At 68.3% G+C, this 56,707-nt stretch carries 49 protein-coding genes and 1 riboswitch (1 of these 50 cut by a window edge); of the genes, 24 read left to right on the top strand and 25 right to left on the bottom strand.

Annotated features, from left to right (window positions below; all coding sequences use genetic code 11):
* Positions 1–394, top strand: the 3' portion of a protein-coding gene (phnF, locus tag FFK22_RS23300; RefSeq protein WP_138890605.1) for a phosphonate metabolism transcriptional regulator PhnF. Its footprint begins 341 nt before the window's first position; 394 of the gene's 735 nt are visible here — the last part of the coding sequence; the start codon falls outside the window, past its left edge; it ends in the stop codon at positions 392–394.
* Between the two features lie 73 nt (positions 395–467).
* Here phnF and FFK22_RS23295 read toward each other — a convergent pair whose 3' ends face one another.
* The 3 genes from FFK22_RS23295 to FFK22_RS23285 form a co-directional block, all read right to left on the bottom strand.
* Entirely contained in the window at positions 468–806 is a 339-nt protein-coding gene (locus FFK22_RS23295) for a hypothetical protein (RefSeq protein WP_138890604.1), read from the bottom strand.
* A gap of 204 nt (positions 807–1,010) precedes the next feature.
* Entirely contained in the window at positions 1,011–2,345 is a 1,335-nt protein-coding gene (gene oxlT, locus FFK22_RS23290; protein WP_186002611.1) for an oxalate/formate MFS antiporter, read from the bottom strand.
* A 425-nt stretch (positions 2,346–2,770) separates the two neighbouring features.
* A complete protein-coding gene (locus FFK22_RS23285; RefSeq protein ID WP_138890603.1) occupies positions 2,771–4,570 on the bottom strand; it encodes a cation:proton antiporter in 1,800 nt (599 codons plus the stop codon).
* Positions 4,571–4,852: 282 nt separating this feature from the next.
* Between FFK22_RS23285 and FFK22_RS23280 the strand changes: the two genes are divergently transcribed.
* Positions 4,853–5,272, top strand: coding sequence for a VOC family protein (locus FFK22_RS23280; RefSeq protein ID WP_138890602.1), 420 nt, complete (start codon positions 4,853–4,855; stop codon positions 5,270–5,272).
* A 169-nt stretch (positions 5,273–5,441) separates the two neighbouring features.
* Positions 5,442–6,188, top strand: a complete 747-nt coding sequence (locus FFK22_RS23275; protein ID WP_186002610.1) for a C13 family peptidase — start codon at positions 5,442–5,444, stop codon at positions 6,186–6,188.
* A 35-nt stretch (positions 6,189–6,223) separates the two neighbouring features.
* Here FFK22_RS23275 and FFK22_RS23270 read toward each other — a convergent pair whose 3' ends face one another.
* Positions 6,224–7,195 carry an MBL fold metallo-hydrolase gene (locus FFK22_RS23270; RefSeq protein WP_138890600.1) on the bottom strand — a complete coding sequence of 324 codons (972 nt, stop codon included), beginning with the start codon at positions 7,193–7,195 and terminating at the stop codon, positions 6,224–6,226.
* On the bottom strand, positions 7,192–8,076 hold the full coding sequence (locus FFK22_RS23265) for an alpha/beta fold hydrolase (RefSeq protein WP_221938792.1): 885 nt from the start codon (positions 8,074–8,076) through the stop codon (positions 7,192–7,194). The genes FFK22_RS23270 and FFK22_RS23265 overlap by 4 nt, the downstream gene beginning before the upstream one ends.
* 129 nt (positions 8,077–8,205) lie before the next feature.
* Between FFK22_RS23265 and FFK22_RS23260 the strand changes: the two genes are divergently transcribed.
* On the top strand, positions 8,206–9,123 hold the full coding sequence (locus FFK22_RS23260) for a LysR family transcriptional regulator (RefSeq protein ID WP_138890598.1): 918 nt from the start codon (positions 8,206–8,208) through the stop codon (positions 9,121–9,123).
* Here the strand turns inward: FFK22_RS23260 and FFK22_RS23255 are convergent.
* The gene (locus FFK22_RS23255) at positions 9,120–9,653 is read right to left on the bottom strand and encodes a GNAT family N-acetyltransferase (RefSeq protein WP_138890597.1); all 534 of its coding nucleotides are present in this window, start codon (positions 9,651–9,653) and stop codon (positions 9,120–9,122) included. The two genes, FFK22_RS23260 and FFK22_RS23255, sit on opposite strands and share 4 nt — an antisense overlap.
* Positions 9,650–10,588, bottom strand: a complete 939-nt coding sequence (locus FFK22_RS23250; protein ID WP_186002609.1) for a GntR family transcriptional regulator — start codon at positions 10,586–10,588, stop codon at positions 9,650–9,652. The genes FFK22_RS23255 and FFK22_RS23250 overlap by 4 nt, the downstream gene beginning before the upstream one ends.
* Before the next feature lie 175 nt (positions 10,589–10,763).
* Here FFK22_RS23250 and FFK22_RS23245 point away from each other — a divergent pair, with 175 nt between their 5' ends.
* From FFK22_RS23245 to FFK22_RS23220, 6 genes are all read left to right on the top strand, one after another.
* The gene (locus FFK22_RS23245; RefSeq protein WP_186002608.1) at positions 10,764–11,888 is read left to right on the top strand and encodes a C45 family peptidase; all 1,125 of its coding nucleotides are present in this window, start codon (positions 10,764–10,766) and stop codon (positions 11,886–11,888) included.
* Between the two features lie 44 nt (positions 11,889–11,932).
* Positions 11,933–13,489 (top strand): ABC transporter substrate-binding protein, encoded by a 1,557-nt coding sequence (locus FFK22_RS23240; RefSeq protein ID WP_186002607.1) that lies wholly within the window; start codon positions 11,933–11,935, stop codon positions 13,487–13,489.
* Between the two features lie 25 nt (positions 13,490–13,514).
* Entirely contained in the window at positions 13,515–14,456 is a 942-nt protein-coding gene (locus FFK22_RS23235) for an ABC transporter permease (protein WP_138890594.1), read from the top strand.
* Positions 14,453–15,304, top strand: coding sequence for an ABC transporter permease (locus tag FFK22_RS23230; RefSeq protein WP_138890593.1), 852 nt, complete (start codon positions 14,453–14,455; stop codon positions 15,302–15,304). The genes FFK22_RS23235 and FFK22_RS23230 overlap by 4 nt, the downstream gene beginning before the upstream one ends.
* On the top strand, positions 15,301–16,944 hold the full coding sequence (locus tag FFK22_RS23225) for an ABC transporter ATP-binding protein (protein WP_138890592.1): 1,644 nt from the start codon (positions 15,301–15,303) through the stop codon (positions 16,942–16,944). The genes FFK22_RS23230 and FFK22_RS23225 overlap by 4 nt, the downstream gene beginning before the upstream one ends.
* Before the next feature lie 188 nt (positions 16,945–17,132).
* The gene (locus FFK22_RS23220; protein ID WP_138890591.1) at positions 17,133–17,597 is read left to right on the top strand and encodes a GFA family protein; all 465 of its coding nucleotides are present in this window, start codon (positions 17,133–17,135) and stop codon (positions 17,595–17,597) included.
* Positions 17,598–17,819: 222 nt separating this feature from the next.
* Here FFK22_RS23220 and FFK22_RS23215 read toward each other — a convergent pair whose 3' ends face one another.
* Entirely contained in the window at positions 17,820–19,808 is a 1,989-nt protein-coding gene (locus tag FFK22_RS23215) for a M1 family metallopeptidase (RefSeq protein WP_138890590.1), read from the bottom strand.
* A 343-nt stretch (positions 19,809–20,151) separates the two neighbouring features.
* Entirely contained in the window at positions 20,152–21,375 is a 1,224-nt protein-coding gene (locus FFK22_RS23210) for a L,D-transpeptidase family protein (RefSeq protein ID WP_138890589.1), read from the bottom strand.
* A 224-nt stretch (positions 21,376–21,599) separates the two neighbouring features.
* Here FFK22_RS23210 and FFK22_RS23205 point away from each other — a divergent pair, with 224 nt between their 5' ends.
* Positions 21,600–22,562, top strand: a complete 963-nt coding sequence (locus FFK22_RS23205) for a sugar-binding transcriptional regulator (RefSeq protein WP_221938791.1) — start codon at positions 21,600–21,602, stop codon at positions 22,560–22,562.
* On the opposite strand, the gene FFK22_RS23200 is transcribed toward FFK22_RS23205, so the two are convergent.
* Complete coding sequence (locus FFK22_RS23200; RefSeq protein ID WP_138890588.1) at positions 22,559–23,758, bottom strand: NAD(P)/FAD-dependent oxidoreductase; 1,200 nt, start codon at positions 23,756–23,758, stop codon at positions 22,559–22,561. The genes FFK22_RS23205 and FFK22_RS23200 overlap by 4 nt on opposite strands.
* 92 nt (positions 23,759–23,850) lie before the next feature.
* Complete coding sequence (locus tag FFK22_RS23195; RefSeq protein WP_221938790.1) at positions 23,851–24,990, bottom strand: ribonucleotide-diphosphate reductase subunit beta; 1,140 nt, start codon at positions 24,988–24,990, stop codon at positions 23,851–23,853.
* Between the two features lie 979 nt (positions 24,991–25,969).
* Here FFK22_RS23195 and FFK22_RS23190 point away from each other — a divergent pair.
* A complete protein-coding gene (locus FFK22_RS23190) occupies positions 25,970–29,392 on the top strand; it encodes a M10 family metallopeptidase C-terminal domain-containing protein (RefSeq protein WP_186002606.1) in 3,423 nt (1,140 codons plus the stop codon).
* Positions 29,393–29,444: 52 nt separating this feature from the next.
* On the opposite strand, the gene FFK22_RS43125 is transcribed toward FFK22_RS23190, so the two are convergent.
* From FFK22_RS43125 to FFK22_RS23170, 5 genes are all read right to left on the bottom strand, one after another.
* Positions 29,445–29,618, bottom strand: a complete 174-nt coding sequence (locus tag FFK22_RS43125; protein ID WP_186002605.1) for a hypothetical protein — start codon at positions 29,616–29,618, stop codon at positions 29,445–29,447.
* Positions 29,619–29,627: 9 nt separating this feature from the next.
* Positions 29,628–30,500 (bottom strand): MipA/OmpV family protein, encoded by an 873-nt coding sequence (locus tag FFK22_RS23185; RefSeq protein ID WP_186002604.1) that lies wholly within the window; start codon positions 30,498–30,500, stop codon positions 29,628–29,630.
* A gap of 125 nt (positions 30,501–30,625) precedes the next feature.
* Positions 30,626–30,916 (bottom strand): Dabb family protein, encoded by a 291-nt coding sequence (locus FFK22_RS23180; protein ID WP_138890585.1) that lies wholly within the window; start codon positions 30,914–30,916, stop codon positions 30,626–30,628.
* Between the two features lie 28 nt (positions 30,917–30,944).
* Complete coding sequence (locus tag FFK22_RS23175) at positions 30,945–32,297, bottom strand: ATP-binding protein (RefSeq protein ID WP_138890584.1); 1,353 nt, start codon at positions 32,295–32,297, stop codon at positions 30,945–30,947.
* The gene (locus tag FFK22_RS23170) at positions 32,297–33,052 is read right to left on the bottom strand and encodes a response regulator (RefSeq protein WP_138890583.1); all 756 of its coding nucleotides are present in this window, start codon (positions 33,050–33,052) and stop codon (positions 32,297–32,299) included. Before FFK22_RS23170 ends, FFK22_RS23175 begins: the two co-directional genes overlap by 1 nt.
* A 186-nt stretch (positions 33,053–33,238) precedes the next feature.
* On the opposite strand from FFK22_RS23170, the gene FFK22_RS23165 reads away from it, so the two are divergent.
* The 5 genes from FFK22_RS23165 to FFK22_RS23145 all read left to right on the top strand — a co-directional run bounded on the left by FFK22_RS23165 (position 33,239) and on the right by FFK22_RS23145 (position 38,621).
* Entirely contained in the window at positions 33,239–33,886 is a 648-nt protein-coding gene (locus FFK22_RS23165; protein ID WP_138890582.1) for a GntR family transcriptional regulator, read from the top strand.
* 397 nt (positions 33,887–34,283) lie between these two features.
* Complete coding sequence (locus FFK22_RS23160; RefSeq protein WP_221938789.1) at positions 34,284–35,696, top strand: aspartate aminotransferase family protein; 1,413 nt, start codon at positions 34,284–34,286, stop codon at positions 35,694–35,696.
* The gene (locus FFK22_RS23155) at positions 35,693–37,075 is read left to right on the top strand and encodes a glutamine synthetase family protein (RefSeq protein WP_138890581.1); all 1,383 of its coding nucleotides are present in this window, start codon (positions 35,693–35,695) and stop codon (positions 37,073–37,075) included. The genes FFK22_RS23160 and FFK22_RS23155 overlap by 4 nt, the downstream gene beginning before the upstream one ends.
* Entirely contained in the window at positions 37,072–37,845 is a 774-nt protein-coding gene (locus FFK22_RS23150) for an SDR family NAD(P)-dependent oxidoreductase (RefSeq protein WP_138890580.1), read from the top strand. Before FFK22_RS23155 ends, FFK22_RS23150 begins: the two co-directional genes overlap by 4 nt.
* An 11-nt stretch (positions 37,846–37,856) precedes the next feature.
* On the top strand, positions 37,857–38,621 hold the full coding sequence (locus tag FFK22_RS23145) for an SDR family NAD(P)-dependent oxidoreductase (RefSeq protein ID WP_138890579.1): 765 nt from the start codon (positions 37,857–37,859) through the stop codon (positions 38,619–38,621).
* Between the two features lie 40 nt (positions 38,622–38,661).
* Here FFK22_RS23145 and FFK22_RS23140 read toward each other — a convergent pair whose 3' ends face one another.
* On the bottom strand, positions 38,662–41,547 hold the full coding sequence (locus FFK22_RS23140; protein ID WP_138890578.1) for a ribonucleoside-diphosphate reductase subunit alpha: 2,886 nt from the start codon (positions 41,545–41,547) through the stop codon (positions 38,662–38,664).
* A gap of 111 nt (positions 41,548–41,658) precedes the next feature.
* A riboswitch (cobalamin riboswitch) is annotated at positions 41,659–41,849 on the bottom strand.
* 107 nt (positions 41,850–41,956) lie between these two features.
* Between FFK22_RS23140 and FFK22_RS23135 the strand changes: the two genes are divergently transcribed.
* The gene (locus tag FFK22_RS23135) at positions 41,957–42,568 is read left to right on the top strand and encodes an acetoacetate decarboxylase family protein (RefSeq protein WP_138890577.1); all 612 of its coding nucleotides are present in this window, start codon (positions 41,957–41,959) and stop codon (positions 42,566–42,568) included.
* Here the strand turns inward: FFK22_RS23135 and FFK22_RS23130 are convergent.
* The 3 genes from FFK22_RS23130 to FFK22_RS23120 all read right to left on the bottom strand — a co-directional run bounded on the left by FFK22_RS23130 (position 42,531) and on the right by FFK22_RS23120 (position 43,660).
* A complete protein-coding gene (locus tag FFK22_RS23130; RefSeq protein ID WP_138890576.1) occupies positions 42,531–42,716 on the bottom strand; it encodes a hypothetical protein in 186 nt (61 codons plus the stop codon). The two genes, FFK22_RS23135 and FFK22_RS23130, sit on opposite strands and share 38 nt — an antisense overlap.
* Positions 42,717–42,827: 111 nt before the next feature.
* Positions 42,828–43,319, bottom strand: coding sequence for an SRPBCC domain-containing protein (locus tag FFK22_RS23125; RefSeq protein WP_138890575.1), 492 nt, complete (start codon positions 43,317–43,319; stop codon positions 42,828–42,830).
* A gap of 2 nt (positions 43,320–43,321) precedes the next feature.
* Positions 43,322–43,660, bottom strand: a complete 339-nt coding sequence (locus tag FFK22_RS23120) for a helix-turn-helix transcriptional regulator (protein ID WP_138890574.1) — start codon at positions 43,658–43,660, stop codon at positions 43,322–43,324.
* Positions 43,661–43,733: 73 nt separating this feature from the next.
* Between FFK22_RS23120 and FFK22_RS23115 the strand changes: the two genes are divergently transcribed.
* From FFK22_RS23115 to FFK22_RS23105, 3 genes are all read left to right on the top strand, one after another.
* Positions 43,734–44,645: a LysR substrate-binding domain-containing protein gene (locus tag FFK22_RS23115; RefSeq protein WP_138890573.1), complete on the top strand. Its 912-nt coding sequence runs from the start codon at positions 43,734–43,736 to the stop codon at positions 44,643–44,645.
* A 54-nt stretch (positions 44,646–44,699) separates the two neighbouring features.
* Positions 44,700–45,149: a hypothetical protein gene (locus tag FFK22_RS23110; RefSeq protein ID WP_138890572.1), complete on the top strand. Its 450-nt coding sequence runs from the start codon at positions 44,700–44,702 to the stop codon at positions 45,147–45,149.
* A gap of 431 nt (positions 45,150–45,580) precedes the next feature.
* Positions 45,581–46,807, top strand: a complete 1,227-nt coding sequence (locus tag FFK22_RS23105; protein WP_143956861.1) for an IS256 family transposase — start codon at positions 45,581–45,583, stop codon at positions 46,805–46,807.
* Positions 46,808–47,172: 365 nt separating this feature from the next.
* Here the strand turns inward: FFK22_RS23105 and FFK22_RS23100 are convergent, their stop codons facing one another.
* Positions 47,173–47,991, bottom strand: coding sequence for an alpha/beta fold hydrolase (locus tag FFK22_RS23100; protein WP_138890570.1), 819 nt, complete (start codon positions 47,989–47,991; stop codon positions 47,173–47,175).
* Between the two features lie 420 nt (positions 47,992–48,411).
* Between FFK22_RS23100 and FFK22_RS23095 the strand changes: the two genes are divergently transcribed.
* Entirely contained in the window at positions 48,412–49,389 is a 978-nt protein-coding gene (locus FFK22_RS23095) for a LysR substrate-binding domain-containing protein (RefSeq protein WP_221938788.1), read from the top strand.
* A 74-nt stretch (positions 49,390–49,463) separates the two neighbouring features.
* Here the strand turns inward: FFK22_RS23095 and FFK22_RS23090 are convergent, their stop codons facing one another.
* The 4 genes from FFK22_RS23090 to FFK22_RS23075 form a co-directional block, all read right to left on the bottom strand.
* Positions 49,464–50,099: a DUF4019 domain-containing protein gene (locus tag FFK22_RS23090; RefSeq protein WP_138890569.1), complete on the bottom strand. Its 636-nt coding sequence runs from the start codon at positions 50,097–50,099 to the stop codon at positions 49,464–49,466.
* Positions 50,100–50,257: 158 nt separating this feature from the next.
* Positions 50,258–51,037: a universal stress protein gene (locus FFK22_RS23085; protein WP_143956860.1), complete on the bottom strand. Its 780-nt coding sequence runs from the start codon at positions 51,035–51,037 to the stop codon at positions 50,258–50,260.
* A gap of 305 nt (positions 51,038–51,342) precedes the next feature.
* Positions 51,343–53,010: a DapH/DapD/GlmU-related protein gene (locus tag FFK22_RS23080; protein ID WP_138892053.1), complete on the bottom strand. Its 1,668-nt coding sequence runs from the start codon at positions 53,008–53,010 to the stop codon at positions 51,343–51,345.
* Between the two features lie 9 nt (positions 53,011–53,019).
* On the bottom strand, positions 53,020–54,297 hold the full coding sequence (locus tag FFK22_RS23075; protein ID WP_138892054.1) for an ABC transporter substrate-binding protein: 1,278 nt from the start codon (positions 54,295–54,297) through the stop codon (positions 53,020–53,022).
* Between the two features lie 203 nt (positions 54,298–54,500).
* Between FFK22_RS23075 and FFK22_RS23070 the strand changes: the two genes are divergently transcribed.
* Positions 54,501–55,544: a LacI family DNA-binding transcriptional regulator gene (locus FFK22_RS23070; protein ID WP_138892055.1), complete on the top strand. Its 1,044-nt coding sequence runs from the start codon at positions 54,501–54,503 to the stop codon at positions 55,542–55,544.
* Positions 55,545–55,798: 254 nt separating this feature from the next.
* On the top strand, positions 55,799–56,707 hold a 909-nt coding region (locus tag FFK22_RS23065; protein ID WP_221938787.1), incomplete at its 3' end, for an OmpA family protein.

The raw sequence follows: 56,707 nt of genomic DNA, 5'->3' as shown, positions 1-56,707 counted from the left end.
GCAGGCCTCGGGCCCGATCGCGCGGGAGCTGGAGGTGCCGGCCGGGACGCCGGTCATCCGGCTGGACACTCGGTCGCATGCCGACGGGCTGCCGCTCAGCCTCGCCAGCCATTACTTCCCGGCGGCGCGGTTCCCGGGGCTGGTCGAAATCTTCCGCGAGACCGGCTCGGTGACGGCGAGCTTCGCCCGCTACGGCATCGCCGACTACACCCGCCGGCGCACCCGGGTCTCGGCCCGGCTGCCGGATGCGCGGGAGCAGCGGCTGCTCGAGATCACCCGCACCCGGCCGGTGATGGCGACCGAGGCGATCAATGTCGACGCCGAGGGCGCGGTGGTCGAATTCGGCCTGTCCAGCTTCGCCAGCGACCGCATCCAGCTGGTGTTCGAAGGGTAGAGACGGATCGAGGCCGGCTCTCGCGGCTGGGTTGTCAATCGAGGAGAGCCGGCCTGATCCCTGACCGGCGGATTCAGAAGCCGCCGAAGGTGCAGGCCCCGCGGTCGCCGAAACCTGCGGCGGCGCCGAGGAAGGCCAGGATCGCCGCGACGGCCACGATGGTTCGCAACCAGCTGCGGGTCGGCGGGCGGCGGATGGCCAGCACCAGCGCGCCGGCCAACAGCGCCAGGGTCGCCGGCCAGATGAAATAGCCGGCCGCGATCACCATCAGGACCGCCCAGCTCAACGGGTCGCCGGAGGTGCAACTCGCCAGCGTGAAGGCCAGGGCCGCCGCGAACAGCCAGGTCAGCAGGACCAGGATGTTGAGCAGGAACCGACCGAGGATGCGGATGATGGTGACGACGTCGGACATGGCCGCATCGTCACGTCTGATTGTGGCGGATCTGCGAAGCGGACCGATGCGGCCGAAACGGAAAACCGGGCGGGAGGCTGCCCTCCCGGCCCGGCTCTTCCATCCCGCGGAGCCATCGCTCCGAAAATCCCCGGCCGCCCTTGGGACGGACATGTGCGGCCGGGTCAGGTCCTGCGGGGCCGGCCTGAGAGCCGGCCCGAGAGCCTAGTTCGCGCTGGCCAGCCGGCCGCTGTGGCTGGCCGGCCGCTGCGGCTCGGCCGCCGCCAGGGCCGAGGCGTTGCGGGCATGGTGGCGCTGCAGCATCGGCCGCAGGATCGCCAGCGCCGAGAACGCCGCGATCAGGTCCATCGCCGCGACCGTGTACAGCACCGTCGACCAGGTGCCGGTCGCCTCCATCAGCAGGTTGCCGAACGGCACCAGCAGCGCGGCGACGCCCTTGGCGCAGTACAGCACGCCGTAGATCTTGCCGACATGCTTGGTGCCGAAGGTGTCGCCGGCGGTGGCGCTGAACAGCGAGTAGACCTCGCCCCAGGCCAGGAACACCACGCCCGACAGGATCAGGAACGCCCAGGGGTTGTGGCCGAAGGTGCCGAGCGCGACGATGCCGATGCCTTCCATGGTGAAGGCGATGAACATCGTCTTCTCGCGCCCGATATGGTCGGACACCCAGCCGAAGAAGGGCCGCGAGATGCCGTTCATGATGCGGTCCAGCATCAGGGCGAAGGGCAGCGCCGCCATGGTGAAGAAGAACAGGTTCACCGGCATGTCCTTGACGCCGAGATCCTGGGCGATGACGCCGAGCTGGGCGACCGCCATCAGGCCGCCGGTGACGGTGCAGATGAACATGAACAGCATGACGTAGAAGACCGGCGTCTGCAGCGCCTCGCCCAGCGTGTAGTCGCGCCGGGTCTGGGCGACCTTGGTCGAGTGCTTCACTTCCTCCTTGCCCGGGGAACGCAGGAACCAGGCGGCGGCGAAGATGATGCTGCCCTGGATCAGGCCGAACCAGAAGAAGGCGGTCTGATAGCCCGAGCCGGCGATGACGTTGGCGATCGGGATGATGGTCAGGGCCGAGCCGGCGCCGTAGCCGCCGGCGGTGAGGCCGACCGCCAGGCCGCGGCGGTCCGGGAACCATTTCAGCGCGGCGTTGACGCAGGTGGCGTAGACGCAGCCGACGCCGATGCCGCCGATCGCAGCGCCGACATAGAAGCCGGTCAGCGAGGTGGCGTAGGAATTGACGATCCAGGACAGGCCGGTCATGACGCCGCCCACCAGCACCAAAGCGCGGGGGCCGTATTTGTCGATGAAGTACCCCTCGATCGGGGTCAGCCAGGTCTGGACGATGACGAAGATGGTGAAGGCGGTCTGGATCGCGGCGCGGCTCCAGCCATAGGTCTCCTGGATCTCCGGAACGAACAGGGTCCAGGCATACTGGATGTTCGCGGCGGCGACCATGCAGACGATGCCGGCGATCAGCTGAATCCAGCGATTCGCCGGCGCTCTCCCCGTCCCGGCGCTCGCGTTGGAAATCGCACTCATGGCGATGGCTCTCCCAGTGTCTCGTTGCACTCGTTCGGCCGGTCGTTGACTGCCGGCGGTTCTTTGGCCTCCCGTGCTCTACCGCGGCGGTGCCTGCGGGATCGGGCCGGTCCTCCGGGGCCTCCGGAGAGCCGACCCTGCCTGATCCCGAGCCGTCGGGCAGAGCCTGCAAAGGCGTAGGGCGCTGAGCGCCAATCGAGTCATGGAGGACGTCCGGCGCTGAGCGCCGCTGTGGCAGCGAAGCCGGGCCGACATGTCATGTCGCCCGGATGCACGATCGGCGACGGCGTGGGCCGACATCTCTTCTCCGTCGGCGGGTCCGCCCACGACCAGTCACGATCGACAGGATTCCAACTGGTATACAAAATGTAATATGTCTGAACCCACCCGGCCGCGCAACAGATTTGCGACCGGGTTCGAAAGGGTCACGCCGTCCGGGTGATTTCGGGCGGTGTCGCCTCGCCTGCCACCAGGGCTTCGGCCATGCCGCGGGCGATCTCGCGCTCGCCCATGATCACGGCGTCGGCGCCGAGGCTGCTGAGATGCTCGACCTCGGCATCGGAATGCGCCCGGGCGATGATGGCGATGCCCGGGTTGGCGGCGCGGGCCTGGGCGACGATCTGGCCGGCCTCGAAGGCGTTCGGGACGGCGACGGCCAGCTGCCGGGCCCCAGGCAGGTTGGCCAGCGCCAGCACCTCCGGCGCCGCGGCGTTGCCGATGATGGTCTCGATCCCGGCCTCGCGCAGCCGGGCCAGCGGCTGGTCGGCGTCCTCGATCACCAGGAAGGGCCGGCCCGCGGCCTGCAGCGATGCACCGATCAGGCTGCCGACGCGGCCGTAGCCGACCAGCACGACATGATCCATGAGCGCGGTCGGCAGCGCCGGCTCGTCCAGCGTGGCCGGCTCGGCCGCGGGCGGTGCGGCGGGCGCGGGTGCGGCCTCGGCCGATGGCGCCTCCTCGGCGGGGATGGCCGGGCCGCCGGCCGGAACCGGGACCGGCGCAAAACGCTCCAGCAGCGGCCGCAGCCGGCCGAAGGCGTTGAACACCACGGGGTTCAGCAGGATCGACAGGATCGCGCCGCCCAGGATCAGGTCCCGTCCCGCCTCCGGGAGCAGCTGCAGCTTCACCCCGAGCTCGGCCAGGATGAAGGAGAACTCGCCGATCTGCGCCAGGCTGGCGGAGATCAGCAGCGCCGTCGACACCGGATGCTTGAAGATGCGGACGATGACGAAGGCGGCGACCGACTTGCCGATGACGATGATGAACACCACCGCCAGCAGCGGCAGCGGGTCGCGCCACAGGCTGGTCGGGTCGAACAGCATGCCGACCGAGACGAAGAACAGCACTGCGAAGGCGTCGCGCAGCGGCAGCGTCTCCTGCGCCGCGGCGTGGCTCAGCTCCGACTCGCTCAGCACCATGCCGGCGAAGAAGGCGCCGAGCGCCAGGGAGACGCCGAACAGCTTGGCCGAGCCGAAGGCGACGCCGAGCGCGATCGCCAGCACCGCCAGCCGGAACAGCTCGCGCGATCCGGTGTGAGCGACGTAGTGCAGCACCCAGGGGATCACCCGCCGGCCGACGATCAGCATCAGCGCGACGAAGGCGGCGACCTTGAGCAGGGTCAGCGCCAGGATGCCGCCGACGCCGAGGTCGAGGCCGAGGGAGACCGCGAGCGGATCGGAGCCGAGGTCGACGTCGCCATTGACCAGCCCGGCCAGCGCCGGCAGCAGCACCAGCGCCAGCACCATCGCCAGGTCCTCGACGATCAGCCAGCCGACGGCGATGCGGCCGCGCTCGGTCTCCACCAGCCGGCGCTCCTGCAGCGCCCGCAGCAGCACCACGGTCGAGGCGACCGACAAGGCGAGGCCGAAGACCAGGCCGGCCGGGATGGTCCAGCCGAGCATCAGCGCCAGGCCGAGGCCGAGCGCGGTGGCGAAGGCGATCTGGACCACGGCGCCGGGCACCGCGATCGCCCGCACCGACAGCAGGTCCTTCAGCGAGAAGTGCAGCCCGACGCCGAACATCAGCAGGATGACGCCGATCTCCGCCAGCTCCGGCGCCAGCGCCTGGTCGGCGACGAAGCCCGGCGTGTGCGGCCCGACCAGGATGCCGGCCAGCAGGTAGCCGACCAGCGGCGGCGCCTTGATCCGGTTGGCGAGGGCGCCGAAGACGAAGGCCAGGCCGAGGCCGGCGACGATGGTGGCGATCAGGGGGGTGTCGTGCGGCATGGATGCGCCTCGGCCTCCGGAGCAGAGATGGTCGGGGATGCATCGGCTGGGCCGACACGGTGTCCATCATTTATGAACGATGGGGCCGACCACAACCTTTGATCTGCGATCCGGCGAGATTTTCCGCCGGCTCCGGCTGAAGGAGCGGAGCGACTTGTCAGACAGCCGCCGGGCGACGATTGTAGCGCGGGTCCGGACTCGGCGATGCCCGCGCGGCCACCGTCCGGGCTGCCTCAGATGATTCGACACCCGCCGCCGCGAACCCGTTCGGGAGGATGGAAGATGAAATACCTGCACACCATGGTCCGCGTCACCGACCTGGAGCAGTCGCTGCACTTCTACCGCGACCTGCTGGGCCTAAAGGAGACCCGCCGCAGCGAGAACGAGAAGGGCCGCTACACGCTGGTCTTCCTGGCCCCGCCCGGACAGGACGACGCGCCGGTCGAGCTGACCTACAACTGGGACCCCGAGGTCTACACCGGCGGCCGCAACTTCGGCCACCTGGCCTATGAGGTCGACGACATCTACGACTTCTGCGACCGGCTGCAGAAGGCCGGCGTGACCATCAACCGGCCGCCGCGCGACGGCCGCATGGCCTTCGTCCGCTCGCCCGACAACATCTCGATCGAGATCCTGCAGAAGGGCGGCGCCAAGCCGCCGGCCGAGCCCTGGCTGTCGATGCCGAACACCGGCGCCTGGTAAGAGACCGCCTGTAAATGCACCTGGCGTGGCCGTCTGACGGCGGTGTATCCGCTTCCGGTGCTCACGCACCAATGTGCGCTGGGCTCCGGTTCTCGAAACCACCGCCAGCCGACTCACGCCAGCGCATTTCCAAACGATCTCTGAGATGATGAGGGGGCGAACGAGCCTCATGACGACACTGCGTCTGGCCGCGCTGGCGGTTGCCACACTGCTCGCGGCTTGTGCCGGCCCGGCCGTCCCCTCCCCCTCCGTCGTTGCCGCGGCGGACACGCCGCTGCGCTGGAAGGCGCTGCTGGTCGCGGCCGACGACGCCGAGCCGGTGTTCGACAACGGCGTCGACGCGCTGCGGCGCAGCCTGCTGTCCTTCGGCGTGGCGCCGGCCGACATCGCCGTGCTCAAGGCCGATGCGCGGCAGGCGGATGCGATCGCGACCAAGGCGAATTTCGACCGCGCCATGACCGGCCTGGCCGGCCCCGCCGGGACCGGCTGCTTCGTCTATCTCACCTCGCACGGCGTCGAGGGCCGCGGATTGTTCGCCGCCGCCGACGATGCGGTGATCCCGCCCGCCTATCTGGCCCAGGCCCTGGACGGCGCCTGCGCCGGCCGGCCGACCGTCCTGGTCACCTCCGGCTGCTACTCCGGGATCTACACCGACACACCGGCGCTGACGACGCCGGACCGCATCGTGCTGACCGCGGCCCGGGCCGACCGGCCGTCCTTCGGCTGCGGCCGCGGCGACCGCTACACCTATTACGACCAGTGCTTCCTCGACTCGCTGAAGCGAGGGGCAGCCTGGACCGCGATCGCGGCGGACATCTCCGGCTGCGTCGCCCGGCGCGAACGGACGAAGCATTTCCAGCCCTCGCAGCCGCAATCTGCCTTCGGCCGCGATGTCGCCGGCCTGACGGCGTTCTGAGGCCGAGGCCGGACCATGCCCCGCAGCGCATGACGTCAGACGCCTTCGTAGACAAGCCTCGTGAAGAAATCGGGCCCGATCACGAACTGGCCCCATTTGGCATCGTAGGCGGCGGTCGGCTTGGCTGCGACGATGTCCTCGAGCGGCCGGCCTTGCCGTTTCATCGCCGCGACGTTTTCCCGGATGGCGACGAGCATGTCGCGATAGGCCTGGAACTCGGACCGGTTGCTGACAGGCTGGCCGTGGCCCGGGATGATGATCGTCTTGTCGGTCGTCGCGGCCAGGGTGGCCTCGGCGCCGCGGATCGTCCCGTCGATGCTGCCGCCGGTCGAATAGTCGATGAAGGGATAGATCCCGTTCCAGTAGATGTCAGCGGCGTGGACGATATCGGCCTCGGCGAAGGTGACGGAAATGTCGCTGTCGGTGTGGGCCGGCCCGTAATACTTCAGCGCAAGCGTCGAATGATTCACCTGTACGGTGTGATCCGTGGCGAAGACGTCGACGGGGATGGCGCCCGGCGGCGATGCGGGAAAGTCGAAGCTCCAATCCTCGACCCGCTGAGCCGAGAGCAAGTGCTTGCGCGTGTTCTCATGCGCCAGGATCGCCGCGCCTTCGGAATGCAGCCATTCATTGCCGTCGGCATGGTCGAAGTGCCAATGGGTGTTGATCAGATGCGTGATCGGCTCGGGCCCGAGGCTGGCAAGGGCTTTGGTGATCTGCGGGCGGGACGCGGTGATGCCGGCATCGACCAGAAGCTTGCCGTCCGGGCCGGTGAGCACGGCGATATTGCCGCCGGAGCCTTCGAGCACGCTGACATTGCCGCGCAGGCGATGGATCTGGATCGGCGCCGTGGCCGCCGATGTGCGGATCATGTCCACAATCCCGCGGGCCTCGGCGAAGACCTGGCGCGGGGTCAGCCAGCCGCCGCCGGCGGCGAAGGCGGCCGAGCCGGCGCAGCACAGGCAGAAGCCGCGACGCGACAAGGCAAGGTGATGGGGCCGGGTCATGGCCGGCCGATCTTCCGGTCGAGGAAGTCGTGGATCAGGGGGAAGATCTCGTCGGCCTTGTCCTCCAGGGCGAAATGGCCGGTGTCGAACAGGTGGAACTCCAGGTCCGGCAGGTCGCGCTTGTAGGGATGGGCGCCATCGGCGGGGAAGATCTTGTCGTTCTGGCCCCAGACGATCAGCGTCGGCGGCTTGTGCTCGCGGAAGAAGGCCTGGAACCGGGGATAGAGCGGGACGTTGCTGCCGTAGTCCCGGAACAGGTCGAGCTGGATGTCCTTGTTCCCCGGCCGGTCCAGCAGCGCTTGGTCGTGGACCCAGTTGTCGGGGGAGATTCGCGAGACTTCGCGCACACCGTCGGTGTACTGGAACTTCGTCGTCTCCGGCGCCACCAGGAAGGCCAGCGCCTCGCGATGCGCCGCCGAGCCGTCCGCCCAATAGGCCTTGATCGGATCCCAGAACTCCTTGAGGCCCTCCTCATAGGCGTTGCCGTTCTGGACGATCAGCGCGCTGACCCGCTCGGGGTGCTTCAGCGCCAAGCGGTAGCCGACCGGCGCACCGTAATCCATCACATACATGGCATAGCGCCGAATGCCGAGTTGCCCGAGCAGCCCGTCGACCACGTCGGCGTAGCGGGCGAATGTGTAGGCGAATTCCCTGTGATCGGGCATGGCGCTCTGCCCGAAGCCGGGATAGTCCGGCGCGATCACCCGGTAGCGGTCGGCGAGCACGGGGATCAGGTTGCGGAACATGTGCGATGAGGTCGGGAATCCGTGCAGCAGCAGCACGACCGGCGCGTCGGCCGGACCGGCCTCACGGTAGAAGATGTCCACGCCCTCCACGGTCGCCGTGCGGTGGTGGGTGACGGCCGGTCCGGTCGCTGACATCTCGATCTTCCTCATTCTGGCGGAGTTGCAGGGGCGCGGCCGCCCTCTCGCTGCACAAGGCTACGGCTTTGTCCCGGCTGCCAGAACGCCTATCCTCCGAAAGCCCTTCTTTCGCCAGCCGCAAGGACAATGGATCGACTCGACGCCATGCGCGTGTTCGTCGCCAGCCTCGATGAAGGCAGCCTCGCCGGCGCGGGACGCCGGCTGGGCCGGTCACCGGCGGCGGTCACCCGCGCGATCGCCTTTCTCGAACGCCAGCTCGGCGTCCAGTTGCTGCATCGGAGCACCCGCGGCCTGCGGCTGACCGATGCCGGCGAACGCTATGCCGCGGCCTGCCGGCGCATGCTGACCGACCTCGAAGAAGCCGACCTGTCGGTGGCCGGCGCACAAACCGTGCCGCGCGGCCCGTTGACGATCACGGCGCCGGTGATGTTCGGGACCCATATCCTGCGCCCGATCGTCGGCGCGTTCCTGAAAGCCCACCCCGACGTCCAGATCCGCCTCCTGCTGCTGGACCAGATGATCAACCTGATCGACGAGGGTGTGGATGTGGCCCTCCGGATCGCGGCCTTGCCGGATTCGACGATGATCGCGCTGCATGTCGGCGATGTCAGACGCGTGCTCTGCGCCTCGCCGGACTACCTCGCGAACAGGCCCCCGATCACCGCTCCGGCCGACCTGTCGGACCACGACTGTATCGCGATCGCTCAGCTGAGCCCGAATGAGATCTGGAGCTTCCCGCCCGCGCCCGGACAGCGGATGAACCGGAACGTGCGGGTGCGCCCGCGCCTGACCGTGAATGCGGATCAGGCCGCAGTCGACGCTGCCGTCGATGGCGAAGGCGTGCTCCGCATCATGTCGTATAAGATCGATCAGCATGTCCGGGAGGGTCGCCTCGTCATCCTGCTGCCGGAAGACGAGCTGCCGCCGCTGCCGGCCCATCTCGTCATTCCGGAAGGCCGACTGGCCAGCGCCAAGGTCAGGGCCTTCGTGGATTTCGCCGCAACCAGGCTCCGCTCCGAATTCGTCAGGATGGACCAGCCCTAGCCCGCCACCGGCCGCCGCATGAACAGGCGCGGGATGATGTCGATGCCCTTGGCGGCGATCATGTCGCGGATCGCGGCGAGGCCGGGGCCGAGGGCCTCGTCCGGCATCGGCACGAAGCCGAGCCGGGCGTAATAGGGCGCGTTCCAGGGCACGTCGCGGAAGGTCGACAGGGTCAGCTCCGGCAGCCCGCGGTCGCGGGCGATGGCGTCGAGCCGTTCGATCAGCGCCGCCCCGAGGCCGCGGCGGGCATGGTCGGGATGGACGTCCAGCTCCTCGATGTGCAGGGTGCCGTCGATCTCGCCGAACAGGACGAAGCCGACCGGCCGGTCGGCGGCGTCGGCCACGACCAGCAGCCGCCCTTCCCGCGCCCGCAACAGCACCTCCTGCCGCTCCGCCGGGTCGAGCGCCGCGATCGTCGGCAGGCCGACGCCGCGGAACTGCGATGCCGCCGCGACCTCGATGGCGCGGACCGTCTCGACCTCGTCGGGGCGGCCCGGGCGGATGCGGTAGGGCCCAGCCGCCGCCGTCATGCGCTCAGTTCGGCCCGTGGCTTGCCATCCGCCGCGGCCTCGCCGGCATAGGTGCCGGCGGCCAGCGCCAGATGGCGGTGCAGCAACGCCGCCGCCCATTCGATGTCGCCGGCCTCGAGCGCGTCGAGGATCGCCAGGTGCTCGCGGCAGGACTGCTCGACCCGGCCCTGCGGCAGCTGCACGAAATCGGCGTATTCCTGCATCCGGCGCAGGGCGTTCTGCTGCCGCACCGCCTGCAGGAAGAAGCGGTTGCCGGACGAGGCGGCCAGCATCTCGTGGAAGGCGGTGTTGACCCGGAACCACTCGTCGGTGCCGACGCCGCCGGCGGCGCGGGCCATGATGTCCTCATGCGCCCGGCGCAGCTGCAGCAGCCGGTCGCGGTCGACGCGGAAGCCCGGCTGCCGCAACGCCGCGCATTCCACCACCATGCGGAACTGGTAGCTCTCGTTGACCGCCTCGTCGGTCTCCAGGCTGTCGACGAAGCGCCAGCCATGGCCGCGCTGGCGCTGCACCAGCCCTTCGGCGGCGAAGCGCATCAGCACCTTGCGCACCACGCCGCGCGAGGCGCCGTAGCGCGGGATCAGCTCGGCCTCCGACACCTCCTGCGGCAGGCGGCCATTGGCCCGGTCGGTCATGATCGCGGCGTAGACCTCTTCGCCCTCCGAGCGCGGGATCAGCCCGGCGATCTCGTTGCCCTCCGGCCGGCGCAGCACGACGAAGCCGCGGCCGGACGCCGCCTCCAGCACGCCTTGCGCCACCAGGAGGTCGAGCGCGCCGCGGATCGGCGAGCGCGACACGCCGAGCGTGCGGGCCAGAGCCTGCTCCGACACCCGCATGCCGGGCACCCAGCCCTCGTCGCGCATGCGCTCGACGATCTGCCGGGCCAGTTCCAATTGCAGCGGGCTCGCCCGCTCCGCCGCTTCAGCCGCTGACACGCTCTGCTCCACGCTGTCCTGCCCTCTCATGATAGCGATCGCGCGACGCGGGGAAAGGGCGTGCGGCGAGCGTGTAAAATTCTTTCGACTTCGCAGCATGCCTTAAAAACATGTTTTTCGTCTCCATAAAGTGCATTACGGTGTGACCATCCGATGACACACGGGTCTGCCGATCATGACGCCCTTCCCCTTCGTCGACATCCACGGCACGCCGCGCGAACGCGGCCGGCAATATGGCGCCGCCGCGGCCGACCGCACCCGCAAGAGCGTCGAGGTCTATGCCCGGCAGCTGCGCGACCTCGGCTATGACTGGGCGCAGATCCGCGGCTTCGTCGGCGACTTCCTGCCGAAGATGGACGCCTTCGCGCCCGAGCTGATCGAGGAGATGCGCGGCATCGCCGAGGGCGCCGAGCTGGACTTCGAGGCGGTGGCGCTGATCAACTGCCGCACCGAGGTGATGCAGCTGGCGCATCGCCGGAAGGGGATGGCCGAGGACGACCCGGACGGCTGCACCGGCGCCGTGATCATGGGGTCGGCCAGCGCCGACGGCCAGTTGATCCACGGCCAGAACTGGGACTGGCGGGCGGAATGCGCCGAGACCGCGATCGTGCTGCGGGTGCGGCGCGAGGACGGGCCGGACGTGCTGACCTTCACCGAGGCCGGCGGCCTGGCCCGCAACGGGCTGAACTCGGTCGGCACCGCGATCACGGCGAACTACCTGGAATCCGACCGCGACTACAAGCTGGAGGTCGGGGTGCCGCTGCCGCTGATCCGGCGCAAGGCGCTGGAGCAGGAGCATTTCGCCCTGTCGATGCGGATCGTGGCGACGACGGCGAAATCCGCCTCGAACAACATGATCCTGAGCAATGCCGGCGGCTTCGCCATCGACTTCGAATGCGCGCCGGACGAGACCTTCCCGCTGTATCCGGAGGACGGGCTGCTGGTGCATGCCAACCACTGGCGCAGCCCGGTGGCGCTGACGAAGCTGAAGGAAGCCGGCATCCCGAGCTCGCCCGAGAGCTACTACCGCGACTGGCGGGTGCAGCAGCACCTCGAGGCCAGGCGCGGCCAGCTGACCGCCGAGGACATGAAGGCCGCCTTCTTCGACGATTTCGGCACGCCCTACGCCGTCTGCCGGCCGCCGCGGCCGTCGTCGCGCGCGAACCTGTCGGCCACCGTGGCGATGGTGATCATGCGCCCGGCCGAGGGGGTCATGGAGGTGGCGCCGCTGCCTGCCCTGAACCGGACCTTCACCACCTATTCGCTCGACCTCTCCCGCCGGACCAAAAACGCGGCCTGAACGCGGTCCGGCCTGTTGCAACGCCTCAACACAGGGAGGCCCTGTTGACCCGTCTTTCCCTTCTTGCGCTCGCGGCGGCGCTCGCCTCGACCATCCCGGCCTGGGCGGCGCCGGCTGCCGACACCATCCGCGTGGCGCTGAACGGCGACCTGCGCAGCACCGATCCCGGCACCAAGCGCGACGACAACACCGATGCGGTGATCCTGCACATCGTCGAGGGCCTGGTCGCCTATCGCGAGGACGCCTCGGTCGGGCCTATGCTGGCCGACACGATCGCCGTCTCCGACGACGGCAAGACCTACACCTTCACGCTGCGCGACGGCATCAAGTTCCAGAACGGCGCGCCGATGACCTCGGCCGAGGTGGTGTGGAGCTGGAAGCGCTGGCTGGACCCCAAGACCGAATGGCGCTGCCTGCCGGAGTTCGACGGCCGCGGCAAGACCAAGATCGAGGCAGTCGAGGCGCAGGACCCGAAGACCGTGGTGTTCAAGCTGAACGCGCCGAGCGCGCTGTTCCTGGCCACCATGGCCCGGACCGACTGCGCCGAGGGCGCCGTGATCCATCCGGATTCGGTCGGCCCGGACGGCAAGTGGATCGCGCCGATCGGCACCGGCCCCTACAAGCTGGAGAAGTGGGAGCCGGCGCAGTATGTGCTGCTGAAGCGCTTCGCCGACTACGCCTCGCGCGGCGGCGAGCGCGACGGCTATACCGGCGGCAAGCAGGCCCTGGCTGAGACCGTGCGCTTCAACATCATCGGCGACCCGGCGGCGGCGAAGACGGCGCTGTTGTCCGGCGACATCGACGTGGTGCCGGATGTCAGCATCGCCGACAAGCAGGAGCTCGACGGCCAGAAGGGCGTGCGCACCGAGTTCGCGCAGGCCCTGTCGATGAACGCCATCCTGTTCCAGACCCGCGACCCGCTGCTGAAGGATGTCCGCATCCGCCGGGCGCTGGCGCTGGCGATCGACGGCAACCAGATCGCCCAGGCGCTGACCCAGGGCACCTCGCCGGCGAACCCGTCGGTGATGCCGAGCGCCAGCCCCTACTACACCGATGTCGAGCGCCAGGGCTACGCGCCGGACATCGAGAAGGCGAAGGCGCTGCTGGCCGAGGCCGGCTACACCGACCAGCCGATCAAGATGCTGGTCAACCGCAAGATCCAGAGCGTCTACGACACCGCGATCCTGGCCCAGGCGCTGGCGCAGCAGGCCGGGATCAATATCGAGCTGGAGGTGCTGGACTGGGGCGCGCAGCTGGACCGCTACACCAGCGGCGACTACCAGACCATGTCATTCAGCTATTCCGCCCGGATGGACCCGGCGCTGAGCTACGAGATGATGTCCGGCCCGAAGGACAAGCAGCCGCGCAAGGTGTGGGAGAACCCCGAGGCGTTGAAGCTGATCCAGGACGCGATGGTGACCAGCGACCCGAAGCAGCGCCAGGCGATCTTCGACAAGCTGCACCAGATGCAGATCGAAGACGTGCCGCTGATCGTGACCTATAACGGGGCCGATATCGCCGCGGTGTCCGACCGGCTCGAGGGCTACAAGCCCTGGTCGGCGTCGAAGCCGCGGCTGTGGAACGTGGCGATCAAGAACTGAACCGGTCCGCTCGGGGGAGGCCGCGATGCTTCGCTTCCTGCTGCAACGCCTGGGCATGGCGGTGCCGACGCTGCTGGTCGTCGCCATCATCGTCTTCGCCATGATCCGGCTGATCCCGGGCGACCCGGTGACGCTGATGCTGGGCGACATGGCGGATCCGTCCGCCGTCGCCGACCTGCGCCGGTCGCTCGGCCTCGACCAGCCGATCCCGGTGCAGTTCCTGTACTGGCTCGGCAACGCGCTGTCGGGCGATTTCGGCCATTCGATCAGCACCGGCCAGTCAGTGCTGCCGCTGATCCTGGACCGGTTCTCGGTCAGCGCCAGCATCGTCCTGGTCGCGGTCGCCCTGGCCAGCCTGGTGGCCGTGCCCGCCGGCATGATCGCCGCCTGGCGCCAGGACAGCCCGCTGGACCTGGCCGTGATCTCCGGCGCCACGCTGCTGCTGTCGATCCCGAGCTTCTGGCTGGGCCTCTTGCTGCTGCTGCTGCTCGGGCTGAAGCTGCAATGGCTGCCGGTGATCGGCTACGTGCCCTTCGGCGAGGATGCCGGCGCCGCCCTGGTCTACATGATCATGCCGGTGGCGACGCTGGTGCTGGTCGAGACCGGGGTGATCATCCGCATGGCGCGGGCCAGCACGATCGAGGTGATGCGGCTGGAATACATCACCCACGCCCGGGCCAAGGGCCTGTCCGAGGGCGCGGTGCTGTGGCGCCACGCCTTCCGCACCGCCTTCGCTCCGACCTGGACGCTGATCGGGCTGATGCTGGGCAACCTCCTGGGCGGCATCGCCGTGGTCGAGACCGTGTTCACCATCCCCGGCCTCGGCCGCCTGCTGGTCGATTCGATCTATGCCCGCGACTATCCGGTGGTGCAGGGCTGCCTGCTGTTCGTCGCCGGCATCTATGTCGTGGTCAACCTGATCGTCGACCTCCTGTATCCCCTGTTCGACCCGCGGGTGACGGCATGAGCGTGCAGGCCCACTCCACCGCAGCCGCCGGCCCGCGGCGGCGAATCCGCGCCAATGCGGCGATCGGCGGGCTGATCATCGGCGTGCTGGTCGCGACCGCCCTGCTGAGCGCGGTGTGGACGCCCTACGACCCGCTGAAGATCGACATCCTGTCGCGGTTCAAGCCGCCCTCGGCCGCGCATTGGCTGGGCACCGACGAGTTCGGCCGCGACGTGCTGAGCCGGGCGATGAGCGGCGCCGCCACCAGCGCCTGGATCAGCCTCTTGACCGTCGCCACCGCGGTCACCGGCGGCACCCTGGTCGGGGTCCTGACCGGCTACATGCGCGGCTGGGTCGACCGCATCATCATGGTGTTCAACGACGCCCTGCTGGCCTTTCCCGGCATCCTGCTGGCGCTCGGCATCATGGCGGTGCTCGGCGCCAACAAATACGGCATCATCCTGGCCCTCGGCCTCGCCTACATGCCCTCGGTCGTCCGCGTGGTGCGCGGCACGGTGCTGTCGATTCGCGGCCGCGAATATGTCGAGGCGTCGCAGATCATGGGCAATTCCGAGCTGTTCACCATGGCCCGGCACGTGCTGCCGAACTGCATCGCGCCGCTGACCGTGCTGGCCACCAGCATGTTCGGCTGGGTGCTGCTGTCGGAGAGCGCGCTCAGCTTCCTGGGCCTCGGCGTGCCGCCGCCGGCCGCCACCTGGGGCAACATGCTGGCCGCCGCCCGGCCCTATATCGGCACCGCGCCCTGGCTCGGCATCTTCCCCGGCCTGTGCATCTCCCTCACCCTGCTCGGCATCAACCTGTTCGGCGACGCCATCCGCGACCGCCTCGACCCCAGGATGCAGCGATGAGCCCCCTCCTCTCGGTCGAGCACCTGACCATTCGCGCCGGCGACAGCGGGCCGCTGGTGGTCGACGACCTCAGCTTCGCCCTGCCGGCCGGCGAGATGCTGGCGCTGGTCGGCGAATCCGGCAGCGGCAAGACCATGGCGGCGCGCGCCGTGCTGGACCTGCTGCCGCCGCCGATGCAGCGGATCGCGGGCCGGGTCCGCTTCGACGGCCAGGACCTGGCGGCGCTGCCGCCCAAGGGCCTGCGCAAGATCCGCGGTGCCCGCATCGGCATGGTGTTCCAGGAGCCGATGGTGTCGCTGAACCCGGCGATGCCGATCAGCCGGCAGATGGCCGAGGCGCTGAAGCTGCATCTGCGCCTGGACGATGCCGAGATCCGGCGCCGCAGCCTGGCGATGCTGGAGCGGATCCGCATCGCCGACCCGGAGCGCTGCCTGTCGGCCTATCCGCACGAATTCTCCGGCGGCATGCGGCAGCGGATCATGCTGGCCTCGGTGATGCTGACCAAGCCGGCCCTGCTGATCGCCGACGAGCCGACCACGGCGCTGGACACGCTGGTGGCGCGCGAGGTGCTGGACCTGATGGTCGAGCTGACCCGCGAGAACGGCACCGCCGTGCTGATGATCAGCCACGACCTGGCGATGGTGGCCCGCTACGCTCGCCATGTGGTGGTGCTGCAGCACGGCCGTGCCGTCGATGGTGGCCCGACCGAGCAGGTGCTGCTGAGCCCGCGCGACGACTACACCCGCAAGCTCCTGGACGCGCTGCCGAAGCGCGGCACGGCGCGGCCGCCGGTCGACCAGACGGCCCCGCTGATCGCGGTCGAGGACGTCACCATCGACCATGCCGGCCGGCAGCGGCTGTTCTCGCGCACCCCGCCGAAGCGGGCGGTGGACGGGGTCAGCCTGGCGATCCATCCGGGCGAGACGGTCGCGCTGGTCGGCGGCAGCGGCAGCGGCAAGACCACGCTGGGCCGCGCCATCGTCGGCCTGCTGAAGCCCAGCGCCGGCCGCATCCGGTTCCGCGGCCAGGACGTGCATGGCGCCCGCCAGGACGCCGCGGCACGGGACCATCGGCTGAACTGCCAGATGATCTTCCAGGACCCCTACTCCTCGCTCGACCCGCGGATGAAGATCGGCCCGATCGTGTCAGAGCCGCTGCGGCTGGCGCCGGAGATGACGCCGAAGCAGAAGGCGGACCGGCTGGCCGAGACCCTGGCCGATTGCGGCCTGTCGCGGGACCATGCCGGGCGCTATCCGCACCAGCTGTCGGGCGGGCAGCGGCAGCGCGTGGCGATCGCCCGCGCCATCATCCGCCGTCCGGCCTTCGTCATCGCCGACGAGCCGGTCTCGGCGCTCGACATGACGGTGCAGAAGCAGATCCTGGAGCTGTTCCGGGCGCTGCAGGAGCGCTACGGCTTCGCCTGCCTGTTCGTGTCGCACGACCTCGGCGCGGTCGAGCAGGTGGCCGACCGGGTGGCGGTGATGCAGTCAGGCCAAATCGTCGAGACGGGGCCGCGCGACACGGTGTTCGACCATCCGCAGCACGACTACACCCGCGAGCTCCTGGCTGCGGCCCCGGCCCTGCACCGGCTGAACGGCGGCGGCTTCGAGCTGAAGGGACGGCGCATCGCGGCGGCATAGGGGCGCCCTTCCCCTTTTAGCCGTCGTTCCCGCGAAAGCGGGAATCTCTTGCCGGTCGAGGCGCGATGAGATTCCCGCTTCCGCGGGGATGACGAGTTTTGTGCTGCAGATATGCGTCGTCGATACGGCCGTTCCCATTCCCGGCCCGATCCCGCATTCTCGCGGCCGGAAACGTTCGGGAGGGCGAGTTGGCCGGGATCGAAGGAGGTTGCCGTTGCGGCGCCGTGCGCTGGCGCCTCGACGCCGAGAACCTGCCTCTGACCTATGCCTGCCATTGCCTGGACTGCCAGACCTGGTGCGGCAGCGCCTTCAGCCAGCAGGCGATCGTGGCGCAGGATCGGTTCGCCTGCACCGGCCCGGTCGGCCGGTTCGACCTGCCGAGCGCCAACGGCTGCCGGGTCTCGCACCAGGTCGCCTGCCCGGCCTGCTTCACCCGGGTCTGCAACACCAACAGCTCGCGCCCGGGCCTGGTCGTGATCCGGGCCGGCACCTTCGACGACAGCCACCGCCTGTCCGTCGTCGCCCATATGTGGACGAAGCGGAAGCAGCCCTGGCTGACGATCGACCCGCAGGTTCCCGCCTGGCCGGAGGGGGCGCCCGATGCAGGGGAGTTCTTCCGGCTGATCGGCGCGCCGCTGCCGGCCGCGGGCTGAGTCCGGGAGACGCCGAAAGCAAATGAGTCCCCCCTCCCCTCGCGGGAGGGGGGCAGGGGGAGGGGGTTTTCGCCGCACGAACCGGCCGGTGCCCTGGCATCTCGAACCTGACAGCCGGACTGTTCCCTACGCATTCGCGCGCGGACGCGCGCAGCCTCTCCCCCCTGTCCCCTCCCGCAAGGGGAGGGGGAGAATTAAAAGCTTAGGCCGAGTGGAGCCGCCCTAATGCGTTTTGGCCTTCCAGACGTTGTCGGTGCGGTCCGCGTCCGGCAGCTTGTGGTCGGGGTCGAGGATCACCTGCGCCACCGTCTTGCCGGGGTCGGTCGTCACCGTCGTCGCCGCCTGGCGGATGAAGCTTTCGGCGGGCAGGCGATAGTCGCGGTGACTGCCGTCGGTGAAATCGACGCGCAGGGTCGCGGGGATGATGAGCTTGTCCTTGGCCTCGACGGTGATCACCGTGCCTTCGGCTGCATCGCCCGGCTCGACCTTGTCGATGGCGAGATCGAGCGACCAGTTGTGGTCGTACCAGCCGCGCCACCACCAGGACAGGTCCTCGCCGGCGGCACTCTCCATGAACCGGAAGAAGTCGGCCGGTTTGGGATGCTTGAAGGCCCAGGCGGCGATGAACGCGCGGAAGGCGGCGTCGAAGCGCTCGGGCCCGAGGATCTGCTCGCGCAGCAGCACGAGCCCGAAGGCCGATTTGAAGTAGGTGACCGGGTGGCGGTACTTCTCGATGATGGTGTCGGCGCGCGACAGGATGACCGGCGCGTCGGGGTCCTTCAGCACGGCGAGGATCTCGTCGGCCGGATTGCCGCCGCCCGGCGCATATTCGCTGTCGCGCTTGGGGGCGTATTCGCCCTGGTTGAACTCGTCCGACTGGTAGACGTCGATGAAGGTGTTGAAGCCCTCGTCCATCCAGGCGTCGCGGCGCTCGTCGAAGCCGACGATCATCGGGAACCAGGTGTGGCCGATCTCATGCGCGGTGATCCAGAACAGGGTCTTGCCCGCGTCGCCGATGCCATCGAACAGCAGGCCCGGATACTCCATGCCGGAGATGTTGTCGGGCCCCGCGACATTGACCGCCACCGGCCAGGGATAAGGATACCAGCGGGCGGAGAACCGCTCGACCGAATCCTTCAGATACTCGGTCGACCGGCCCCAGCGGTCGGCCCCCTGGCTCTCGGCCGGATAGAACGACATGGCCAGTGCCGATTTGCCGTCCGGCAGGTTGATGCGGGCCGCGTCCCAGGCGAAGGCCGGCGAGATCGACAGCGCCACGTCGCGCGTCTGCTTCATCGCGAAATGCCAGGTCAGCGTGCCGTCCGGCTTCGGCCGCGTCGCGGCGGCGCCGATCTCCTGCGGGCCGATGATCGCCACCGTCGCGTCGCTGGTCCGGGCCTTGTCGAGCCGGGCGCGCTGGTCCCCGGTCAAGACCGCATCGGGATTCGTCAATTCGCCGGAGCCGGCGACGATCATGCTGCTCGGCACCGTGATCGCGTAGTCGAAATCGCCGTATTCCAGGTAGAATTCCTGGGCCAGGAAGGGCAGCGTGTCCCAGCCGCGGATGTCATCATAGACCTGCATGCGCGGATACCATTGGGCGAGGCTGTAGATCGGGCCGTCCTTGGCCTTGCCCCAGCCCATGCGGCCGCCCCATTCCTCGCCCGGAATGGTGAAATGGTAGCGGATGTGGAGCTTGAGCTGGCCTCCCTTCGGCGCCAATGGCTGGCTGAGCTGGATGCGCCCGCGGGTGTCGCTGACCAGGACGGAGGCCGGCGTGGTCTTGCCATCGCGCTCGATCGCGACGTCGTCGAGCACGAAACCGTCGGAGGAGCCCTTGTCCGGCTTGCCGGCGGCGAAGACGCCGCGGCTGTCCGGCCGGTACATGTTCTGGTCGAGCTGCAGCCACAGCTCGCCGAGCGCGTCCGGGCTGTTGTTGGTGTAGGCGATCACCTCCTCGCCGCTCAGCGAGGGGGATTTCGGGTCGAGCGTCGCCTGGATCCGGTAATCGGCGCGGTTCTGCCAATACTCCGGACCGGGCGCGCCGTTGCCCGACCGATAGGTGTTGACCGCCTGCCCCATCTCCCGCGGCGCGAAGGTCTCGCGCGGCTGGTATTCCGCCGCCAGCGCCGGGGCGGCGACGAGCAGGACGGCAAGGGTCGGGCGAAGCGACACGATGACGGGACGAGACAGGCGGCTGATCCGCTGCATGGCTTTCCGCTCCGTTGCAATGACCACCCCAGGCGCGCCGTCGCGGACCGTCGTCGTTTCGACGGTGACCTGGCCGATGCTGTCGCGCGCGATCCAGGAAGGAGTTCGTGAGTCCGATGGACTCGCTTAGAGCATGATTCGCGCGGCTCGCGCATCCACTGGATCAGCGGGACGAGAATATTGAATTCGCGCTAATATTAATGGGCTTTAGTGCCCCGCTTCTTTTCCGTCATGGCGAGGCGCGAAGCGCCGTGGCCATCCAGGGGGCGGTGCTGCTGGATGGCCACGCCCCTTCCGGGCTCGCCATGACGGGTCAATATTTGGTGCCCGGTCCGGCCCCGCCCTAGCTGCCCTCAGCCAGGGTGTAGACGTCCTCGCCGTAGCGAATGCCGCCTGCCGTGTCCGGATAGGCCAGGTAGTAGGTCATGCGCACCGGGATCCGGCTGGGCACCCGGGCGAAGTGGGTCTTCTGGGTGCCGATCGCCGCCTCCACGGCCGGGATGTCGGTGCCCAGCACCCAGGCGGCCAGGCCGAGATAGTTCTCGACCCGGATGCAGCCATTCGACACCGCCCGGTTGTCGGTGGCGAACAGCTTGCGGTTGTTGGTGTCGTGCAGATAGATCGCCTGGTCGTTGTCGAGCTCGAATTTGAGCAGCCCGAGGGCGTTGTCGTCGCCCGGCGGCTGCCAGAACTTCCAGCCCATGGTGCCGACCATGTCCGGCGGCACCTGGGCCGGGTCGAAGGTCTGGCCCTCCGGCGTCTTCACCACCACGTTGTGCTTGCGCATCTCGTCATACTGGCCGGCCGCCATCAGCGCCTTGTACTTCTTGGTCAGGCCGGGCGGCACGGTCCAGTCCGGATTGTACTTGACCGCGATCATGTTCGACTGGATCAGCGGCGTCTGGGTCAAGGGCGACCCGACCACGGCGCGGGTGCGCAGCACCTCGACCCCGTTGTCGAAGGCAATGATCTCGGCGGTCGGCACGTTGACCGTGATCGACTTGCCGCGCGTCGGCGGCGCCTGCCAGCGGGCCAGGGTCTGGCGCAGCGACGCCGCCTCGTCCGCCGGGGTGAAGTTCAGCGCCCGCAGCGTGCGGCGGCCGACCACGCCGTCGTCGCGCAGGCCCCAGCTCAGCTGCAGCGCCTTGACGCGCTGGGTCAGCGCCTCGTCATAGACCAGGGTGGCCGGGGCCACCGGGCCGATCAGCTCCGGCGCGGTCGCCACCACCGGCACCGGCTCCGCCGGCGCCGCCCCAGATTCGACAATGGCGGGCTGGACGATGGCGGGCACGGCGACCGCAGGCATGGCAGCCTCGGGCAGCGCCACGCCCATGGCGTCGAGCCGCTGGCGCAGCAGCGGCACGCGCGGGTCGACGGCGCTGGGCTTGAGGGTGCCGACCGGAATCGCCGAAGGCGCCGTGGCCAGCTCGGCCTCCGCCCGCTCCAGCGCCAGGCGCAGCTGGGCGTGGACCTTGTCCTCCGCCGCCACCGGCGTCGGCTTGGTCGCGGCCGCCGCGACATGCGGCGCCAGCGCCACCGCCAGCACCAGAGCCCACCGAATCATCATCTGCCCCTTCGCTCGCCCGCCGGTTTGCCGAGCGGGATTCCTGCTTCCTACCGGCCGGAAGGAACCGTTCCGCGGCGCTGCGGTCAAGCCTTTCGACACGGGCCGGAGCAGGCATCATCGCCGCAGCCGCGATGCCGGCGAACCGCAATCGCTGCACGCCACCGTTGCGCCGGACGCCCCGATCGGCGGAGATGGTGCAGAAGGAACGGCGCGGAGCGTGGCGGATGCCGGGGATCGACCAGGCGGAGAGGAAGCGCGACCAGGCGGCACGGGCGGCATGGCTGTCCTATGTCTCGGGCCTGACCCAGGACGAGATCGCCCGCCGGCTCAACGTCTCGCGCATGGCGGCCCAGCGCCTGCTGGCGTTCGCCGCGCAGGAGGGCATGGTCAAGGTCCGGATCGACCATCCGATCGCCGCCTGCATGGAGCTGGGCGAGCGCATCGCCCGCCGCCATGGCCTGCGCTTCTGCGAGGTGGTGCCGGCCGACCCGGTGGCGCCGGCCCAGCCCAACCTGCCGGCGCTGGCGATCGCCGGCGCCACCTGGATCGAGCGGCTGGTCGACACCGACGCGCCGCTGGTGATCGGCGTCGGCAACGGCCGCAGCGTGCGCGCGGCGGTGGAGGAGATGGCGTCGTCGCCGCGGCCGCAGCACCAGGTGGTCTCGGTCACCGGCAACATCGCGCGCGATTCCTCCTACAACCCGTTCGACGTGGTGATGCGGCTGGGCGACCGGCTGGGCGCCCAGCGCTACCTGTTGCCGGCGCCGCTGATCGCCGAAAGCGCCGAGGACCGCCGGGTGCTGGCGGAGCAGAAGCCGTTCCGCGAGATCATGGCGCTGGCGGCGCGGGCCGACGCCATCCTGATCGGCATCGGCCAGCTCGACGACAGCGCCCCGGTGCTGCAGGACAAGGTGATCAGCCGCGCCGAGTTCGAGGTGCTGCGCCAGGCCGGCGCGATCGGCGAGGTGCTGGGCAACTTCCTGGACGCCAAGGGCCAGGTGCTGCCCTCGCCGCTGCGCGACCGGGTGATCGGCCTGCCGCTCGACGCCGTGGCCCAGCGCCCGGCCGTCGCCATCGCCGGCGGCACGGTCAAGGTGCCGGCGATCCGCGCCGTGCTGACCCGCGGCCTGCTGCAGGGCCTGATCACCGACGAGACCGCGGCCTCGGCGCTGGTCAGCCTGGGCTAGCGGAAGCGCTGCGGCGGGGCCTGGATCACCGGGGCAGCGGCATCGAGGATGGCGCGGCGGTCCCCGTTCGCCGGCGGGTAGATGCGCTGGCGGTTGATGATCTGCTTGGTCTGCTTCGCCGCCGTCCCCTGCGCCACCACCTGCCGATCCCAGCCCTCGGTGTAGACGGCGCCCCAGGCGCCGAGGTCGAGAATGGTGGTGTACCACTCGATCCGCAGCGGCAGCAGCGGCCGGCCGAGCAGGTCGGCGACCGCGTTGTGGCCGCCGAAGCGGCCCATCGGCCGGCTGTGCTGGCAGGACATCACCGAGGCGTGGCCGTCGTCGACCATCGCCCGCGCCGAATCGCCGACCGCGAATTCGGCGTCGCAGCCGATGATCTTCAGGGTCGGATCGACCGGAAGCCGGCCCAGCCGGTCGCGCTCCACCGGGAACCGGGCCGTCAGCGGGCTGGCCCGCATGCCGGCGCACCAGATCACGGTCGCGGCCGGGATCACCTCGCCGGTCGACAGCACCGCCCCGCCGGCCTCGACCGCCGCGACCGACACGCCCATCCGGGTCTCGACGCCGAGCGCGGCCAGGGCGGTCTCGATCACCGGCCGGGCGCTGTCGCCCATGTCGGAGCCGACCTGTGGCGCGTGGTCGGCCAGGATCACCCGGGCCCCCGGCCCGATCCGGCCGACCATCTCGGTCGCGGCCTCGATTCCGGTCAGGCCGGCGCCGACGACCAGGACGGTGTCACGCCCTGGCGATGCCGGCCGGTCCGCCAGCCCGGCCAGGTGGCCGGCGAGGCGGCGGGCGCCGGCGAAGGTGTCGATGTCGAAGCCGTGCTCGGCGAGCCCCGGAATCGCCGGCCGGACGAGAGTGCTGCCGAGGGCGAAGACCAGCCGGTCGTAGCGCAGCGCCACCCCCTTGCCCGCAACCAGGCAGCGCACGGTGTGCTGCGCCAGATCGATGTCGGTCACCTCGCCCTCGACCAGATGCACGCCGATCGGGCCGAGCACCGCGGCCAGGGGCACCCGGATCGCGTCGAGGTCGGCCTCGTAGTTGCGCACGCGGATGCCGTGCCAGGCGTCGCGGTTGATCAGCGTGATCTTGACCCGGCCGGGACCGATGCCGAAGGCGTCAAGCGCCCGCGCCGCGCCGGCCGCGGCCCACAGCCCGGCGAATCCCGCGCCCAGGATCAAGATGCGCTGCATCCCCGCCCCCCTCGCTCCGTCGGTCCTGTCTGAACGCTAGGATCGGCCCGGGCCGGAGGCAACGCCATCCTTCGGCTGAATGCGGGAGCGGATCAGTCCCAGCTCAGCGCACCGCCGTTCTGGTACTCGATCACCCGGGTCTCGAAGAAGTTCTTCTCCTTCTTCAAATCCATCGCCTCGGACATCCAGGGGAACGGGTTCTCGGTCTCGGCGAAGACCGGGGCCAGGCCGAGCTGGGCGCAGCGGCGGTTGGCGATGACGTGCATGTACTGCTCGCACAGGGCCGCGTTCAGGCCGAGGAAGCCGCGCGGCATGGTGTCCCGGCCATAGGCGGCCTCGAGCTCCGCCGCCTCGGCCAGCATCCGCCGCAGCTCCTCCTGGAACTCAGCTGTCCAGAGATGCGGATTCTCGATCTTGATCTGGTTGATGACGTCGATGCCGAAGTTCAGATGGATCGACTCGTCGCGCAGGATGTACTGGTACTGCTCGGCGATGCCGACCATCTTGTTGCGCCGGCCGAGCGACAGGATCTGGGCGAAGCCGGTGTAGAACCACATGCCCTCGAAGATGACGTAGAACGCCACCAGGTCGCGCAGGAAGGCCTGGTCGGCCGCCGGCGTGCCGGTCCGGAACGACGGGTCTGACAGGTTCTGGGTGTAACGCAGCGCCCAGGCCGCCTTGTCGGTGATCGACGGCACCTCGCGATACATGTTGAACAGCTCGCCCTCGTCCAGGCCCAGGCTGTCGACCACATATTGGAAGGTGTGGGTGTGCACCGCCTCCTCAAAGGCCTGGCGCAGCAGGTACTGGCGGCATTCCGGGTTGGTCAGGTGGCGGTAGATCGCCAGCACGATGTTGTTGGCGACCAGCGACTCCGAGGCGGCGAAGAAGCCGAGATTGCGCTTCACCGACCGGCGCTCGTCCTCGGTCAGCCCGTCGCGCGATTTCCACAGCGCGATGTCGGCCTGCATCGAGACCTCGGTCGGCATCCAGTGGTTGTTGCAGCCGGCCAGGTACTTCTCCCACGCCCAGCGGTACTTCATCGGCAGCAGCTGGTTGACGTCGGCGCGGCAGTTGATCATCGCCTTGTCGTCGATGCTGACCCGGCCGCCGGACCGGTCGATCGCGCCGAGGCCGGTGGCGTCGCCCGCGAGGCCGGCTGCGGGCGCGTCGGACCGCTTCGCCCGGATCGGCGCGGCGGCGGGGGTGTCGGACCAGTCGAGCATGGTCATGGGGTGGCTCACGGCTGTGGTGGACGGATTCTCGGCTCGGCACCGGGACCGTCGAGGTTCGGGCGGCGACGCAGGGTCGGCGACCCTACAAGATGTTGCCGCGGACAGCAAGGCGAACCCCAGGTGTTGTGCCGCCAGGTCCCGACACCCGAGCAATCCGCGGCGGCACTAGCGTTCGTGGCCCGCCCGACTGTCGTGAAATCATCCACCCGCCCGATCGTGGGGTTGCAGAAGAAAAGAAAGTTGCAATGCGGTGCCTGCAATCGCCTTGATCGGCCAGGCAGTGGATTGAACGGTTTTGAGGATAATTTCGGATAATCTATTGCATAAACAGATGGGCATTCTGGAAATATCTGTCTGCCGCCCGCGGAGGCGGGTGTATGTACACCAACAAAGCCTCGCGATGTAACCGGATATGAGAGATTTTTTGATTGCGGTGGCCGCTACATTGCCGAAGGATGATGCCACAGGTGCGCAGACAGTCGAGATGCTGAATCGCGCTTCACCTCTCGTTTGAGAGGTGGAAGAGCCAGGACGTGGCGCCGTTGTCATTGGCGTCCGTCAAGAAATGGCCGCAGCGGTTGGACGGGCGACGCGTGACGTTTCTCATCCCGGCATGTCGACAAACTGCGAACCGCAAACAGGGGGACAACGATAACCATGAGCATCGCATCCACGTCGGGACTGCCGCGGCGTCGTTCCTTGACGCCTGCATCGATCCCGGCGGGCCATGCATCGTCCCCACCGGCGCAGGCGCCGCGTCCGGGGCGATGTCAGTGCATCGGTGCCCGGGGCGCGACGCGGACGCGCTGAGTGCGAGCGGCGGACACTGTCCGGCGCCAGCTGACGAGACCTTAATCGAGAGACGCTGACACCACGGCCGAAGCTGACGCGGCTTCCGTGAACGGGATTCTATTCGCCGCCGAATGCGCCGACCCGACACGGACCCATGCCAGGGCCGACATCAAAGGGGAAACACATGTGCGTCCTTTGCCAGATGGGCTACAGCCGAGAACATTCCACCCCGACAGTCCAGGCGAGCGCCGGCTCGCTGACGATCAGCCCGGAGGATCTGCAGAACTGGCAGAACATCGACCAGACCCCGGACAATCCGTTTAACAAGGACACCAATTACGAGACGTTTCTCACTTACCTCGGCGCGCTGAACCGCCCGCTGACGCCGGCGATGGCGCAATCGCCGATCGTGGTGAACCTGTCCGAGCTGAGCGACCATCCGGCCTATCTGGAGGCCGCCACCGGGGCGCTGCAGATGTGGTCGGCGGTGACGCCGCTGCAATTCACGATCGTCACCGACCGGCCCTTCAACGCGGCGACCGACTATCTCGAAGTGGTCAGCCCGGAGGTCGGCGAGCAGGATGACGGCAGCGCCTATTCCGCCGGCCGCTATGTCAGCGTCGGGCAGCGCTTCCACGACACCGAGCCGGACGCGACCTCTCCGGGCGGCTATATCTTCAACACCTTCATCCATGAGTTCGGCCATGAATGGGGCCTGAACCATCCGGGCTTCTACAATTACGGCGGCCCCGGCGGACCGCAGATCACCTATTACAACGATGCGAAGTGGGTCTACGACAACCAGCAATATTCGGTGATGTCGTATTTCGACAATATCGACATCGGCGGCAGCACGGCCTGGACCAACACCACGCCGGGCATTGCCGATATCGAGGCCGTCATCCGGCACTATTTCTCGACGGTGACGAACGGCGTCCGCAGCTACCAGGACATCCAGCTCAACACCGGCGACGACGTCTACGGCTTCGGCAGCACGCGGCTGGGCTACACGCTGACGGCGGACGGGTCGACCCATGACATCGGCTTCGTGATCCACGACACCGGCGGCCACGACACGGTCGACTTCTCCGGCTCGACCGACAGCACCATCCTGGACCTGCGCGAGGGCCGCTTCTCCAGCGTCAACGGCCACACCAACAACGTCGCCATCTTCGACGGCCACAATGCCGACGCGACCGAGTACTATATCGAGAAGGGCGTCGGCAGCGCGTATCTCGACATCATCATCGGTAATGACGGCGACAACGAGCTGCTGGGCGGCGGCGGCGACGACCGGATCGATGGCGGCAATGGCGCCGACGAGATCCATGGCGGCTCCGGCGACGACATCATCGTCGGCGGCGCCGACACCAATGACAGCCGCGACCGCAACAACACCCTGCCGATCATCACCGGCCCCGACAGCAAGGACGGCGACGACCTGCTGTACGGTGAGGACGGCAACGACACGATCAATGCCGGCAAGGGCGACGACGTGCTCGACGGCGGCGCCGGCGACGACATCATGCGCGGGATGGCGGGCGTCGACGTCTTCATCGGCGGCGCCGGCAACGACACGGTCGATTTCAGCCTGGAGAGCCCGTTCCAGCTGCTGGTCAACCTGGTGACCAATGTCGCCGCCGGCGGCACGGCGTCCGGCGACACCTTCTTCAGCGTCGAGAACCTGATCGGGTCGGACGACCGCATCGACCGCTTCGTCGGCAACGACTCGAACAACTACTTCCTCGGCCTCGGCGGCGGCGACGTCCTCAACGGCGGCAATGGCGACGACAAGCTCGAGGGTGCCCGCGACGGCGACGTGCTGAGCGGCGACGCCGGCAACGACCTCCTCATCGGCGGCGCCGGGGCGGACTTCCTCGACGGCGGCGCCGGCATCGACACGGCCGACTACACGCTGGACGAGCGGCAGCCGATGTTCGGCCCGCCGCGGACGCCCGCGACCGAGGGCGTGACCGTCAACCTCGCGACCGGCACCGCCAGCGGCGGCGACGGCGAAGGCGACACCACGACGACGCATCAGTTCGACAAGCTGACGAACATCGAGAACGTGATCGGCTCGAAGTTCGCCGACACGCTGATCGGCAATGCCGGCGTCAACGTCCTGTCGGGCGCCGCGGGCGACGACGTCCTCGCCGGCGGCGGCGGGCTGGACACGCTGAACGGCGGCGCCGGCCTCGACATGGCGGCCTATTACGGCAGCGCCACCGGGGTCAACGTCTCCCTCCTCGTGCCGGGCTCGCATCCGGAGACGTACATCTCGATCGAGGGCCTGGCCGGCTCCGCCCACAAGGACCAGCTCACCGGCGATGCCCTCGCCAACAAGCTGGTCGGACAGGGCGGCGACGACGTGCTGAAGGGAAATGCCGGCAACGATACGATCGACGGCGACTTCACCCCGTTCCCGGTCACCGGCGTCGGCATGGGCACCGGCTACACGACGCTGGCGCCGAGCGCGACCAACAACTCCGTCGCCACCGCCCATGCCATCACCAATAACTTCTCGCTGGCCGCCGATGCCGACATCGGCAACGCGACCACCCTGGCGCATTCGACGGTCAACGCCACCGGCAACGGCCAGGGCGGCTACTACAAGCTGACCGTGAATGCGGGAACGGTCATCACCGCCGATATCGACCACACCTCGGACGGGCTGAGCGACAGCTTCCTGTGGCTGGAACGGGCCGACGGCACCGTGGTCGCCTTCAACGACGACGGCGGCAACGATCCCGGCTCCGCCCGCCGGACGGACTCGCTGTTCAGCTTCAAGGTCACCGAGACCGGCGACTACTACATCGTGGTCGGGCAGTACAACAACGACACGGGAGATACCGAAAAGATCGTCCCCAGCGGCGCTACCTATGAGCTGAACGTCTCGGTGACGCCGCCGCCGCCGACCTCGCCGAATATCGGCCTGGCCGGGCACGACAATCTCGATGGCGGCGACGGCGACGACACCCTCTACGGCCGCGGCGGCGCCGACTTCCTCCGCGGCGGCGCGGGGGCCGACCACCTCGATGGCGGGGCCGGCGCCGACACGGTCAGCTATTACGGCAGCACCGACGCGGTGACGGTCAATCTCGCGACCGGAATCGGCAGCGGCGGCGAGGCGCAGGGTGATACCCTTGTCGGCATCGAGGCCGTCAACGGCGGCAAGGGCGGCGACACGCTGACCGGCAACGTCGCCAACAACGTCCTCAACGGCTATGAGGGCAATGACGTGATCAATGGTGGCGCGGGACGGGATACGCTGTCCGGCGGCACCGGGGCCGACCGGTTCGTCTTTTCGGCGGCCGGCGACAGCGGCCTCGGCGCCAACGCCGATGTGGGCACCGACTTCAGCCGGGCGCAGGGCGACAAGATCGACCTGTCGGGGATCGACGCCAACACCGGCGCGGCGGGCAACCAAGCGTTCACCTATATCGGCTCGGGGCTGTTCACGCACCATGCCGGCGAGCTGCGCGCCGCCAACACCAGCTCGGGCGTCATCACCATTGCCGGCGATCTCAATGGTGACGGCGTGTCCGACTTCCACATCGTGCTGAAGGGGTTGAACGGCGTCCTGGTGGCGAGCGACTTCGTGCTCTGACCACCCGTTCACCGGAGAATGACGGAGGCGGCGGGTTCCCCCGCCGCCTCTTTCATTTGTCGCGTCGCAGCGGTCGGCGCGGCGCCGGCGGCCGCGCCGTGTCCCGGGCGGCGCGGCACAGGGCCCAGATATATGGTGCGGCGCAGAGCAGGATGCCGCCGAGCCAGATCATGGCGAAGGTCATGATGCTGTCCTCCAGGGCTTCGATCAGGCCGAGCACGAGCATGACCCCGCCTCAGAACCGGTAGCCGACCGCCAGCCCGACCGAAGGCTGCACCCGGCTTTCCGTGATCGGGCTGTCCGCCGCGTCGCCGAGCAGGACGCCCACGCCGACATTCGCGGTGGCGAACCAGCTCTCGGAGATCGCCCAGTTGAGGCCAACCTTGAAGTCGACGCTCTTGAACCCGGCGCCGGCGTCGTAGCGCTCCAGCCCCGATTTCCGCGACTGCGACGGCGAGATGCCGAAGAAGCTCTGCATGTAGTCGTCATTGGCCCAGGTGGCGGAGACGCCGGAGGACAGGGTCCAGGTCTCGGACAGCGGCACCTTCACCGACATCTCGGGCCGGACCTGCAGCCCTTCGCTGCCGCCGAAATCCTTGGCGACGTCGAGGCCGATCTGCCACATGCCGAAGGAATAGGAGCCGAAGACATGGCCGCGCGCGGCCATGTCGATATCGCCCAGCCCCTTCAAATGGTCCTCGTCATCCTCGTTCCGGCCGGGCGCGAGACCCACGGAGACGCCGAGCCGGAGCGCGTCGGTGCGCACGACGTTGACGCCGATACCGCGCGCCATGTCGAGGAAGACCCGGTCCCGCCAGTCGATCGCGACGAAGGGCAGCGGCGACACCGAGAACTTGTCGGACCCCTCGTAGCTGGGCGCGACCCGGACGCCGCCGCCGAGCACGAAGGTCCAGTCCCCACGGGGGCTGGCCGCCTCCGGAACCGGAGCGTCCTCCTGCGGCAGGATAAGCGCGTCCTGAGCCTCCGCACGCATGCCGGGCACGGCGAGGACCAGGCAGGCGCCGGCCAAGGCGAGCGGCGCCCAAGTCCTGGCCCAGCGGATATCGGGTCGCGAAGAATAGGCGGCAGTCGACAGTGACGCTTGCATTCGGTTCATCCCGTGACTCGATTGAGCCGCGAGGATAGAAGCCGACCGGATGGACGGGTTTTAAGTTATGTTAAGAGATGTTGCCGGGATCCCGGCCGCGGATCGGCGAGGTCGCCGAGCTGCCGTCAGATCCTGACGTAGTCGATCTCCATGAAGTCCGAGACCTCCGGCTGCCAGCGGTCGCGGAGGAATTCGACGTGCAGCGGGTGGAGGTTGTAGGCGTCATAGGCAGCCTGATCCTCGAACTCCATCGAGAAGCCATGGCTGAACCGGTTCTTGGCGCTGACCTGCTTCAGCCGCTCGAAATTCCTCACCGTGGGCAAGCCGGCGAGAACCAGGGCGGAGTCCAGGAATCTCGTCTCTTCGCTCGAGCCTTCCGGGTGCTTGAGGCTGAAGACGACGGTGTGGCGGATCATGAGGCAGCTCCATTTCTGGTGGTTCGAATCAGATCGCCGGCCGAAGACCGGAAGGATTGCGGGGCAGCGACATCCGGACGACCAGGCCGCGCGGCAGGCGGTCGCGCAGCTCGATGCCGCCGCCATGGCCGCGGACGACGTCGCGCGCGATCGACAGGCCCAGCCCGAAGCCCCGGCCCGAAGCCGCGGACCGCGTGTCGTCGCCCTTGAAGAACGGGTCGAACACCTTCTCGCGCAGCGGCGCGGGAATGCCGGGCCCGTCGTCGGCCACCTCGATCTCCGCCAATCCCCCGCCACCGGCCCGCAGGCCGACCCGCACCGCCGATCCGTGCTGGACGGCGTTGTCGACGATGTTGGTGACCGCGCGGGCCAGCGCGTTGGGCCGGCAGACCCAGGCCAGCCGCTGCGGCCCGGCATAGGCGACGTCGTGGCCGACATCGCCGAATTCGGTGCAGATCGTCTGCAGCAGGCTCGGCAGGTCGACCGGCGACATCGGCTCCTCTCGGGTGCCGGGCCGCAGATACTCCAGCGTCTCGTCGAGCATGCCGCTGATCCGCACGACCTCATGCAGGATGCCGTCCCGCAGCTCCGGGTCGCCGATCCGTTCGGCGCGCAGCCGCAGGCGGGTCAGCGGCGTCCGCAGGTCATGGCTGATCGCGGCCAGCATGCGGGTGCGGTCGTCGATCAGGGCGCGGATGCGGGTGCGCATGTCGTTGAGGGCGGCGGCAACCTGGCCGATCTCGCGCGGCCCCCGGCGGTGGACCAGGCGGTCGTCGTCGGGCGAGCGCCCGAAGGATTCGGCGGCCGCGCCCAGCGCCGACAGCGGCGCGATGATCCAGCGCACGGCGTAGATCGACAGGATCAGCACGAAGACAAGCATGGTGACGATGATCAGGACCGTGGGCTTGAGGATGAACGGCCACAGGCCCGCCCAGTTCGGCGTCGGAAACAGCAGGATGGTGTGGTCGTCGGCCCGCACGACGACGCCGTCGCCGGCACCGTCGGGAAGTTTGGCGGCGCGGGCATCGATGCCCCAGAGGGTGCTCAGCTGATAGGCGATCAGGCCGGACAGGACCGACGTCCGCTCGCCGTCGGGCGGCCCCATGAACCCTGCCGGCGCCCGGACGACACCGGCGCCGGCTCGCCGGGCGATGTCGAGGATGCTGTCTGCCTCCTCCGGGGAGCCGGCGCTCTGGAAGATCTGGGTGACCTTGGCGATTCCCGCTGCCGACAGAACGACCCCGTCCCGCGCGTCGGGTTCCCGGAAGAACAGGAACAGGACGGAGCCGGTCAAGCCGATGCCGAGCAGCACGGAGACCGCAACGAGCCCGGTGATCTGGCTGACGACGCTGCGCGGAACCAAGCGGGAGAGGAGACGCATCACGCCGGCTCGACCCGCTCGGTGAACATGTAGCCGCCGAGGCGCACGGTCTTGATGTAGCGGGGGTTGTCGGGGTCGGGCTCGATCTTCTGTCGGATCCGGCTGACATGGACGTCGATGCTGCGCTGCACCGGGCTGGCCAGGCCGCTATGGGTCAGCTCGATCAGCTGATCGCGCGACAGCACCTGGCCATGGTGCCGGCACAGCGCCGCCAGCAGGTCGAACTCGACGCTGGTCATGGCGACCTGGACCCCGTCGGCGTCGTGCAGCTGTCGCGAGGTGGGATCGATCCGCCAGCCGGCGAAGCGCAGCGGCCGCAGCCGGCCGTCGCCATTGCCGCCCTGGGCGCGGCGCAGCAGCGCCCGGATGCGCGCCACCAGCTCGCGGGAGTCGAACGGCTTGGGCAGGTAGTCGTCGGCCCCGATCTCCAGCCCGATGATCCGGTCGACCGCGTCGCCGCGGGCCGTCACCATGATGATCGGCACCGCCGACGCGACCCGCAGCCGGCGGCAGATGCTGAGCCCGTCCTCCCCCGGCAGCATCAGGTCGAGCACGACCAGGTCGACCTTGGCCAGGCGCAGCACCGCATCCATCTCGGCCGCGCCGATGGCGGCCGAGACGGCGAAGCCGCTCTCGGACAGCACGCCCTGCAGCATGCGGGAGATCTCGAGATCGTCCTCGACGAGCAGCACATGCAGCTGCCCTTCCGGCCGCGCGGCTGCGGCGGAGGATATGGCCTTCCTGGGTCCCACCATGGATGCATTCTCGCAGCGGGCCGGCAGGCAATCATCCATCCAAATATTATTTTTTGTAAACGCGGCGCTCGCTGTGGCCTGGCCGCCGGCAGATGTTCAATCGTTGTTGGCGGCCTCGCCGGTCTGCTAGCTAGGTGACGGTGCCGATCCAGCTCAGTGGCGATGAGCGTCGAGGGTCCATGATCGATGCGGGATCTCGCAACCCAGCAGCAGCAGGTCTATCAGACGCTCCGCGAGCAGCTCATCGCCGGGCGTTTCAAGCCCGGCACCGCCGTCAGCCTGCGGGGCATCGCGTCCAGCTTCGCCGTCGGGCTCATGCCGGTCCGCGAGGCGATCAATCGGCTGGCGGGCGAGCGGGCGCTCGAGGTCAGGCGCAACGGCCGCGTCAGCGTGCCGGATCTCACGCAGCCGAGATTCGAGGAGCTGATGCAGGCCCGGCTTCAGCTCGAACCGCCTTGCGCCCGCTGGGCGCTTCCCTTCGTCGATGCGGAATGTCTCGCACGGATGGAAGCGTTCGACGCCACCATGAATTCGAGCTACGGGTCGGGCAACGCCGATGCCTATATGCTGGAGAACTACCGCTTTCACTTCGAGCTCTACCGCGCGGGCGGCTCGCAGGTCTTCGTTCCGCTGCTCGAAAGCGTCTGGATGCAGTTCGGCCCGTTCATGCGCAGCGTGTACGACATGAGCGAGACCACAGCGATCGTGGACAAGCACAAGATGGCCCTCGAAGCGATCAGGCGCCACGACCAGGATGCTCTCGAGGTCGCCATCCGGGCCGATATCCTGGATGCCGTGCATCTCCTGAGGCAGACCCTGGCCTCCCAGTACTGAAGATCAATCTTTGACCGACACCCCAGGGGAAGCGGTTTATCTTAGATTGATATTCTATTTTATTGTCATCCTCGGGCTTGACCCGAGGATCCAGGGGTTTTCAATGCAGTTCTCGGTGCCCCCTGGATTGTCGGGTCAAGCTCGGCAATGACAATTAGAGTTTAGTTTAGCGCTTTCCTGCTGGTTTGACGACCCGGTCTATGCAGCCGGTTGCGGGGTGTTTGCCAGAGCAAATGTGATCACATACAACCGGAGAAGACCCAAGAGCCCAACCGGTACTTCATTCAATGGCTCGAGCTCAGGGGATTTTCTGGAAGCCGGAACCACCACAGCATTGACAAGGTCCAGGCGCTCCTGAGAAATGTGATCACAAATCGAATGATGAAGGGAATCCGGAGTGCTCGATAGCCAGTCCAGCCGGCAGCGCGGCTCCAGCGAAGGCGTTGCCGCGATATTTGCCGCTGCCCAGCGGATCCTCGCCGAAGAGACCGCGACCTTCGTCGACCGGCACCCCCGCAGCAAAGCCCTGTTCGACGACTCCTCCTCCGGCTTCTTCGACCAGGTCCCGCTCTACTGGATGCGCGACTGGCCGATGCCGTTCCCGATGGCGCTGGCCACCGCCAAGGGCAGCGAGGTGACCGATATCGATGGCAACAAGGCCGTCGACTTCTGCCTCGGCGATACCGGCGCCATGTTCGGGCATGGGCCGGGCGCCATTCTCGACGCGCTGGCGCGGGCGGATGAGATCGGCCTCACCACGATGCTGCCATCCGGGGATGTCGGTGTCGTCGGCAGCCTCCTGTCGACGACCTTCGGCCTGCCGCGATGGCAGGTGACGGCCACGGCCAGCGATGCCAACCGCTTCGCCTTCCGGGTCGCGCGCGCCGTCACGGGCCGGCGCAAGATCCTGGTGTTCGACGGCTGCTACCATGGCGCCGCCGACGAGACGCTGGTGGACCTCAAGGACGGGCGCACGGTCGGCCGGGAGAACCTGATCGGCCAGGCCGTCGATCTGGCCGAGACGACGGTCTGCATCCCGTTCAACGACCTGTCCGCCCTCGAAGCCGCGCTGGCGACGCATGACATCGCGTGCGTCGTCGCCGAGCCGGTCATGACCAATTGCGGCATGATCCTGCCGCAGGCCGGCTTCCACCAGGCGCTGCGCGAGCTGACCGGGGCCTATGGCACGCTGCTGCACATCGACGAGACGCACACGATCTCGACCGGGCTCGGCGGCTACACGCGAACCCATGGGCTGGAGCCCGACATCCTCGTCATCGGCAAGCCCGTCGGCGGCGGCGTGCCCGTGGCGGTCTGGGGAATGACCGAGGCGGTCGCCGGCCGGCTCGATGCGATCCGGGCCAGCAAGAGCGGCATCGGCCATTCCGGCATCGGCACGACGCTGTCGGGAAGCGCCTTGCAACTGGCGTGCCTGCGGGCGTGCCTGGAAAAGGTCATGACCGACGCGGCCTATGCGACGATGAACGCGCTCGCCGACCGGATCGAGGCGGGGTTCTCCGCCGCGATCCGGTCCGCCGGGCTGCCCTGGCATGTCAGCCGCGTCGGCGCGAGGCTGGAGGTCGTGTTCGCACCCAGCCCCGTCACGAACGCGGCGGAAGCGCGTGCCGCATCCATTCCCGAAGTCCAGAAGGCGATACATCTCGCACTGCTCAACCGCGGCTATCTTCTGACCCCGTTCCACAATATGGTCCTGGTGGCGCCGACGACCTCCGGGCCGCAGGTCGCGGGACTTATCGCCGCCTTCGGGCAGATCCTGTCGCGCCTGGCGGCCGGGGCGGTGGCAAAGTGAGCGGAGCCCGGCCCATCGATGCGGCGCCGATCGAGGAAGCCGAGGCTTTCCTGGCGCGGCATGAGGACATCGCGGCCTTCGACCTCGTGCTGATCGATCCCAACGGCGTGGCGCGTGGCAAGATCATCCGTCGGCACGAGCTCCTGCCGCTCTATCGCTCCGGCCGCCACCTTCCGGGCTCGATCCTGGGGCTCGACATCTCCGGCGCCGATGTCGAGGAGACCGGCTTGGTCTGGGATGACGGCGATGCCGACCGGTCGGCCTGGCCGATCCCGGGTTCGCTCATGGAGCTGCCCTGGACCTCGCCCAGGCGCGGCGAAGTCCGCGTCGGCCTGTATGAGCTCGACGGCGCGCCGATGGGGGCCGACCCGCGTCACGCTTTGGCGGGCCAGATCGAACGATATCGATCGATGGACATGTCGCCCGTCCTGGCGTTCGAGCTGGAGTTCTATCTCCTCGACGCGGAGACCGACGCCTTCGGACAGCCGAGGGCCGCGCGGATGCCGTTGACCGGGGAGGTTCCGCGCGGCAATCAGGTCTACAGCGTGGACGCGCTCGACCGGCTCGAACCCTTCATCGAAGCGCTGTATGGCTGCGCTGCGGCGCAGGAGCTGCCGGTCGAGACGCTGATCTCCGAATACGCTCCCGGCCAGTACGAGCTGACGCAGCGCCATCGCACCGATGGCCTGCGCGCGGCCGATGACCTGGTGATGCTGAAGCGGCTGGTCCGGGGCCTGGCCCTGCGCCACGGCATGCGGGCGAACTTCATGGCCAAGCCCTTCGCCGACCGTGCCGGCTCCGGCATGCATCTGCACGCCAGCCTGGCGGATGCGTCGGGCCGCAATCTCTTCGCCGATATCGGCGACGATCTCGCGCCGCGGCTGCGGCATGCCATCGCCGGCGTGCAGCAGACAATGGCGGAGTCGATGCTGGTGTTCGCGCCCAACCTCAACTCCTGGCGCCGGTTTGCCCGCAACAGCTACGCGCCGACCGCCCCGACCTGGGGGCGCAACAACCGCAGCGTCGCGATCAGGGTGCCCGCCGGAAGCCCGGCGAACCGGCATTTCGAACATCGCTCGCCCAGCGTCGACGCCAACCCCTATCTGGTGGCGGCGACGGTTCTCGCGGGCATGCGGCACGGCATCCGGAACCGGCTTCAGCCGGATGCGGAGGCGTCCTCCTACGGCAGCGGCGACAGCGGCGCCCTGCCGCCCGACTGGCGATCGGCGATCGAGCGGGCTGCCGGATCCGAGTTCATCAAGGACGCGCTGGGAGAGCGGCTGGCCGCCGTCTTCGTCGCGCTCAAGCGGGCCGAATATCTCCGCTTCGCCGCCGAGGTGACCGCGGAAGAGTTCGCCTATTACGGAGGCGTCATATGACGGCAGGCCGCCACGTCGTTGTCGTCGGCGGCGCCGGGGGTATGGGGATCGAGATCGCCAGAACCTTCGCGGCCGCGGGCGACCGGATCACCATCGCCGATCTTCCGGGCGACCGCACCCTGGCGGCCGCGGCCGCGCTGGCGGAGATCAAGGCCGGCTGCAACGTGATCGAGCTCGACATCCGGTCGGTCGAGCAATGCCGCCGCGCGGTCGAACAGGCGGCGGCGTGGGGCAACGGCATCGACGTGCTGGTCAACGCCGCCGGCGTCTGGCTCGAAGGGCCTTCCGCCGATGTCGGGGAGGAAGAATGGGATCGCGTCCTCGACGTGAATCTCAAGGGCGCCTTCTTCATGATCTCGGCGGCCATTCCGCATCTGGCGACGTCGCGCGGCGCGGTGGTGAACATCGCATCGGATGCCGGCCTGGTCGGCAACAACGGCGCCGCCGTCTACTGTGCCTCGAAGGGCGGGCTCGTTCTGCTGACCAAGGCGCTGGCGCTCGAACTGGCGCCCCAGGGTGTCCGGGTCAATGCCGTGTGCCCCGCCGACGTGGCGACGCCGATGCTGGATGGGCAGGCGGAGGTCTATGGCGGCGGCGACCCGGACGGTTATCGGGCGAATCTGCTGAAGCACTATCCGCAGGGCCGGTCGGCGCGCTTCATCCGGGCCGCGGAGGTGGCCCGGCTGGTACAGTTCCTGTGCGAGGACAAGGCGGCGCCGATCACGGGGGTCGCGCTGCCGATCGATTTCGGCGTCACCGCCGGCTATTGAGGACAGCGCCGATGACCGTCTTCAGCACCGCCCTCGTCACCGGCGCCGGCGCCCCGGACGGCATCGGCGTCGCGATCGCGCGCAAGCTGGCGGGCCAGGGCCTTGCGGTCTTCATCACCGGCGCCAGCGAGCGCATCCATGCCCGCGCTGCGGAGCTGCGGGCGCAAGGCCTCGGCGTCACCTCCCTCAGGGCGGACCTGACCAGTGCCGCTGAGGTCTCGCGCCTGCGCCAGGATGTCGGAGCCGTCGATATCCTGGTCAACAATGCGGGCATGGGATCGGTGGCTGCGCCGGCGGAGCAACGCCCGTTCCTGGAACTGGACGAATCCGACTGGGATGCCGGCATCGACGTCAGCCTCAAGACGGCGTTCCTGGTGACGCGCGCCTTTCTCGGCGCGATGACGGAAAGCGGGCGGGGCGGCCGCATCGTCAATGTCGCCTCCGTCACGGGCCCCCTGGTCTCCAACCCGGGGGAGGCCGCGTATTCGGCGGCCAAGGCCGGAATGGTGGGGCTGACCCACGCCCTGGCCCTCGAGGTCGCCCGCTACGGCGTGACCGCGAATGCGGTCGCGCCGGGGTGGATCGAGACCGGGGCCTCGACGGAGGACGAGCGGATCGCGGCCCGGCACACGCCGCCCGGCCGGGCGGGAACGCCCGACGAGGTGGCGGCGGCCGTCGCCTTCCTGGCTTCGGCCGAAGCGAGCTATGTCAACGGCTCGCTGCTGGTCGTGGACGGCGGCAACATCCTGCAGGAGCGCAAGGTCCAGCTGGGGTGAGCCCGCCGGCCCGGCTTTCACGAGACTGCAGGGTGCCCCGTCACTGGCAGGCCTCGCAGGTAGGGTCGTCGATCGGGCACACCATCGGCGCCCCGTCGGTCAGCGTCAGCTCCTCGGCCGGGGCCGGTGCCGCGACGACCGGGGCCGGGGCGGAGACGGCGTTGAGCTTGCCGTCGGTGCCCTTCAGCGTCGACTTCTCGACATGGGTCGCGCTCATCGCCCGCAGATAGTAGGTGGTCTTCAGCCCGCGCTTCCAGGCCAGGCGGTACAGCGTGTCCAGCTTCCGGCCGTTCGGGTTGGCAATGTACAGGTTCAGCGACTGGGCCTGGTCGATCCATTTCTGGCGCCGCGCCGCCGCCTCGACCAGCCAGGAGGCGTCGATCTCGAAGGCGGTGGCGTAGAGCGCCTTCAGGTCGTCCGGCACCCGGTCGATGGCACCGAGGCTGCCGTCGAAATACTTCAGGTCCGAGATCATCACCTCGTCCCACAGGCCGAGCGCCTTGAGGTCGCGGACCAGGCCGGGATTCACCACCGTGAAGTCGCCCGACATGTTGGCCTTGACGTAGAGGTTGCGGAACGCCGGCTCGATCGACTGGGCGACGCCGCAGATGTTGGAGATGGTCGCCGTCGGCGCGATCGCCATGGTGTTGGAGTTGCGCATGCCGGTGGTGCGCACCCGCTCGCGCAGCCCGCTCCAGTCCAGCGTCGCGGAGCGATCGAGGTCGAGCACCCCGTCCCGCGCGTCGGCCAGCAGCTCGACGGAGTCGATCGGCAGGATGCCGCGGCTCCACAGCGAGCCGTCGAAGGACGGGTAGCGCCCGCGCTCCGCCGCCAGGTCGACCGAGGCCTCGATGGCGTGGAAGCTGATCACCTCCATGCTCTCATCGGCGAAGCGCACCGCGGCGTCGGATGCGACGGCCAAGCGCAGCGCCTGCAACGCGTCCTGGAAGCCCATGATGCCGAGGCCGACGGGGCGGTGCCGCAGGTTCGACCGGCGCGCCTCCGGAATGGTGTAGAAATTGATGTCGATGACGTTGTCCAGCATCCGCATCGCGGTGCGGATGGTGCGCTGCAGCCGCGCCCGGTCGAGCCCGCGCTCGCCGACATGGTTGGCGAGGTTGATCGAGCCGAGGTTGCAGACCGCGACCTCGTCATCCGAGGTGTTCAGCGTGATCTCGGTGCACAGATTCGAGGAATGCACGACGCCGACATGGCCCTGCGGCGAGCGGATGTTGCAGGGATCCTTGAAGGTCACCCAGGGGTGGCCGGTCTCGAACAGCATGGTCAGCATGCGGCGCCACAGGTCGAGCGCGCGGACCTGCTTGTGCACCCGGATCTCGCCGCGCGCGGCCTTGGCCTCATAGGCCTCGTAGGCGGTCCTGAAGGCCGGGCCGTAGAGGTCGTGCAGGTCCGGCACCTCGTCCGGCGAGAACAGGGTCCAGGGGCCGTCGGCCTCGACCCGCTGCAGGAACAGGTCCGGCACCCAGTTGGCGGTGTTCATGTCATGGGTGCGGCGCCGGTCGTCGCCGGTGTTCTTGCGCAGGTCGAGGAATTCCTCGATGTCGACGTGCCAGGTCTCGAGATAGGCGCAGACCGCGCCCTTGCGCTTGCCGCCCTGGTTCACCGCGATGGCGGTGTCGTTGGCGACCTTGAGGAACGGGACGATGCCCTGCGACTGGCCGTTGGTGCCGCGGATATGGGCGCCCAGGCCGCGCACCCGGGTCCAGGAATTGCCGAGCCCGCCGGCGTATTTGGACAGCAGCGCGTTGTCCTTGACCGACTTGAAGATGCCGTCGAGGTCGTCCGGCACCGAGGTCAGGAAGCAGGAGGACAGCTGCGGCCGCGGCGTGCCGGCGTTGAACAGCGTCGGCGTCGAGCACATGAAGTCGAAGGAGGAGATCAGGTCGTAGAACTCGATCGCCCGCGCCTCGCGGTCGATCTCGCGCAGCGCCAGGCCCATGGCAACGCGCATGAAGAAGGCCTGCGGCAGCTCGAAGCGGATGCCGTCGGTCTGCAGGAAGTAGCGGTCGTAGAGGGTCTGCAGCCCGAGGAACTGGAACTGCAGGTCACGCTCCGGCTTCAGCGCCGCCGACAGCCTGGCGATGTCGAAGCGGCCGATCTCGGCGTCGAGCAGGCCGACGGCGATGCCGGTCTTCACATAGGCCGGGAAGTACTCGGCGTAACCTGCCGCCATCTCGGCATTGGTGGCGCGTGTCGGGCGGCCGTGGACGAAGGACAGCGCCTCGTGCCGCAGCAGGTCGAGCAGCAGCCGGGCGCTGACCTGGCTGTAGTTCGGCTCGGTCTCGATCAGGGTGCGGGCGGCCATGATCGGCGCCAGGGCCAGCTCGGCCTCGCTGATGCCGTCATAGAGGTTGCGCCGGGCCTCGGCTAGGACCGGGGCGGCGGCGACGTCGTCCAGCCCGGCGCAGGCCTCCTCGACCAGCCGGACCAGCCGGGCCTGGTCCAGCGGCGCGCTGCTGCCGTCGGCCGCGGTGACATGCAGCGCCGGCGCCACCGGCGAGGACTCTACCTTCGCCGCCGCGGCGGCGCGCTCGCGCGACCGCTGCTCGCGGTACAGCACATAGGCGCGGGCGACCTTGTGGTGCTCGCCGCGCATCAGCGCCAGCTCGACCTGGTCCTGCACCTCCTCGATGTGGAAGGTGCGGCCGTGGTCGGCGCGGCGGGTCAAGGCGCCGACGATCTGCGCGGTCAGGCCCTCGACGATGTCGTGCACGCGGCGCGAGGCGGCGGCGCCGGCGCCCTCGACCGCCAGGAAGGCCTTGGTCAGGGCGACGGAGATCTTGGTCTCGTCGAAGGCGGTGACGGCGCCGTTGCGGCGGATCACCTGATAGGCGGGCTCGGCAGAGGTGCGCGGCGCGGCAGGCGTGCCCGCGAGGGCGCGGTCGGATTCGAGGAGGACGGACATCGGCAAACCCCATGATCGTGTTGGGGCTTGGGCCGAAGATGCGGAGTCGGCAGCGCGCCGGCAGGCCGGCGCATCTCGATCATCGCACCGTCGGGGACACCCCGCCCGAGGACGTTCTACGCGATCACGGGCCGGTCTCCTGGCTTGCGGGTCGCCATCGGATCGTCCGACCTTCCCAGCGGTTGCCCGCCAGTGGCCCGAACGACGAACCGACTCGCCGCTTACAGTTGCGGGGGCAGCTCCGGCCTTGCCGACAGGCGGCGCACCGGATTCCCTTGGTTGCCCGTGATGTCTAGATATAGACGTCTTTCCGCTGGTTTCCGTCAATACCTAGTTGGGGCCGCCGCAAACTTCGCAATCCAAGTGCGTTTTGGACTCGCCGCCTGAAATCTCGGACGCTGTCTCCAGCATGATCGAAGCCCCCTACCCCTCCCCGCCCTGGCGGCTGCGCGGCACGGTGCAGGCGGCGCTGTGGCGGGTGCCGCGGGCGGCGCTGCCCGGGCCGTTGCCGGCCGGCGCCAAACCGCTGGGCTGGGGCCGGAGCGCGCTGCTGGCGACAGTGCGGGCCGAGTGGCAGCCCGGCGGCGACCTGGCCTATGGCGAGCTGGTGGTGGCGGTGCCGGTGCGGCTGGGGCGCCGGATCGGGATCACGATCACCGACGCCTGGGTCGACAGCATGGCCTCGCTGGCCGGCGGCCGGGTGCTGTGGGCGATCCCGAAGCATTTGGGGCGGTTCGAAGCCGTGGACAGTCGGACGGATCTGACCGACGCCCAGGGGCCGGTGGCAGCCTTCACCGACCGGCTGGGACGCGCCTTGCCCCTGCGCCTGCCGGTCCCGCTGCTTGTGCTGCAGCCGGATGGCACCGGCGTCCGGATCACCCGCGCCGCCGCCACCGGCCGGCCGCGCTTCGGCGGCCTCGACTGGGACTTCGCGCCGGGAGGGCCGCTGGCCCTGGTGGCCGGCAAACGGCCGCTGCTGACCCTCACGCTGGCAGAGGCCGAGGCGCGGTTCGGGCTGTGACCGGCCGGCCCGCCGGATCGACGCAATCCGGCTGCGGCGGCTCGGCCCAGAAGGGCAGGTCGGCCAGCTCGCGCGGGGTCATGGCCAGCAGCGCCTCGGCGCCGTCGGCCCGGCGCCGGCTATCCCGGCGCCGCAGGAAGGAGAACATCGCAGCCTCCTCGGCAGATCCTCTCCAAGAGATAGATCCGCCGGCCGGCGGCTGCGATGGACAGTGTCTCTCCGGGTCTATAGAAAATCTCCATAGACCCGGGCGGTCGGCCTAGCCTGCCGCCAGCGCCTCGTCCAGCTTGTCGAAGGTGCCGCCCCAGCCCTCGGTCATCGAGTCCAGCATCTCGGCGAAGGCCTGCCGCTCCTCCTCGCTGGCGTCGAGCGGCGTCCAGACCAGGCGCATCCGGGTCTCCGCCCCCTCCTCCGCGAAGGTCACGGTCGACAGGATCCTGAGCGGCCAGGACCCGCCGAAGGGCGACGGGACGATGTTGGCCTGCTCGTCGGCGAAGGAGTGCTCCCAGACCAGGCGCGACGGCTCGACCACCTCGCGATAGGCGAACTTCACCCACATCCGGCCGCCGCCGGGCTGGTCCATGCGGGCGTGCATGATCCCGCCCGGCCGCAGATCGAGGGTCTTGACGGTGGTGGTGACGCCCTTGGGGCCGAACCATTGCGCCATCAGCCCGGCGTCCGTCCAGTGCTGCCAGATCCGGCTGAGCGGCGCCTTGAACAGGCGGGTGATGACAAATTCGGTGGCGGCCATGATCAATCCTTTGTGGGTTCGGAGGTGGCTTCGAGCAGCGCCTCGAGGCGGTCGAAGCTGTCGTTCCAGAGGGTCCGGAAGTGGTCGAACCACTCGACCGTCTCCTTCAGCGCCTGGTGGTTCAGTCGCCGCGGCCGCGACTGGGCGACCTGGCCGCGCTCGATCAGCCCCGCCCCCTCCAGCACCTTCAGATGCTTGGAGATGGCGGGCTGGCTGATCCGGAACGGGGCCTGCAGCTCCGACACCGTGGCCTCGCCCCGTGACAGGCGGAGCAGGATCGCGCGCCGGGTGGGGTCGGCGAGCGCGGCGAATCTGAGAGTGAGCGAGTCTTCTAAAACCATTTGGTTATATAACCAATTGGATATTTACATGTCAACACCTGGACAGCTCGCCTTCCGCCGATCAAGAAGAGGCATGGCCTCGCCCTTCCCGATTCCGCTGAATGCGCTGCGCGCCATCGCGGTGGTGGCGCGCGGGGGCTCGCTGTCGACCGCGGCGAAAGAGCTGGGGGTGACGCCGGGCGCGGTCAGCCAGCATATCCGCCGGGCCGAGGCGCGGCTGGGCGTGATGCTGTTCGAGCGCACCCCGACCGGGCTGGTGCCGACCGCGGAGCTGTGGCGCATCCGGCCGATGCTGGATGCCGGCTTCCGCATGCTGGCGGATGCGATGTCCGCGCTGGCGGTCGAGCGCGCCGGCGTCCTGACCGTCACCACCGGCAGCGCCTTCGCCGCGCGCTGGCTGGTGCCGCGGTTGTCGCGCTTCACCGGCGCCCATCCGGAGATCGAACTGCGCTTCGTCGCCACCGCCGATGTGCTGGACCTGGCGCTCGGCGACATCGACTGCGCCATCCGCATGGGCCGCGGCGGCTGGACCGGGGCGCTGGCCGAGAAGCTGATCCCGCAGACCGTGTTCCCGGTCTGCGCCCCGGCGCTGGCCGCGCGGCTGAAGCGCCCGGCCGACCTGGCGACGGTGCCGGTGATCCGCGACGAGGGCTCGCTGATCTCCTGGGCCGAATGGTTCGCGGCCGCCGGGGTGGCGTCGCCGCCACGCCTGTCCGGCCCGTCCTACACCGACCCGATCCCGGCGATCGAGGCGGCGGTGGCCGGCCAGGGCGTGTTCATGGCCTGGCAGTTGATCGCCGCCGACGCGCTGGCCGACGGGCGGCTGGTCCGCCCCTTCCCGATCGCGGCGCCGACCGAGATCGCCTACTGGTTCGTCACCACCGAATCCCGGTCGCGCCAGCGCAAGGTGCAGTTGTTCCGCGCCTGGCTGGACGCGGAGCTGACGGCCAAGCGGGCGCGCCCGGTCTCCGGCGTGTGGGGGTGAGCCCCGGCCTGGCGAAGCGGAAGCGGATCAAAAAAATCAGAAGGAGGATCGGGTATGTCGATCGGCTTTACCGACAGGCTTGATTTCACCCCCATCATCGGATGGGCGCTTCTACAGGTGACCATCGATAAATATCATCTCATGTTCTGGTTTGAGGATGACTACGCATTGCTAAACGTGGCAGATCGATGCTCATACAGATCCTGCGACGGCGCAATCAATTATACTTATGAAATCTATGGCGACAAAAAGTATTTGAACGTCGACCGAATTCTCCGCACAAAAATTGCCGAAGCGCGAATTGCGTCCAAAGATCAGCTCGATCTGGTTTTCGAGAATGGCGATATTCTGTCGGTTTACGACAACCCGGAACTCAGATCCTGGTGGTTCCTCGGAGGACGCCAGAACGACCCGGTGCTCCAGAGAACGAGCTGGTCTTTGCACATCGGTGACCTGGAGCCCGAAGAACTCACCGAAGAGGAATATCAGGAGCGGCGCCGCTAGCTAGTGGTCAAAATCTGACACTTGGCACCCATCGGCCATGGCAGCTGTCGACCCGTTGCGGTCGCGGGCGTGGCGACCAAGCCACCCCTGCCTATTGGTCCGCATCCGGCTCGTTGCGGACAGTCGAGGGCGCTCCACGCTGCCCGGAAGCGGACATTTCCGACGGTTCAATCTTGCCCGAAAGCGGACGGGGCCGCTGTGGTTCGAATCGGGTCAGTTCCGCTTTTCGGCGGCGAGGACGATTGCCGCTTCCGGGCGCCCGTCATTTGGGTCGTGTCCCCCGGGAGGTGTAGGAGCTGTGGGTAAGAGGCCCGCCGCAGCGACCGCCGAGAGTCAGGCGGCGGTGGGCCTCTTATCCACAGCGGTGGTCATCTGCGGTTCTCCGGTAGGGTCTGGTTGCTGACACCAACCTGGAACCGAAGGAACCGAAGATGACCGACGACATGATGGCCCTGCGCGGGTTGATGGAGAAGAGCGCCGACGCGGATCTGCTGCGGGAGATGATCGGGTTCGCCGCCCAGCGGCTGATGGAGCTGGAGGTGACGGCGAAGACCGGCGCGGCCTTCGGCGAGAAGAGCGGTGAGCGGCTGGCGCAGCGCAACGGCTATCGCGAGCGCGACTGGGAGACCCGGGCCGGCACGGTGGAGCTGCGCATCCCGAAGTTGCGGACGGGCAGCTACTTCCCCGGCTTCCTGGAGCCGCGGCGGCTGGCGGAGAAGGCGCTGGCGGCGGTGATCCAGGAAGCCTACGTCCAGGGGATCTCGACCCGCTCGGTGGACGATCTGGTCCCTGCCATGGGCGGCTCGGGTGTCTCCAAGAGCCAGGTGAGCCGGCTGTGCGAGGAGATCGACGAGAAGGTCCAGGCCTTCCTGACCCGTCCGATCGAGGGCGACTGGCCGTATCTGTGGATCGATGCCACCTACGTGAAGGTCCGCCAGGCCGGCCGGATCGTCTCGGTCGCGGTGATCGTGGCGGTCGGCGCCAACACCGACGGCCGCCGCGAGGTGCTGGGCCTGGATGTCGGCCCGTCGGAGGCCGAGACCTTCTGGACGGAGTTTCTGCGCGGTCTCGCCCGGCGCGGCCTCCGCGGCGTCAAGCTGGTGGTCTCCGACGCGCATGAGGGGCTCAAGGCCGCTGCCGCCCGGGTGCTGAACGCCACCTGGCAGCGCTGCCGGGTGCACTTACCGCCCTTCGGGCGTTGCCTTCGGCCCATGCGCAACGCGCTCGCCCACGCCGGCAAGAGCGGCCGCCGGGTGGTCTCGGCCTTCATCGCCACCGCCTTCGCCCAGGAGGATGCCGCCGCCGGCCAGGCCCAATGGCGCAAGGTCGCCGACCAGCTCCGACCCAAGCTTCCCAAGCTCGCCGGCTTCATGGATGCAGCCGAGACCGACGTCCTGGCCTATATCGGCTTCCCCAAGGACCACTGGTCCAAGATCCACTCCACCAACCCGCTGGAGCGGCTCAACGGCGAGATCAAGCGCCGCACCGAGGTCGTCGGCATCTTCCCCACCGACGCCGCCATCCTCCGCTTGGTTGGCGCCCTGCTGCTCGAACAGAACGACGAATGGGCCGTCCAGCGCTGCCGCTACATGACCCTGGAAAGCGTCGCCGCCATCGGCGATGATCCCCTCGTCAGCCTGCCCATCATGGCCGCCTGACCGACCCGGCTCACGCCGGAGAGCGCGACGATCTCATCGCCGCTCCTACACCACTCCCGGGGACACGATCGTCATTTGGCCTGGAAGACCGGGAAGGGCCGATGTCGTTGGAAAAGTCCCGAACGACTACTTGGGACGCCATTTTGGGTAAGATCGCTATCGCAAAGGCCGAAAATCCGCATCATTCAGCAAGCTTCGGACCTTCGTCAGGGTTCATTGTTATCCGCCGGAATGCCGGCCCGACTTTTTCAACGACATCGGCCAAAAGCGGCCGTCGCATACCGTCTCTTGAACTGGAAGGAGAGGCCGCCTTGCAAACGGCATCTCCTTCGTGCGGGAAGGCGATGACGGAGGAGAGATGCCGGTCAAGACCTGATGAACGAGAGCAGGTCGGGGTTGAGGACATCCGCATGCGTGGTGAGCATGCCATGGGGATAGCCGGGATAAGTCTTCAGCGACCCCTTCTTCAGCAGGTCGACCGCACGCGGCACCGAACTTGCGAACGGGACGACTTGATCAGCCTCGCCATGCATCACCAGCACCGGCACGGTGATCTTCTTCAGGTCTTCGGTATAATCTTCGAGCCAAGAGTCGACGGTTGCGTAATGAGCGAGGGCACCGCCGGCCATGCCTTGACGCCACCAGTTCGCAATGATCGCCTCCGAAGGCTTCGCTCCATCTCGGTTGTACCCGTAGAACGGATTCTCAGGGACGAAACGGTAGAACTCCGACCGGTTGCCCAGCACGCCTGCCCGGATCGCTTCGAACCACTCCGGCGGCTGACCGGACGGGTTGTCCTCGCTCCGGTACATGTTCGGCGTCAGTGAAGCGACCAGCGCCGCCTTCGCGACGCGCTCCTGGTGGCGAGCGACATAGCGAGCCACCTCACCGCCACCCGTGGAGTGGCCGATGTGGATCGCGTCGCGCAGGTCGAGGTGTTCAGTCAGGGCCGCGAGGTCGGCAACCCAAGTGTCCATGTCGTTGCCGGTGTTGGGCTGATCGGACCGGCCGTGGCCGCGCCGGTCGTGGGCGATCACCCGGTAGCCGTGGCGAAGGAAGAAGCTCATCTGGGCGTCCCAGTCGTCCGCTGTCAGCGGCCAGCCGTGGCTGAAAACGATCGGCTGGCCTGAGCCCCAGTCCTTGTAGAAGATGTTTACGCCGTCTGTGGTCGTGATCGTGGACATCGAGTCGCTCCATCTGCGCTGTTCGGTTTATTCAAAGTTTTGCGGACGGGGATTTAAAACAAGCGAGCGGCCCAAGCTCATCAGGCCACAGATCGCGCCCCCTGTCTTTCCAAAAGGCACGAGGTTCAGCGGCCTTGCCGGCGAAGCCTTGCCGCGGGATCACCCCATCGCGGACGTGTTATCGGCGGAACCAGCGCGGCACCATTCGCCGCTCCTGCGCATTCGCGCGCGCTCCCCGGGCAATGAGAGAAGCACTCTCGATCGCGCTGCAGAATGGTTGACGACGTACGCGATCACGTCTTGCTCATCGGCCTGGAGTGCGGAGATCACTTTGCTGAAGACGCGGGGCTTCGGCGGAGACATTGTTCGTTGTCCTTTTCTTGGTTGAAGACAGCGATACGGTAAATCCCGCTTTGGCCGATGACCAAGACCTTGTACGCTTCGAGCTATGCCTGGAAGGTATACGAGGGGATCATGGAGCTCCGGCACCTGCGCTATTTCGTTGCCGTCGCCGAAGAAGGCAGCCTGCTGACCGCAGCCCAGCGACGACTGAACACCTCGCAGCCATCGTTGAGCCGGCAGATCCGCGATCTCGAGGCCGAAGTCGGCGTGCAGTTATTAGAACGCCAGGCGCGCGGCGTGGCGCTGACTGCCGCCGGACGCGTGTTTCTCGATCATGCGCGGCTGGCGCTGTTGCAGGTGGAGGCCGCAACAGAGGGGGCCCGGCAGACGGCGCAACCGCAAAGGCCCGTCCTCTCGATGGGCTTTCTCGTCGGGTTGGAGGTGATGTGGCTTCCCCAGCTTCTGCGCATCCTCCGCGAGGAAGCCCCCGATGTCGAAGTCACCCTCAGCACGCAGTCTTCACCAGAGCTCGCGCTGGCATTGATGCGGGGAAAGCTGGACATCGCTTTCCTTCGTCCCGAGAAAGGCAACGAGGGCGTCGTCTTCAAGATGCTGGCGAAGGAGCCCTTGATTGCCGTGCTGCCGGCCGAACACCGTCTGGCATCGCGCAAGACGATCCGTCCCCAGGATCTCGCCCGCGAGATCTATGTCAGCTCGGCAAGAACGTCCCCCGTCCTGCAAGAGGTCATACAGAATTACGCATCCCGGGTCGGCATTACCCTCAAGGCGAAGTACGAAGGCGAAAACATCTCGTCGGCCATGTCGCTCGTGGCCTCCACGGGCGGTATCAGCCTCGTCCCCCTCTATGCGCAGAACATGCTGGCGCCGAACGTCGTCGCCAGAGCGCTCGAGGGCGGCACGCCAACGGTCGATCTGGCCCTCGGATACAATCGGGCAAATCCATCACCCTTGCTTCGTCGGCTTTTGTCCCGAGCCGATGAATTGGTCGCAAACGTTCAAAACCAAAGCATCATACGCTATGTTGAAGCTCAATAGCCGGTGACGGTAGACGTCCTCTTTGGGCGGAAAGCGGTCATCCATCAGAAAGAATATGGTCTGCCTCTATCCGGCTAGGGCGATGTGGGCGGGGAGTAATTTGGGCAGTTTGCGGCGAGCTTGGCCCACAATTGATCGAGCTCCGAGCGCGATTTTTGGCGTTCCATTTCCGCCGCCATATCATTAGTCAAAAAATTGTTCTCGAACCTCATCACCTGGAATGGCTGACTCACTGATTCTTGATATAGGACGATGTAGCCGCATTGCCGATCAATATTCTCAAATCGGCCAGCAAAATCCACGGCAGCGTACACGCCGGATGCTGGGAAGGTTTCTGGGTATTTTGTCCAGGTAAGTCTTAGAATCTCGCGCCGTATTAATCGACCAGATTGTCGGTAGAAATCGTGCTGCAGGCTGCTAAATTTGTCGAACGGCAGGATGGTTCTGTTGCGCCGAGTCAGCAAGTCGTAGGCAGCCATATATCTTTCCTCATCGAGTGCCGAAAGATATTTTTCAGTTGCCAGACGAACTTGCTGCATTTGCTGCGGCGACGGGACCCAGCCTCGCTGAGAGTCGCTGGTAATATTGATCTGCTGAGATCTCGCTGGTTTTCCAGCGGTTAGCGGGGCCTGAGCCAGCGTAGCTACAGGAAGGGTTAAGCAGGCAGCAAGATCGATGATCAAAACGGCGGCAATCAGTGATGTCTTCATCGTTGATGTCCCAAAAATGGAACATTCTCATGCCGCGCTGACAGTCGCAAAGGATCGGTTGCGAGTCATTTGGCCGCTGACCGGAATGGGTCGATTCGAGCCTTGTCCGCTTTCCAGAGCGGAGTCCACACATCCGCTTCCGGACGGTCAAGTCGCCGCTAATGCGACATCAGAACCGGCATCGACACATTGTGGATCAGATCCTGGCTCACGCCGCCGAACAGACGTTCAAACAACGGGGAATGGCCGTAGGCGCCGGCAACAATGAGATCCGCCCGCTGCCGGTCAAGGCAGGAGAATAGGGCGTCGAGCAGGGAATTGTCGCCTGTATCCGGCCAAGTGAACAGCTCGGCATCGATACCGTGCCGGCGAAGATGGTCCGCCATCAGGCCTGGCGCCGATTCTGTCTGGTCGGCTGGCGGCGCAAACTCGAACAGTGTCACCTTTTCGGCACGAGACAAAAGCGGCAGCGCGTCGTGAACGGCGCGAGTTGCCTCGCGGCTTGCATTCCAGGCGAGAACGATATTCCGGCCCACGGGCTCTGGTTGCCAGTCGGGCGGGAGCACGATGAGCGGCACCCCCGCCGAGAGCAGGACATCCTGAGGAACCGCGGGCAAGACGACTTCCGCGTTGGTCTCGTGACGCTGGGTGGCGATGACCAGGTCGGCGAAATGAGCATAGAGCGATTTCCAGCTGCCGGCGGAGCGATCAGCAGCCCGGAACTCGCCATCGAGATGGGCGCTGTCCAGCTGGGATTGGAACAGGGCCTGAAGGCCGGTCGCCTGGTCCTTCCATCGCCCCTCGAACGCCGCCGACGTGCTGACGTCGACGCCGAGCAGTCTTGCCCCGTGTTCCTGGGCGAGGGAGATCGCGAGATCGAGCCGGGGCGGGGTGTCGCACGTCGCATCGAGGAACACCACGATATCCTTGTAAGGCATCGGGCCTCCTTGGCCGGCCAGTGCCGGCACCTATCGAGGCATGCGCCTCTTGGCCGAGAGCGGAGAAACCGCCCTCCAGAACTGATATATGGCAATGGCGCCGAATGCATACATCGGGCCTTTGGACGTCCGCTTCGGAGACGACCGGGCAATGTCCGGAATTCGCGCGATCCGGACGTCTCGCCGCTCCGTCCGCGGGGCCGCTTCTCACCCAAAGCCGACTCACCGGGCAGGTACCGAGTGTCAAGTTTCAACCACCAGGACGACGTGTCTCGACCGACGCCGCGCGGGCTTGGCCGCGGTTCCTAACGCTGCGGCCAGATCCGATCGACCGGCAGGGCCGGGCCCCAGCGGTGCACACCCACCAGCCGGAACCCCACCGCGTCGGCCAGGCCGAGATGGGTCAGGATCAGGGCGACGATCGACAGCCACATCTCCGTTCCCTGCAACCCTGGCTCTTCCCCACGGCTGAAGGCGAAGCCGCGGCCGGGCTGGTGGTGACGGAACGCGGCGGCGAGCAGAGCGCGCAGGGCCTCGGTGATCTCCGCCGCGCGATAGTTGGTCTGGCGGGCGCAGAGCATCAGCGGATGCACCACGTCGAGCACGTTGCAGGCGTTGAAGCCGGTGGGTTCGAACCCGCCGTTGCGGCGGAGATGGGCCAGGACGGAATCGATCGTCCGCTCCGCATAGGGCAGCGGCAGGCCGAACTGGGCGTAGGTGCCGCGGGTCAGCCGGTAGAAGCCGTTCACCGGCTGCAGCCAGTCGTCGCCGGCCGGGCTGCTCCACAGCCCGGTGGTCGCGCTGGCCCGGGTGGTCAGCCAGCCGATCAGCATGGTGAGCTGGCCCGGATCGCCGAAATCGCGGGCATTGAGATAATAGGCCGTACCCAGCGCATCGACCCAGGCGCCGGAGCCCCAGCCGCGCTCAGCCCAGGGCAGCCCGTCGAGCGCCCGCTGCAGCGCCGCGGGGTCGAGCCGCGAGGCCCAGGCGACGGGATGACGGAAGGATGCGCCGAGGCATTCCAGCGCGTAGCCGACGCAGAGGATGTTGTAGAGATTGTCGCCGCCGGGATCGGCCGGCGGGTCGCGGCGGACCGTATCGGGCGTGTCCGGGTTGAAGCACAGCCCGGTGTCCGGATCCTGCAGCGCCTGCAGGCGGGCGATCCAGTCCTCCCGGCCGAAGGGCGGCGGCACGGCGCCGAACATCGCCGCGATCTGGATCGCGTCGCAATCGGCGCGGAACGGCGCCCTCCCGGCGTTGCGCGGGTCCTGGTACCAGGAGGGCTGGCCGGGCGGCGCCGCATGCGCGGCCAGGATCGCCGGCCACTCCTCCGCGATCCGCGCGTCGAACGCCTTGACCTCTTCCAGCGGCGCATCGGCCGGGGGCGCTCCCCGAGGGCGGCGGCGGTCGCGGATCAGCCGGGCCGGATTGCCGCCGACCAGCGCATAGTCCGGCACGTCGCGGGTCACCACCGCCCCGGCGGCGACGATGCAATGGCTGCCGATCCGCACCCCGTCGGTGACCACGGCATTGGCACCGATCCAGACGTCGTCGCCGATCTCGATGCCCTTGGTCGACACGCCCTGCTGCGCGATCGGCTTTTCCGGATCGTCCGAGACATGGTCGAAGCCGGCGATCATGGCCCCGGCGGCGATGCGGACCCAGGAGCCCATGCGGACCTGACCGATCACCGAGGCGTGCAGGTTGATCGAGCAGTGGTCGCCGGCGGTCAGCCGGCCGTGCAGGCGCACCCCGGCTGCGACGACGCAGCGGCCGCCCAGCGTCAGGCTGTCGGGGAAGATATAGGCCTGGGGCGACAGGTAGCAGGCCTCGCCGAGCTGGAGCGGCAGGCGCTGCGCCAGCTCGGCGACGAATTCCGCCTGCGCCCGGCGCTGCGCGTCCGTGGCCTGGCTCTCGAACCGCCAGGGATGGGAGTCGAACTCCTCGACCGGGCGGGCATCCGGGACCGACATCGGATTTCCTCAGAGAATGCCGCGGGCGTCGGCGATCAGCTGGGCGGCGCCGTCGCTGATCGAGGCGCTGCCGAAGGCGACCGTGTCCGCCACCCGCTTCAGCACCCGGCCGAATTGCTGCGACCCCTTGGGCGGCGGCGGCGGATAGGGGCCGACCTTGTCGGCAATGAAGTTGACGTAGTCGATCGTGGCGCGCTCCACCGGCTTCAGCGTCGGCAGGATCAGATCACGCACGGTCGGGGCCATCGGCACGCCGCGCTCGACCCCTAGCACCTTGGCGGCCTCGGGGTCGTTGAGGAAGAAGGCGATGAAGCCGGCCGCTGCCTCCGGCGCCTCGCACCGGGCGTAGATCGACCAGCACGTGGCCGGCCGGTAGAACTGCCCCGGCTTCGCCCCGGGGCCGCCGTTCGGATACATCGTCAGGGCCAGCGGCGCCGTGGTGGCGGACTGCATGCCGACGATCTGGTTGGAGAAGGCCAAGCTGGTTGCCGCCTTGCCCTGGATCAGCGGCATCTGGGTGATGGTCGAATCCGGGCTGAGCGCCGCGATGTCGGCCGGCACGCAGCCGCCGGCCCGGCGCATCTTGTCCCAGTAGCTGAACCACTCTGCGGCATGGTCCTGGCCGAAGCCGAGCGCCCGGTCGGCGGTGAACAGGTCGGCGCCGCGCTGGCGCAGCCAGACCTGGAAGGCGAAGCCGTAGCCGCTGGCGTCGCAGGAGCCCCAATACTGGTCGCGGCCCGCCGCCTTGGTCAGCTCGGCCATCCGGTCGGCATAGTCGTCCCAGCTGGTCTTCTCGTCGGGCGGGGCAATGCCGGCCGCCTTGAACACGGCGGTGTCGTACATCAGGGCGAAGGAATTCAGGCCGTGCGGGATGCCCTGGACCTTGCCGTCCAGGGCGCAGAGGTCGAGCAGGTCGCGGCCGATTCCGGCGGTGTCGATCGGCTGCGGCATGAAATCGTCGAGCGGCAGCGTGGCGCCGCGCTGGACGAAATCGGCAAAGCTGCCGGGTTCGAGCTGGAAGATGTCCGGCGCGCTGCGCCCGACCAGCTGGGTGGCGAGCTTGGGAAAGTATTCGGCGTTGCTGACCTCGCCCACCAGCTCGGCGCCCTGCGCCTTGGCCTGGTACAGTTTCAGCACCTCCAGCGTGCGGCGGGTGCGGTCGTCATTGCCCCACCAGACGACGCGCAGCCGCGCCGATTCGGCCCGCAAGGCCGCCGGCAGCGCCGCCGCCCCCGCCAATCCCATTGCCCCGGCCAACACGGATCTGCGCCCGATCGCAGCCGACATCGCACCCTCCCCTGCCTGGTTGCCGATGATCCGGGCGGGTTGGCCGCGCCGGCGAAGTAACCAATTGGTTACAAGTGAACCGGGGAAAGCGCCCGCTGTCAATTCGCAATACGCCCTTGGGCGGAGCGGGCGTTCGCCCCCCTTGGCCCGCACCGCCGTTCCGGGCATCGTCGCGGCATGATCCAGGATTCCGAGATCCGGCCGTGAGCCGCAGCCGCAGCCTGCCGCCGGCGCCCGAGGACGGGCGGCCGCGCATGGCCGACATCGCCCGCATCGCCGGCGTGTCGGTGGCGACGGTCAGCCGCGCCCTGGCCGGGTCGCCGCGGGTGACCGGGGAGACGCGAGAGCGGATCGAAGCGGCGGTGCGCGACACCGGCTATGTCGTCAACCGCATGGCCCGCGGCCTGCGCCTGCAGCAGGCGCGGCAGGTGTTCGTGATGGTGCCGAACATCGCCAACCCGTTCCACGCCTCGGTGCTGCTGGGCGCCGAGGAGGCGGCGGTGGCGGCCGGCTTCCACGTGCTGATCGGCAACACCGCCGGCGACCCGGCGCGGGCGGAGGAGCATGCCCGCCAGCTGCTGACCGGCGCAGTCGACGGCATGCTGCTCCTGGGCGGCCGGATGCCGGAGCCGCTGAAGGCCCCGGCGCTGCAGCAACGGCTGGTGGCGGTGATCGAGCCGGTCGCCGCCCCCGGCGTGCCAGTGGTCGAGATCGACAACAAGGCCGGCGGGCGGGAAGCGACGCGCCATCTGATCGGGCTGGGCCACCGCCGCATCGGCCATATCGGCGGCAGCCCCGCGACCACGGCGACGCCGAAGCGCTTCGCCGGCTATGCCGAGGCGCTGGCCGAGGCCGGGCTCGCGCCGCGGCCCGAGATGGTGCGCTACGGTCCGTTCTCGATCGCGACCGGGGCGGAGCAGATGGCGGAGCTGCTGGAGCTGCCCGAGCCGCCGACCGCCGTGTTCTGCGGCAGCGACGAGATCGCCATGGGCGCCATCCGCACCATCAAGCAGGCGGGCCTGAGGGTGCCGGAGGACATCTCGATCGTGGGCTTCGACAACATCTACTTCGCCGCCGTCACCGATCCGCCGCTGACCACCATCGACCAGCCGTCCCGCCGGCTGGGCTTCGAGGCGATGCGCCTGCTGGCCGAAAGGCTGGCCGGAGTCGCCGGGCCGAAGCGCGGCGTCGAGGTGCCTTACCGCCTGATCGTCCGCGCCAGCACCGCCCCGCCGCCGCGGCGCTGAGGGCGCCGGCGGGTGATCCCGGAGCGGTGTTGCCGGAGGGCCACGCCCCTCTCAAAACCTTGCTGTCCCGGCCTTCCGGCGAGTTTTCGCCTGTTCTCCCGCCGCACCCGTGTGACGGACCGATGACGGTTCAAGGTGCGACAATGCCGCTGCGCGCCATTTTGGCAAGCATTCAAGACTGTATGCGTCTGTATCGTCTGACCTGGGACGAGATTCGAGACCGAAATCCTAGCGAGAAATTCGTGGAGTCAGGAATGACCAGACGCATCGTCTTCGCCGCGGGGGCAGCAGCAATGCTCGCCGCGACGCCGGCCATGGCGCAGCAGGTAGGCGGCCTTTATGTCGGTGCCGGAGCGGGCGCCAACTTCCTCCAGGGCAACGGCCTGAACAAGGACGACTACGATGTCGGGCCGGCCGGCAACCTCTATGTCGGCTACGGCTTCGGCAACGGCTTCCGCACCGACCTGGAGGCCAGCATCCGGGAGAACAGCCACGACGGCAACAACCACCAGACCACCTACGGCCTGATGGCGAACGGCTACTACGACTTCGATTTCGGCTCGCCCTTCGTGCCCTATGTCGGCGCCGGCATCGGCCTGGCGCTGGTGGACGCCGACTTCAACCCGAGCGGCCCGGGCAACTACTTCAGCTCGACCAAAGCGGCCCTCGCCTATCAGGGCATCGCCGGCGTGGCCTACAACTTCGCGCCGAACATGGCCGCGACCGTCGAATACCGCTACCTCGGCACCCAGGGGCCGACCTTCAAGGACAATGGCGTCCGGATCAAGTCGGACGACAACAACAACCACACCGTCCTTGTCGGCCTGCGCTACACCTTCGGCGCCGCGGAAGAAGCGCCGCCGCCGGAGCCGGTCCAGGAAGTCACCCAGGCCCGCAGCTACCTGGTGTTCTTCGACTTCGACAGCTCGAAGCTGACGCCTGAGGCCAGGCAGATCGTCGGCTCGGCCGCCTCCGACGCGTTGCAGGGCAAGAGCACCCGCATCGACGTCACCGGCCACACCGACCGCTCGGGCTCGGACAAGTACAACCAGGCCCTGTCGGTCCGCCGCGCCGAAGCTGTGCGCCGCGAGCTGGTGTCCGACGGCGTCGCCGACAGCGAGATCGTGACCCGTGGCGTCGGCGAGGCCGATCCGCTGGTGCCG

The sequence above is a fragment of the Mycobacterium sp. KBS0706 genome, assembly GCF_005938675.2.
Lineage (GTDB): Bacteria > Pseudomonadota > Alphaproteobacteria > DSM-16000 > Inquilinaceae > Inquilinus.
This window is presented reverse-complemented; position numbering and strand designations above follow the sequence as displayed.

Bases quoted from the DNA above. Each gene is read 5' to 3' on its own strand.
- FFK22_RS23095 (WP_221938788.1), top strand. From the start codon at position 48,412: ATGACCAAGACCTTGTACGCTTCGAGCTATGCCTGGAAGGTATACGAG.
- FFK22_RS23090 (WP_138890569.1), bottom strand. From the start codon at position 50,099: ATGAAGACATCACTGATTGCCGCCGTTTTGATCATCGATCTTGCTGCC.
- FFK22_RS23235 (WP_138890594.1), top strand. From the start codon at position 13,515: ATGCTTCGCTTCCTGCTGCAACGCCTGGGCATGGCGGTGCCGACGCTG.
- FFK22_RS23260 (WP_138890598.1), top strand. From the start codon at position 8,206: ATGGATCGACTCGACGCCATGCGCGTGTTCGTCGCCAGCCTCGATGAA.
- FFK22_RS23265 (WP_221938792.1), bottom strand. From the start codon at position 8,076: ATGTCAGCGACCGGACCGGCCGTCACCCACCACCGCACGGCGACCGTG.
- FFK22_RS23115 (WP_138890573.1), top strand. From the start codon at position 43,734: ATGGCCTCGCCCTTCCCGATTCCGCTGAATGCGCTGCGCGCCATCGCG.
- FFK22_RS23280 (WP_138890602.1), top strand. From the start codon at position 4,853: ATGAAATACCTGCACACCATGGTCCGCGTCACCGACCTGGAGCAGTCG.
- FFK22_RS23125 (WP_138890575.1), bottom strand. From the start codon at position 43,319: ATGGCCGCCACCGAATTTGTCATCACCCGCCTGTTCAAGGCGCCGCTC.
- FFK22_RS23295 (WP_138890604.1), bottom strand. From the start codon at position 806: ATGTCCGACGTCGTCACCATCATCCGCATCCTCGGTCGGTTCCTGCTC.
- oxlT (WP_186002611.1), bottom strand. From the start codon at position 2,345: ATGAGTGCGATTTCCAACGCGAGCGCCGGGACGGGGAGAGCGCCGGCG.
- FFK22_RS23200 (WP_138890588.1), bottom strand. From the start codon at position 23,758: ATGCAGCGCATCTTGATCCTGGGCGCGGGATTCGCCGGGCTGTGGGCC.
- FFK22_RS23075 (WP_138892054.1), bottom strand. From the start codon at position 54,297: ATGTCGGCTGCGATCGGGCGCAGATCCGTGTTGGCCGGGGCAATGGGA.
- FFK22_RS23170 (WP_138890583.1), bottom strand. From the start codon at position 33,052: ATGGTGGGACCCAGGAAGGCCATATCCTCCGCCGCAGCCGCGCGGCCG.
- FFK22_RS23285 (WP_138890603.1), bottom strand. From the start codon at position 4,570: ATGCCGCACGACACCCCCCTGATCGCCACCATCGTCGCCGGCCTCGGC.
- FFK22_RS23100 (WP_138890570.1), bottom strand. From the start codon at position 47,991: ATGTCCACGATCACGACCACAGACGGCGTAAACATCTTCTACAAGGAC.
- FFK22_RS23135 (WP_138890577.1), top strand. From the start codon at position 41,957: ATGATCGAAGCCCCCTACCCCTCCCCGCCCTGGCGGCTGCGCGGCACG.
- FFK22_RS23225 (WP_138890592.1), top strand. From the start codon at position 15,301: ATGAGCCCCCTCCTCTCGGTCGAGCACCTGACCATTCGCGCCGGCGAC.
- FFK22_RS23175 (WP_138890584.1), bottom strand. From the start codon at position 32,297: ATGCGTCTCCTCTCCCGCTTGGTTCCGCGCAGCGTCGTCAGCCAGATC.
- FFK22_RS23255 (WP_138890597.1), bottom strand. From the start codon at position 9,653: ATGACGGCGGCGGCTGGGCCCTACCGCATCCGCCCGGGCCGCCCCGAC.
- FFK22_RS23205 (WP_221938791.1), top strand. From the start codon at position 21,600: ATGCCGGGGATCGACCAGGCGGAGAGGAAGCGCGACCAGGCGGCACGG.
- FFK22_RS23180 (WP_138890585.1), bottom strand. From the start codon at position 30,916: ATGATCCGCCACACCGTCGTCTTCAGCCTCAAGCACCCGGAAGGCTCG.
- FFK22_RS23140 (WP_138890578.1), bottom strand. From the start codon at position 41,547: ATGTCCGTCCTCCTCGAATCCGACCGCGCCCTCGCGGGCACGCCTGCC.
- FFK22_RS23190 (WP_186002606.1), top strand. From the start codon at position 25,970: ATGTGCGTCCTTTGCCAGATGGGCTACAGCCGAGAACATTCCACCCCG.
- FFK22_RS23165 (WP_138890582.1), top strand. From the start codon at position 33,239: ATGCGGGATCTCGCAACCCAGCAGCAGCAGGTCTATCAGACGCTCCGC.
- FFK22_RS23210 (WP_138890589.1), bottom strand. From the start codon at position 21,375: ATGATGATTCGGTGGGCTCTGGTGCTGGCGGTGGCGCTGGCGCCGCAT.
- FFK22_RS23080 (WP_138892053.1), bottom strand. From the start codon at position 53,010: ATGTCGGTCCCGGATGCCCGCCCGGTCGAGGAGTTCGACTCCCATCCC.
- FFK22_RS23185 (WP_186002604.1), bottom strand. From the start codon at position 30,500: ATGCAAGCGTCACTGTCGACTGCCGCCTATTCTTCGCGACCCGATATC.
- FFK22_RS23145 (WP_138890579.1), top strand. From the start codon at position 37,857: ATGACCGTCTTCAGCACCGCCCTCGTCACCGGCGCCGGCGCCCCGGAC.
- FFK22_RS23105 (WP_143956861.1), top strand. From the start codon at position 45,581: ATGACCGACGACATGATGGCCCTGCGCGGGTTGATGGAGAAGAGCGCC.
- FFK22_RS23120 (WP_138890574.1), bottom strand. From the start codon at position 43,660: ATGGTTTTAGAAGACTCGCTCACTCTCAGATTCGCCGCGCTCGCCGAC.
- FFK22_RS23230 (WP_138890593.1), top strand. From the start codon at position 14,453: ATGAGCGTGCAGGCCCACTCCACCGCAGCCGCCGGCCCGCGGCGGCGA.
- FFK22_RS23275 (WP_186002610.1), top strand. From the start codon at position 5,442: ATGACGACACTGCGTCTGGCCGCGCTGGCGGTTGCCACACTGCTCGCG.
- FFK22_RS23110 (WP_138890572.1), top strand. From the start codon at position 44,700: ATGTCGATCGGCTTTACCGACAGGCTTGATTTCACCCCCATCATCGGA.
- FFK22_RS23150 (WP_138890580.1), top strand. From the start codon at position 37,072: ATGACGGCAGGCCGCCACGTCGTTGTCGTCGGCGGCGCCGGGGGTATG.
- FFK22_RS23270 (WP_138890600.1), bottom strand. From the start codon at position 7,195: ATGACCCGGCCCCATCACCTTGCCTTGTCGCGTCGCGGCTTCTGCCTG.
- FFK22_RS23245 (WP_186002608.1), top strand. From the start codon at position 10,764: ATGACGCCCTTCCCCTTCGTCGACATCCACGGCACGCCGCGCGAACGC.
- FFK22_RS43125 (WP_186002605.1), bottom strand. From the start codon at position 29,618: ATGCTCGTGCTCGGCCTGATCGAAGCCCTGGAGGACAGCATCATGACC.
- FFK22_RS23130 (WP_138890576.1), bottom strand. From the start codon at position 42,716: ATGTTCTCCTTCCTGCGGCGCCGGGATAGCCGGCGCCGGGCCGACGGC.
- FFK22_RS23085 (WP_143956860.1), bottom strand. From the start codon at position 51,037: ATGCCTTACAAGGATATCGTGGTGTTCCTCGATGCGACGTGCGACACC.
- FFK22_RS23195 (WP_221938790.1), bottom strand. From the start codon at position 24,990: ATGACCATGCTCGACTGGTCCGACACCCCCGCCGCCGCGCCGATCCGG.
- FFK22_RS23215 (WP_138890590.1), bottom strand. From the start codon at position 19,808: ATGCAGCGGATCAGCCGCCTGTCTCGTCCCGTCATCGTGTCGCTTCGC.